Annotated in this window: 47 protein-coding genes, 2 pseudogenes and 1 riboswitch (1 of these 50 running past the window's edge); of the genes and pseudogenes, 20 read left to right on the top strand and 29 right to left on the bottom strand. The window is 69.6% G+C overall.

Annotation, left to right across the window (positions count from 1 at the left end):
- Positions 1-1,238 carry the 3' portion of a PKD domain-containing protein gene (locus ACIRPT_RS35515; protein ID WP_403834966.1) on the top strand. It extends 484 nt beyond the left edge of the window, so the window shows 1,238 of its 1,722 coding nt (coding positions 485-1,722); the start codon falls outside the window, past its left edge; the stop codon is at positions 1,236-1,238.
- Positions 1,239-1,450: 212 nt separating this feature from the next.
- Here the strand turns inward: ACIRPT_RS35515 and ACIRPT_RS35510 are convergent, their stop codons facing one another.
- Entirely contained in the window at positions 1,451-2,302 is an 852-nt protein-coding gene (locus tag ACIRPT_RS35510) for a helix-turn-helix transcriptional regulator (protein ID WP_403834963.1), read from the bottom strand.
- A 144-nt stretch (positions 2,303-2,446) separates the two neighbouring features.
- Between ACIRPT_RS35510 and ACIRPT_RS35505 the strand changes: the two genes are divergently transcribed.
- Positions 2,447-3,181 (top strand): SDR family oxidoreductase, encoded by a 735-nt coding sequence (locus ACIRPT_RS35505; protein WP_403834960.1) that lies wholly within the window; start codon positions 2,447-2,449, stop codon positions 3,179-3,181.
- 151 nt (positions 3,182-3,332) lie between these two features.
- On the opposite strand, the gene ACIRPT_RS35500 is transcribed toward ACIRPT_RS35505, so the two are convergent.
- A complete protein-coding gene (locus ACIRPT_RS35500) occupies positions 3,333-4,469 on the bottom strand; it encodes an FAD-dependent oxidoreductase (protein WP_403834957.1) in 1,137 nt (378 codons plus the stop codon).
- Positions 4,470-4,754: 285 nt separating this feature from the next.
- Here ACIRPT_RS35500 and ACIRPT_RS35495 point away from each other — a divergent pair, with 285 nt between their 5' ends.
- Positions 4,755-5,408 carry a hypothetical protein gene (locus ACIRPT_RS35495; RefSeq protein ID WP_403834954.1) on the top strand — a complete coding sequence of 218 codons (654 nt, stop codon included), beginning with the start codon at positions 4,755-4,757 and terminating at the stop codon, positions 5,406-5,408.
- Positions 5,409-5,468: 60 nt separating this feature from the next.
- Here the strand turns inward: ACIRPT_RS35495 and ACIRPT_RS35490 are convergent, their stop codons facing one another.
- Positions 5,469-5,954 (bottom strand): SRPBCC family protein, encoded by a 486-nt coding sequence (locus ACIRPT_RS35490; protein ID WP_403834952.1) that lies wholly within the window; start codon positions 5,952-5,954, stop codon positions 5,469-5,471.
- A gap of 362 nt (positions 5,955-6,316) precedes the next feature.
- Here ACIRPT_RS35490 and ACIRPT_RS35485 point away from each other — a divergent pair, with 362 nt between their 5' ends.
- Positions 6,317-7,432: an ABC transporter substrate-binding protein gene (locus ACIRPT_RS35485; RefSeq protein WP_403835037.1), complete on the top strand. Its 1,116-nt coding sequence runs from the start codon at positions 6,317-6,319 to the stop codon at positions 7,430-7,432.
- A gap of 47 nt (positions 7,433-7,479) precedes the next feature.
- On the opposite strand, the gene ACIRPT_RS35480 is transcribed toward ACIRPT_RS35485, so the two are convergent.
- Complete coding sequence (locus ACIRPT_RS35480) at positions 7,480-8,256, bottom strand: MerR family transcriptional regulator (protein WP_403834950.1); 777 nt, start codon at positions 8,254-8,256, stop codon at positions 7,480-7,482.
- A 125-nt stretch (positions 8,257-8,381) separates the two neighbouring features.
- Positions 8,382-9,527, bottom strand: coding sequence for a serine hydrolase domain-containing protein (locus ACIRPT_RS35475; protein WP_403834948.1), 1,146 nt, complete (start codon positions 9,525-9,527; stop codon positions 8,382-8,384).
- A 186-nt stretch (positions 9,528-9,713) separates the two neighbouring features.
- Between ACIRPT_RS35475 and ACIRPT_RS35470 the strand changes: the two genes are divergently transcribed.
- Entirely contained in the window at positions 9,714-10,343 is a 630-nt protein-coding gene (locus ACIRPT_RS35470) for a DNA polymerase ligase N-terminal domain-containing protein (RefSeq protein ID WP_403834946.1), read from the top strand.
- Between the two features lie 109 nt (positions 10,344-10,452).
- Here the strand turns inward: ACIRPT_RS35470 and ACIRPT_RS35465 are convergent, their stop codons facing one another.
- On the bottom strand, positions 10,453-11,787 hold the full coding sequence (locus ACIRPT_RS35465) for a PP2C family protein-serine/threonine phosphatase (RefSeq protein WP_403835034.1): 1,335 nt from the start codon (positions 11,785-11,787) through the stop codon (positions 10,453-10,455).
- A 282-nt stretch (positions 11,788-12,069) separates the two neighbouring features.
- Positions 12,070-12,606, bottom strand: a complete 537-nt coding sequence (locus tag ACIRPT_RS35460; protein ID WP_403834944.1) for an isochorismatase family cysteine hydrolase — start codon at positions 12,604-12,606, stop codon at positions 12,070-12,072.
- A 184-nt stretch (positions 12,607-12,790) separates the two neighbouring features.
- Here ACIRPT_RS35460 and ACIRPT_RS35455 point away from each other — a divergent pair, with 184 nt between their 5' ends.
- The 4 genes and pseudogenes from ACIRPT_RS35455 to ACIRPT_RS35440 all read left to right on the top strand — a co-directional run bounded on the left by ACIRPT_RS35455 (position 12,791) and on the right by ACIRPT_RS35440 (position 17,250).
- Positions 12,791-13,576 (top strand): uracil-DNA glycosylase, encoded by a 786-nt coding sequence (locus ACIRPT_RS35455; protein WP_403834941.1) that lies wholly within the window; start codon positions 12,791-12,793, stop codon positions 13,574-13,576.
- 1,197 nt (positions 13,577-14,773) lie between these two features.
- Positions 14,774-15,224: pseudogene (locus ACIRPT_RS35450) on the top strand (FAD-binding oxidoreductase); the annotation flags it as partial.
- Entirely contained in the window at positions 15,198-15,329 is a 132-nt protein-coding gene (locus tag ACIRPT_RS35445; RefSeq protein WP_403835045.1) for a hypothetical protein, read from the top strand. The pseudogene ACIRPT_RS35450 and the gene ACIRPT_RS35445, both read left to right, overlap by 27 nt.
- A gap of 121 nt (positions 15,330-15,450) precedes the next feature.
- Positions 15,451-17,250, top strand: a complete 1,800-nt coding sequence (locus ACIRPT_RS35440; protein ID WP_403834939.1) for a thiamine pyrophosphate-requiring protein — start codon at positions 15,451-15,453, stop codon at positions 17,248-17,250.
- 295 nt (positions 17,251-17,545) lie between these two features.
- Here ACIRPT_RS35440 and ACIRPT_RS35435 read toward each other — a convergent pair whose 3' ends face one another.
- The 7 genes from ACIRPT_RS35435 to ACIRPT_RS35405 form a co-directional block, all read right to left on the bottom strand.
- A complete protein-coding gene (locus tag ACIRPT_RS35435; RefSeq protein ID WP_403834936.1) occupies positions 17,546-19,630 on the bottom strand; it encodes a catalase in 2,085 nt (694 codons plus the stop codon).
- A gap of 2 nt (positions 19,631-19,632) precedes the next feature.
- Entirely contained in the window at positions 19,633-20,178 is a 546-nt protein-coding gene (locus ACIRPT_RS35430) for a type 1 glutamine amidotransferase domain-containing protein (RefSeq protein ID WP_403834933.1), read from the bottom strand.
- Positions 20,179-20,598: 420 nt separating this feature from the next.
- Positions 20,599-20,949, bottom strand: coding sequence for a PRC-barrel domain-containing protein (locus ACIRPT_RS35425; protein WP_403834930.1), 351 nt, complete (start codon positions 20,947-20,949; stop codon positions 20,599-20,601).
- A 186-nt stretch (positions 20,950-21,135) separates the two neighbouring features.
- A complete protein-coding gene (locus ACIRPT_RS35420; RefSeq protein WP_403502534.1) occupies positions 21,136-21,306 on the bottom strand; it encodes a hydrophobic protein in 171 nt (56 codons plus the stop codon).
- Between the two features lie 126 nt (positions 21,307-21,432).
- Positions 21,433-21,798, bottom strand: a complete 366-nt coding sequence (locus ACIRPT_RS35415) for a hypothetical protein (protein WP_403834927.1) — start codon at positions 21,796-21,798, stop codon at positions 21,433-21,435.
- A complete protein-coding gene (locus tag ACIRPT_RS35410) occupies positions 21,773-21,925 on the bottom strand; it encodes a hypothetical protein (RefSeq protein WP_403834923.1) in 153 nt (50 codons plus the stop codon). Before ACIRPT_RS35410 ends, ACIRPT_RS35415 begins: the two co-directional genes overlap by 26 nt.
- A gap of 274 nt (positions 21,926-22,199) precedes the next feature.
- Positions 22,200-22,658, bottom strand: a complete 459-nt coding sequence (locus ACIRPT_RS35405) for an SRPBCC family protein (RefSeq protein ID WP_403502540.1) — start codon at positions 22,656-22,658, stop codon at positions 22,200-22,202.
- 374 nt (positions 22,659-23,032) lie between these two features.
- Between ACIRPT_RS35405 and ACIRPT_RS35400 the strand changes: the two genes are divergently transcribed.
- Positions 23,033-23,917 carry an oxaloacetate decarboxylase gene (locus ACIRPT_RS35400; protein ID WP_403834920.1) on the top strand — a complete coding sequence of 295 codons (885 nt, stop codon included), beginning with the start codon at positions 23,033-23,035 and terminating at the stop codon, positions 23,915-23,917.
- Positions 23,918-24,034: 117 nt separating this feature from the next.
- On the opposite strand, the gene ACIRPT_RS35395 is transcribed toward ACIRPT_RS35400, so the two are convergent.
- Positions 24,035-25,180, bottom strand: coding sequence for a serine hydrolase domain-containing protein (locus tag ACIRPT_RS35395; RefSeq protein WP_403834918.1), 1,146 nt, complete (start codon positions 25,178-25,180; stop codon positions 24,035-24,037).
- Positions 25,181-25,464: 284 nt separating this feature from the next.
- Between ACIRPT_RS35395 and ACIRPT_RS35390 the strand changes: the two genes are divergently transcribed.
- The gene (locus ACIRPT_RS35390; RefSeq protein WP_403834915.1) at positions 25,465-26,214 is read left to right on the top strand and encodes a uridylate kinase; all 750 of its coding nucleotides are present in this window, start codon (positions 25,465-25,467) and stop codon (positions 26,212-26,214) included.
- Between the two features lie 112 nt (positions 26,215-26,326).
- Here ACIRPT_RS35390 and ACIRPT_RS35385 read toward each other — a convergent pair whose 3' ends face one another.
- The gene (locus ACIRPT_RS35385) at positions 26,327-27,733 is read right to left on the bottom strand and encodes a short-chain fatty acyl-CoA regulator family protein (protein WP_403834912.1); all 1,407 of its coding nucleotides are present in this window, start codon (positions 27,731-27,733) and stop codon (positions 26,327-26,329) included.
- A 422-nt stretch (positions 27,734-28,155) separates the two neighbouring features.
- Here ACIRPT_RS35385 and aceA point away from each other — a divergent pair, with 422 nt between their 5' ends.
- From aceA to metE, 4 genes are all read left to right on the top strand, one after another.
- Entirely contained in the window at positions 28,156-29,439 is a 1,284-nt protein-coding gene (gene aceA, locus ACIRPT_RS35380) for an isocitrate lyase (RefSeq protein ID WP_403834909.1), read from the top strand.
- Between the two features lie 104 nt (positions 29,440-29,543).
- The gene (gene aceB / locus ACIRPT_RS35375) at positions 29,544-31,136 is read left to right on the top strand and encodes a malate synthase A (RefSeq protein ID WP_403834907.1); all 1,593 of its coding nucleotides are present in this window, start codon (positions 29,544-29,546) and stop codon (positions 31,134-31,136) included.
- Positions 31,133-32,002, top strand: a complete 870-nt coding sequence (locus ACIRPT_RS35370) for a 3-hydroxybutyryl-CoA dehydrogenase (protein WP_403834905.1) — start codon at positions 31,133-31,135, stop codon at positions 32,000-32,002. The genes aceB and ACIRPT_RS35370 overlap by 4 nt, the downstream gene beginning before the upstream one ends.
- Positions 32,003-32,173: 171 nt before the next feature.
- Positions 32,174-32,394, top strand: a riboswitch (cobalamin riboswitch).
- A 161-nt stretch (positions 32,395-32,555) separates the two neighbouring features.
- Complete coding sequence (metE, locus tag ACIRPT_RS35365) at positions 32,556-34,880, top strand: 5-methyltetrahydropteroyltriglutamate--homocysteine S-methyltransferase (protein WP_403834902.1); 2,325 nt, start codon at positions 32,556-32,558, stop codon at positions 34,878-34,880.
- A 95-nt stretch (positions 34,881-34,975) separates the two neighbouring features.
- Here metE and ACIRPT_RS35360 read toward each other — a convergent pair whose 3' ends face one another.
- The 4 genes from ACIRPT_RS35360 to ACIRPT_RS35345 form a co-directional block, all read right to left on the bottom strand.
- Positions 34,976-35,332 (bottom strand): ArsC/Spx/MgsR family protein, encoded by a 357-nt coding sequence (locus ACIRPT_RS35360; RefSeq protein ID WP_403834900.1) that lies wholly within the window; start codon positions 35,330-35,332, stop codon positions 34,976-34,978.
- Positions 35,333-35,385: 53 nt separating this feature from the next.
- Positions 35,386-36,036, bottom strand: a complete 651-nt coding sequence (gene folE, locus ACIRPT_RS35355) for a GTP cyclohydrolase I FolE (protein ID WP_403502565.1) — start codon at positions 36,034-36,036, stop codon at positions 35,386-35,388.
- 1 nt (position 36,037) lies between these two features.
- The gene (locus tag ACIRPT_RS35350) at positions 36,038-36,463 is read right to left on the bottom strand and encodes a hypothetical protein (RefSeq protein WP_403834897.1); all 426 of its coding nucleotides are present in this window, start codon (positions 36,461-36,463) and stop codon (positions 36,038-36,040) included.
- Positions 36,464-36,533: 70 nt separating this feature from the next.
- Positions 36,534-37,076 (bottom strand): DUF2231 domain-containing protein, encoded by a 543-nt coding sequence (locus ACIRPT_RS35345; RefSeq protein ID WP_403834894.1) that lies wholly within the window; start codon positions 37,074-37,076, stop codon positions 36,534-36,536.
- A gap of 130 nt (positions 37,077-37,206) precedes the next feature.
- Here ACIRPT_RS35345 and ACIRPT_RS35340 point away from each other — a divergent pair, with 130 nt between their 5' ends.
- The 3 genes from ACIRPT_RS35340 (at position 37,207) to ACIRPT_RS35330 (ending at position 39,455) form a co-directional block, all read left to right on the top strand.
- Positions 37,207-37,929: a helix-turn-helix transcriptional regulator gene (locus ACIRPT_RS35340; protein WP_403502574.1), complete on the top strand. Its 723-nt coding sequence runs from the start codon at positions 37,207-37,209 to the stop codon at positions 37,927-37,929.
- A gap of 45 nt (positions 37,930-37,974) precedes the next feature.
- Positions 37,975-38,541, top strand: a complete 567-nt coding sequence (locus ACIRPT_RS35335; RefSeq protein ID WP_403834891.1) for a DoxX family protein — start codon at positions 37,975-37,977, stop codon at positions 38,539-38,541.
- 365 nt (positions 38,542-38,906) lie between these two features.
- A complete protein-coding gene (locus ACIRPT_RS35330; protein ID WP_403834888.1) occupies positions 38,907-39,455 on the top strand; it encodes a GNAT family N-acetyltransferase in 549 nt (182 codons plus the stop codon).
- A 99-nt stretch (positions 39,456-39,554) separates the two neighbouring features.
- On the opposite strand, the gene ACIRPT_RS35325 is transcribed toward ACIRPT_RS35330, so the two are convergent.
- The 3 genes from ACIRPT_RS35325 to ACIRPT_RS35315 all read right to left on the bottom strand — a co-directional run bounded on the left by ACIRPT_RS35325 (position 39,555) and on the right by ACIRPT_RS35315 (position 46,834).
- Positions 39,555-40,040, bottom strand: a complete 486-nt coding sequence (locus tag ACIRPT_RS35325) for a lamin tail domain-containing protein (RefSeq protein ID WP_403834886.1) — start codon at positions 40,038-40,040, stop codon at positions 39,555-39,557.
- Positions 40,041-40,341: 301 nt separating this feature from the next.
- The gene (locus ACIRPT_RS35320) at positions 40,342-42,900 is read right to left on the bottom strand and encodes an SCO7613 C-terminal domain-containing membrane protein (RefSeq protein ID WP_403834883.1); all 2,559 of its coding nucleotides are present in this window, start codon (positions 42,898-42,900) and stop codon (positions 40,342-40,344) included.
- A 388-nt stretch (positions 42,901-43,288) separates the two neighbouring features.
- Positions 43,289-46,834, bottom strand: coding sequence for a hypothetical protein (locus tag ACIRPT_RS35315; protein WP_403502585.1), 3,546 nt, complete (start codon positions 46,832-46,834; stop codon positions 43,289-43,291).
- 303 nt (positions 46,835-47,137) lie between these two features.
- Here ACIRPT_RS35315 and ACIRPT_RS35310 point away from each other — a divergent pair, with 303 nt between their 5' ends.
- On the top strand, positions 47,138-47,818 hold the full coding sequence (locus tag ACIRPT_RS35310) for a DUF6445 family protein (RefSeq protein ID WP_403834880.1): 681 nt from the start codon (positions 47,138-47,140) through the stop codon (positions 47,816-47,818).
- Between the two features lie 11 nt (positions 47,819-47,829).
- Here the strand turns inward: ACIRPT_RS35310 and ACIRPT_RS35305 are convergent, their stop codons facing one another.
- The 4 genes from ACIRPT_RS35305 to ACIRPT_RS35290 all read right to left on the bottom strand — a co-directional run bounded on the left by ACIRPT_RS35305 (position 47,830) and on the right by ACIRPT_RS35290 (position 52,455).
- Positions 47,830-49,029 carry a GTP-binding protein gene (locus ACIRPT_RS35305; RefSeq protein ID WP_403834878.1) on the bottom strand — a complete coding sequence of 400 codons (1,200 nt, stop codon included), beginning with the start codon at positions 49,027-49,029 and terminating at the stop codon, positions 47,830-47,832.
- 77 nt (positions 49,030-49,106) lie between these two features.
- On the bottom strand, positions 49,107-49,280 hold the full coding sequence (gene rpmF, locus ACIRPT_RS35300) for a 50S ribosomal protein L32 (protein ID WP_403834875.1): 174 nt from the start codon (positions 49,278-49,280) through the stop codon (positions 49,107-49,109).
- Between the two features lie 131 nt (positions 49,281-49,411).
- A complete protein-coding gene (locus tag ACIRPT_RS35295; RefSeq protein WP_403834872.1) occupies positions 49,412-51,622 on the bottom strand; it encodes a hypothetical protein in 2,211 nt (736 codons plus the stop codon).
- A 62-nt stretch (positions 51,623-51,684) separates the two neighbouring features.
- Positions 51,685-52,455, bottom strand: a complete 771-nt coding sequence (locus tag ACIRPT_RS35290) for an SUKH-4 family immunity protein (RefSeq protein ID WP_403834870.1) — start codon at positions 52,453-52,455, stop codon at positions 51,685-51,687.
- Positions 52,456-52,575: 120 nt separating this feature from the next.
- On the opposite strand from ACIRPT_RS35290, the gene ACIRPT_RS35285 reads away from it, so the two are divergent.
- On the top strand, positions 52,576-53,085 hold the full coding sequence (locus tag ACIRPT_RS35285; protein WP_403502602.1) for a nitroreductase family deazaflavin-dependent oxidoreductase: 510 nt from the start codon (positions 52,576-52,578) through the stop codon (positions 53,083-53,085).
- 199 nt (positions 53,086-53,284) lie between these two features.
- Here ACIRPT_RS35285 and ACIRPT_RS35280 read toward each other — a convergent pair whose 3' ends face one another.
- Entirely contained in the window at positions 53,285-55,171 is a 1,887-nt protein-coding gene (locus tag ACIRPT_RS35280; RefSeq protein WP_403834867.1) for a histidine decarboxylase, read from the bottom strand.
- A 355-nt stretch (positions 55,172-55,526) separates the two neighbouring features.
- Positions 55,527-56,549: pseudogene (locus ACIRPT_RS35275) on the bottom strand (alpha/beta hydrolase family esterase); the annotation flags it as partial.
- Positions 56,550-56,638 lie beyond the last annotated feature (89 nt).

Here is a 56,638-nt window from a genome sequence, read left to right as displayed (position 1 = left end):
TCCCTTATCTGACAGGTCAGTTGCTCGGTCGTGAGACCGGCCGGGGCTTTCAGCACATGGACTACTCGATCTCCGGCGCGGTGCTCGACGCGCCCGAGCTGCCCGCCGGCAATGATGACGCGGCCTGCCTGCGCACAACGGAGAAGCAGGACCCGGACGGCGACGGCGAGATGGAGTTCGGCGAGGTCACCCAGCAAATGCCGGACGTGTTCTGCCAATTGGAAAAGGCGGGCGCGCAGGCACGGGCGGGCGGCTACGGTCTCGATCTGGTCGTGATCAACGGGTGCATCAACGACCTCGATCCCTTCTTCGGCATCGGCGTCGGCATCACCCCCGGCTCGGAAGACCTGCCCGAGGCGGTGAAGCGCGAGTGCTCCGGCATCGGCGCGGCAGCGGAGAACCCGGCCAAGGACGTGCCGTACTTCAGCGGCGCGAAGGTCGGATACGGCGGACGCGGGATGCAGGCGGCGATCGAAAAAGCCCATTCCCTGCCGGGTCGGCCGAAGGTGATCGTGGCCGACTTCTACTACGCGCTGAGCCGCAGCAGTTCTCCGATTCCGGTGAAGACCTGTTCCACCCCAGGAGTCGCCGGGGCACGGCTGACCTCCTGCAGGAGTGCCCTCGGCGGCGTGGCCGACCGGTACGAGCAGTACACACAACTGGCCAATGCCGCCTACCATCAGGCGGCGACCGCCGCCAACAAGGCGTCCGCGGGCGGTCCGTACGCGGTTGCCGCCGACGGCCTGTTCACCGTGGACAACGCCCTTCTCACCCGGGACTCCAAGGTCTGGAACACCCCGGTGACCGACCCGGCGTTCCCGCTGCGTACCCGGGCCTGCCCCGAACTCAGCGCGACTCCGGCGCAGTGTCTGTCCGCGGCCGTCGGCCACCCCGACATCGAGGGCGCCCGGCAGTACGCCGATGCCTTTCTCCGCAACCCGAGTGTGCGCGAGTGGTTCCACCTCCCCGCGCAGGGACCTCAGGCGCAGCTGAACGTCCCGGAGCACGCGCCCGTCGGCAGTGACGTGCGTATGTCGGCGACGGTGGACGGAAAGCCGCCCGCCGCCGGGTACCGCTACCACTGGTACTTCGGCGACGGTACGCAGCGGGAGACCGGCGAGGCGGCCGTCACCCACGCCTACGACCGTAAGGGGCCCTGGCTGTCACGTCTCGTGATGACCGGTCCGGACGGACGGAAGGTCCTGGTCGAGGCCGCCCGGCCCCTCACCACGGGCTGAAGACTCCGGCCACGGGGCGGCCCGCTGTACGGGGCCGCGCCACCGGCATAGCGGCGTCCGCACCACAGGATCAACCGCACTCGCCACGACACTTCGGCGGTCGGTCTTGGACCCGCGGTCGCATCCGGTGCCGGCTCGGGCCGCGGGCCCGGCCCCTGTCGAGGCATTCGTCCCGGCAGGGGCCTGGTGGCGTGGCGCTGGCGTTCGGGCCGCTACTCGATCGCGGAATCGGCCCGCTGCCGGGTGGCGGCGAGGGTGCCGAGCAGGGTGAGGGCCTGGGCGCTGGGGCTCCCGGGTTCTGCGTGGTAGATCACCAGTTGCTGGCCGCCGGCGCCGCGTACGTCGAAGGTGTGGAACGTCAGTGACAGGGGCCCCACCTCAGGGTGGACGAGTTCCTTGTCGCTGTGGGTCTTTGCATACACGGTGTGCGAGCGCCAGAGCACGTGGAACTCCTCACTCGTCGCGAGCAGTTCCCGAACCAGCAGGCGCAGCCGCGGGTAGTCGGGGGCGAGGCCGGCGGCTTGGCGGAGGCAGGCGACGGTCGCTTCGGCGGCGCGGCCCCACCGGGGGAAGAAGGTGCGTGCGGCCGGGTCGAGGAAGGTCATGCGGGCGAGGTTGTCGGGCTGCCGGAACGGCGAGAACAGGGCGAGGGCGAGGGGGTTGGCGGTCAGCAGGTCCAGTGCCGGGTTGAGTACGAACGCGGGGGTGTTGGTGTAGCCGTTCAGCAGGTGTCGTAGGGCCGGGCTGACGGTTTCCCGGGGGTGTGGGCAGTCGCCGTCGGGCGCGGTACCCGCGAGCCGGTACAGGTGATCGCGCGCCGCGTCGTCGAGTTGGAGGGCCCGGCTGACCGCTTCGAGGATGTGCGGGGAGGGACGGCGTTCGCGGCCTTGCTCCAGGCGGGCGTAGTAGTCGCTGTTCATACCGGCCAGGACGGCGACCTCCTCGCGGCGCAGGCCGGGCACCCGGCGGCGGCCGTAGGAGGCGAGGCCTACGTCGTCGGGGCGCAGGCGCCCGCGCTGGGCCCGCAGGAAGTCGCCGAGGCTTCCCAGGTCACTGCTCGTCATGCCTCCAGGCTACGGATGGGGCCGGTGCGCTGCCTGGGTGCGGCGTACCCAGGCTGAAGCCGTCCTGGCAGCGCCGCCCGCGGCAGCCGAGAGTTCGCGTCGAAGCCCATTCCCCACAACGGATGTGCAGGAGACGGAACAATCATGACGCAGACCGCGAAGGCCGTGCTGATCACCGGTGCGAGCAGTGGCCTCGGAGCGGCAACGGCGCGCCGGCTGGCGGCGGACGGGCACCGGGTCTTCCTCGGCGCCCGCCGCACCGAGCGCCTGGAACAGCTCGTCCAAGAGATCGCCGAGGAGGGTGGCAGTGCCGGGTTCCGGCGCCTGGACGTGACGGACGCGGCGGACATGCGGGCCTTTGCCGAGGCGGCGCGGGCCGAGTTCGGCCGGGTCGACGTCCTGGTCAACAACGCCGGGGTGATGCCGCTGTCGCGATTGGCGGCGGCGCGGACCGAGGAGTGGGACCGCATGATCGACGTGAATCTGCGGGGCGTGCTGCACGGCATCGCGGCCGCCTTGCCCGTGATGCGGGAGCAGGGAAGCGGGCAGTTCGTGAACATCGCCTCGGTCGGTGCGTACGAGGTCTCGCCCACGGCCGTGGTCTACTGCGCCACCAAGTTCGCGGTGCGCGCGGTCTCCGAGGGGCTGCGGCAGGAGTCGGACGGGAGCATCCGGGTCAGCGTCATCTCCCCGGGGGTGACCGAGTCCGAACTCGTCGACCACCTCGCCGACGCCGAAGCCCGCCAGATCATGAAGACCTACCGCTCCGTCGCCATGCCCGCCTCCGCGATCGCGGACGCCATCGCGTACGCCATCGCCCAGCCTCCGGAGGTCGACGTGAACGAAATCGTCGTCCGCCCGACTGCCGGCGCTCAGTGAGCGGAGCGACCGTCATTCTTCGCCTACCCAGGGGGAGCCGTCCCGCCTTCAGCGATCCGTCATCACGACGACTTGGCGCAGGGGGCGGGCGAGTTGCCGGACAAGGAGGCCTCGGCCGTGGAGCGCGATCCGGCGCAAGGAGCCGTATGCCTTACCGGGCCTGCTCGTGTCGGGTGAACGCGGCGATCAGGCCCTGGGCTGTGTTGTTGTCGGAGTCGATCCTGTGGGCCTCGGCACCTTCAAAGATGGCGGCCTCGGCGCTTCGGGGGAACATGGCCTGCTCGTACTCGGTGAGCGCGGCCTCGATGTCGTCGGGGTGCGCGGAGAGGGCCTTGCCGAGTTCGGCGCCGTCGAGCATGGCCAGGTTGGCGCCTTCGCCGTTCGGGGCCGCGAGGTGGGCGGCGTCACCGACCAGAGTCACCCCCGGGACCCGGTCCCACCGATGCCCGGTCGGCAGAGCGTAGAGGGAGCGCAGGACCGGCGGGATGTCGGCTTCTGTGATCAGCGCGGTGAGCTCCGGCGCCCAGCCATCGAATTCCTGGGCGATCCGCGCGGTGGCCACGGCGGCATCGGTGAAATCGATGGCGGCGAACCAGTCCTGCTGCTCCGACAGCCCCACGTAGGCGTGCAGGGTGTCGCCCCTTTCCCGGTGAGCGAAGATCTCCCTGCCCGGCGTGGGCGCGATCATCGACCCGCCGCCGACCGCTTTCGCGGCGGCGGGGTGCCGGGTGTCGGCGTCGAACAGGTAGGTCTCGACGACCGAGTGGCCGATGTACTCGGGTGTGTCGGTGGAGAGCAGGGGCCGGACCCGTGACCAGGCGCCGTCCGCGCCGACCAGGAGGCCCGTGACGACGGTGCCGCCGCCCGCGAACGTCACCTCGTGGCGGCCCTCGCCGAGGGCGCGGACGCCGCTGACCTTGTGGCCCCACCGGACGGTGTCGGCCGGCAGCGAGTCGAGCAGGACCTGTCGCAGCTCGCCGCGCTGCACCTCGGGACGTCCACCCGTGCCGTCATCGGCTTGGTCGAACAGCACGGTCCCGTCCGGTTCGAGGACCCGCATCGCCTGCCGGCCCTCCAGAATGAGGCCACGGAACTCGTCCATCAAGTCGGCCTCCTCAAGGGCGAGTTGACCGTTGTAGTCGTGGATGTCGAGCATCCCGCCCTGCGAACGCGCAGCCATGGAGGGCTCCGCCTCGTAGACCGTGGCCGGTATTCCGTGGACGTGCAGGACGCGGGCGAGCGTGAGGCCGCCGAGCCCGGCGCCGATGATCGTGACGTGAGTGGTCATGGGGCTTCCTTACTGATCGTGGACCGCTGGGCGGACACCCGACAGGTCACGCCTGGAGCACCGCTCCAGTAGGTCGGGACGATGCGGTGCTGGTGGCCGGTGCCGTTGAGGGCCGGCGCCAACCTGCTCCAATGTCCCGGCAGCCATCGACAACTCACCGACAGCGCACCGACGGGTCACCGACAGGTCACCGTCCACCGCGACAACCAGCCGACACCTGCCCCGGCCCCGGCCCCGGCCGTAGGCGACGGTCCCCTGTCAGTACACCCCGCTAGTGTGCTGAGCATGTCTCACGGGATCGACTGGATAGGCACACACAGCACCACGGAAAGATCCGCGGCCCTGCACGGAATGCTCGGCGGGATATCGCTGACCTGCGCCCGCGGCGTCGACGCGGACGAGTTCCTCATCAACCTGGGCGCCGATCTCGACGAGCTCGCCGCCCGCACCCCGTACCGGGACCGCACCGCGCCGGTGGGCGGGACACCGGCCGGCGTCAACCCCGTCATGTACGGGACGTGCGGGGACTGGCTGTACGTACTGGAGAACTGGGGCATGGCGACGTGGTCCACCGGCTACCTCGAGGTGGAGTCGATGTGGCCCTACCCCGGCGAAGAGATCGTCTGCGTGACGCTGAACTGGTGGAGCCCGCCGTCGCAGGTCATTCATGTCCCCGGTGACGAGCGCGCCCGGCGGGCCGAGTTCGGGGAGGACACCGGCGAGGGTTCCGCCCTGGACTCGGCACTCCACGCAGCGGGCGCGGTATTCCCGTCCATACCCGACTACCCCGCATCCGAAGTGACCGCCTACCGCGAGGAGCACGGGCCCAGGCTGCCCGCAGCGGTGTTCACCGCCGTCGGCAACTACTGCGGCCTGTCCATCGACCGGGAAGCCGTGCAGGCCGGCGACCTTCCCTCACTCCTGATTCCCATGGTCTGACGCACAGGAGCGGCAACCGGCCGCACACCTCCTTGAACGTCGGGTCGCTCCCGTATTCCTCTAGGCCCCGGTCGTCGGTGCGACAAGCCCGGCCAGGTGGCGCAGCGAATTGGTGAGATGCTCAGGCGCGAACGGCGGGAACTGGATGTACTCCCGGATGGACTGCGGCACCGCCGACCAGTCGTAGGTGAGCGTGACCTCGGTCTCGGACGCACCGAGCGGCGCAAGGTCGTAGCGCCAGATCCAGCCGCCGAGCTCCAGGTGACCGTCGTCCTTCTCCGTTCCCGTTCGCCAGCCGATGGCGCGTGGCGGGTCGAGCACCGCGACCTGGTTGGCCACCTGGTAGTCGCCGTTGGGATGGTTGGCGTGATACATGTCCATCCGGAATACCTGCCCCACCTCGTTCAGCGGCGCCCGGTCGACAGCTTCCTGAACCCATCCGGTGCCATCGATCGCAGAGTGGGTCGTCGGATCCGCCAGCACCGCGAACACCCTCGCGGCGGGCGCGGCGAAAGTCAGGGTGGCGCTCACGTTCTCCTGGTCCACGGTGTGCACGCTCCTTGTCATCTCATGTCGGGCCTCCCGCAGGCGCGGAAGGGGGACGTTCCACATGTAGACGATGCAGTGAGGCGGAACTCATCGGTCGTGTGTGGGCGGGCCCCGCACCGTGCCACCCATGGTGGGCTTGCAAGGGCCAGGTTTCGAGGTCGGGACCCCCTGGTTACGAGGCGCGCTTACCCACTCACCGCAGGTCATGGAGTGCGGTCAGCAGCGGTGATGGTGCCCAGGGTCTCGTGGAGCGAGATGAAGCCGATGCCGCGCTCGCGGTTTCTTGAAGCCTGGCAGCTCAGCGCACGGATAATCGGTTGCCTGTTGGCGATGGTGGTGGATGCAATGACGGCATGGTCATGATTACGCCACCATCGCCACCTGCAGCGGAACGGGCTGACGGATCATCGTCCGTCCGGATCGGCGCGCTCGTTCCGCTCACCCGGCCTGGCTGGATTGAGGCAGGCCAACACTTGCTCGCGGGACTCGAGCTGGGCGTTCGCGAAGTCAATGACGCCGGCGGGATCGTCGGTAGACCACTCGAGCTGGTGGTCCGAGACACCGCGGCTGATCCGCAGAGAGCCGCGGCGGCCGTGGATGAATTGGCTCACCTCGGCGTGGCTGCCTTGGCGGGCGAATATCACAGCGTCGTCGCTCGCGCCGCTGCCGCCAGGGCCGACGCCCTCGGCCTGCCGTTCCTCTGCTCGTCCGCGGTTCTCGACGCGCTCACGGAGCAGCCAACGGAATGGGTCGCGCGCCTCGCCCCGCCGCAGTCCCGCGGCTGGCAGGTCTACGCGGACTTCCTCCTCAACGCGGGCCACCGTCGAATCGCCGTCGCGGCCCAGTCGAGTGTCTACTGGGCTGCTGGGACCCGCATTCTCCGGGATTACCTCGCTCCACGCGGCGGCACCGTCATCGAACTCGACACGAGCGCGCTCACCCCCGCGGCCCTGTGCGACGAACTCGTCGACCGTCGCGCGACAGCCGTGCTTCTCCTGGTCGGCCACCCGGAGCCGGCGGTGTCGATCGTCCAGTCCGTCCGCGGCGACCAGCGCCTCGCCGAGATCCTGATCGGTGCTCCGGCCGGGCAACCGGAGTTCGCCGAGTGGGCGACATTGCTGGGCGACGACGGCGCCGCGATCCCGTTCTTGCGTTACCTGCCCGAGCGCCTCGGCCCCCTCGGTGCACGAGTCGAGACGGCCCTCCGCGAGCGGCTGGCCGAGGCGCCCTCCTTTGTCGCCTTCGAGGGCTACGACACGGTTGCCGTCCTCGCCGATGTGCTGCGTTCGCACGGTGTGGACCGGGCGCGCACTGCCGAATCCTGGCCGCGCGTGGCAGTCGAAGGCACCCGCGGGCAGATCCGGTTCTCCCGCACGCCGGGCATCAGCGTTTGGCAATGGGCTCGGACGCCGATCCACGTCGTTGATCGAGATCCGGCGGGGCCTGATCGCTTTCGGATCCTTCACGCCGGCTGAGCGGGCCCGGAGGTCGTACGCGGGGCCAATGTGCGGCGCGGCGCCCGTCATTGGTGTGGGAGGGGAACGCCTGCGGAGCGGAGTTTGGTCTCGGTGAGCGCGGTCAGCCGGGCCGAGACCGGCGCCTGGTCCTTGCGGTGGTTGTTGATCAGCCTGTATTGGGACGAAGCGTTGGTCCAGGCTTGCAGGCTGGTGGGATTGGCCAGCAGTGCGGGGTTGGCGAGGTAGTGGTCGGCCATGGCGGTCGCGAGTTCTTCGATCCTCGGGTCGTCCGGTTCCCAGGTCTCGGCCTCCCAGCCGCGCTTGATCAGGTCGATGTACCCGGGGTCGTCGAGCCAGCGTTCGAGCTGGGTCTGGAAGCCGTCGAAGCCCTCCGGCACCAGCGCCCGGGTCAGCACCAGGGCCTCGCGTTGCCCGGCCACGTAGTCGGGGCTGAAGCCGAGGCCGGACATCCGGTCCAGGATCGCGCAGGCGCGGTCGGGCAGCAGGGCCCGGTCGCCGTCGGCGAGCCGGTGCAGCGTGTCACGCCGCGCGGTCAACTCCGCGATCCGCTCGGTCAGCCGCCGCTCAACGTCGGCAAGGGCGACGCCGAACTGCTCGGTGTCGGCGTCGAGCAGGGGCCCGATCTCGGCCAGCGGGACGCCGGCGGTGGCCAGTGTCCGGACCTGGACCAGCCGCAGCAGCTCGGCCGATCCGTACCGTCGGTAGCCGGAGCTGTCGCGTCGTGGTTCGTCGACCAGTCCGTGCCGGTGGTAGTGCCGCACCGTCTTCACCGTGACGCCGACGAATGCCGCCGCCTGCCCGATCGTGACTCCGTTCATCATGCGCACAGCCTGCCTTGTGTTCGAGCTCGGCGAGCACGCGCACCGCGGCCGAGCATGTGGACGGGCCAACGCCGAGCTCGTCGAGCTCGGCGCGACCCCGGTTCGCGTTCTACCGTCGCAGGCGTTCAGCCCGTCGGCTGAGCCGGATCGGCCTGCCCGCCGAGGAACACCTCGCTGACGAGCCTTTGTTGGGCGTTCTGAAAAGCTGCTGCTATGGACAGGTCGGCGTCGTCCACACAGGTCAGCCCGGCGGTCAGGGTCTTCTTGCCGTCGGGCGTGCTGTACATCAGCGCCCCGTAGCCCGCCATGCCGCCGTTGTGGTGGAAGATGGTGCCGCCATTCGGGCCCGCGTCCTGTACGAACAGCCCCAGGCCGTAGCCGACCTTCGACTCCGGCGTACGCATCTCGGCCAGCAGCTCGGCAGGCAGGAGCTTTCCGCCCATCAGCGCGGAGAAGAACGTGGCCAGATCCTGGGTGGTCGAGATCATGTCACCGCCCGCGCCGACCCAGGACGGGTTATGCCGGGTGACATCGATCGTCTCCTCCTGGCCGGCGTCCTCGTAACGGTAGTAGGCGTGGGTGCACGGCTCGGGGATCTCCGTCGAGGTGCCCGGCGCCACGGTGCCCGACATCCCCAGTGGCCCCAGGGTCCGATCCTGTATCTCCTCGGCGAACGAGCGGCCGGTGACCTTCTCTGTCAGCAGCCTGGCCAGCAGGTAGTTGGTGTTGGAATAGCTCCAGTCCGTCCCCGGCTCGAACCGCGCCGGCTTGGACAACGAGAACCGCACCAGTTCTTCGGGCCGGTAGGTGCGGAACCGGTTGTCCACCCACTCCTTGCCCGCGATGGTGGACGGGATCCCCGTCACCACCGTCCCGTCCTCGAAGAGCTCACCGGTGTGGTTGAACAGTCCGCTGGTGTGCTGCAGCAGCATCCGCACCGTGATCCGCCGGTCCAGGCCGAACTCGGGCAGGTAGTCGTCCGCCGGGGCATCCAGCCCGATCGCGCCCTCGGCCACCAGCTGCAACACCAGGGTCGCGACGAAGGTCTTGGTGGAGCTGCCGATCCGGAAGTGCCCGTTCGCCGGCGCCTTCGCGGCCCCGCCCAGCTCGGCCACCCCGGCACTGCCGGCCCACTCGCCCTGCTCATCGTTCACCCTCAGCTGCACCCCGACGAAACCGGACTCGACGATCTCCTCGATCGCCTTCTGCAACTCCCGGCGGTCCTGCTCGGAAGGGGTGATGGACATGGTGGTGGACGTGGCGGTGGACATGGTGGTTGCTCCTTCGAAGCTGTTATGCCCTGGTCGGCGTCGTGCCGCTGCGACGAGCTTCCGCCCTGCCCCAAGGTCAAGGTCAACCCGCGCCGCTTCGACGCGCCGCGCGCCTGCACATGCGCGGCCGGCCTCAGCGCGCCACAGTGAGAGATGCGGCCATCGTCAGGAAGGCGGGCGGGTGACGTGAGTGGCGAGCGCGGGCTGGCGGCCTACCGCGGCGAACGGCACTTCGACCGGACCGGTGAGCCGGAGGGCGCGCAGTCCTCCTCCGATGCCGCGCCGTGCTTCGTCGTGCAGATCCATGACGCCGGCACCTTGCACTTCGACTTCCGGCTGGAGGTCGACGGCGTGCTGAAATCCTGGTCCGTGCCCAAGGGGCCGTCCACCGATCCGCACGACAAGCGGCTGGCGATGCCCACCGAGGATCACCCGCTGGAGTACCGGGAGTTCGAAGGCATCATCCCGGAGGGCGAGTACGGCGCCGGCACCGTGATCGTCTGGGATGAGGGCAGTTACCGCCCGCTGACCCACAAGAAGAAGGGCCGCACCCGATCCTTCGGCGAGTCCCTGGAGGACGGCCATGCCTCCTTCTGGCTCGACGGCAGCAAGCTGCACGGCGGCTATGCGCTCACCCGGTTCCGTACCGGCGAGGAATCCGGCGAACGGGAGTCCTGGCTGCTGGTGAAGGAGAACGATGACCGGGCCGGTCAGGGAGGGACACCCGACCCCCGGCGGGCCCGTTCCGTACGCAGCGGGCGGACCCTGAAGAAGGTGGCTGCCGAAGCGGCCACCGGGCGGGAGGACCGCAGATGAACACCGAGGAGGGTGCTCCGGAGCGCCCGGCGTCCGGCTGACACGTAGGCGACGCGGCAGGAGCGCCCCTCGGGGGCATACCGGGGGGGCATGCATGCCGAGCCGAGGATCAGCGCCCAGCCGTGCTGTGCGGGGTACGCAGGGCGAGGACGGCCATGTCGTCGTGGCCGTCGCTGGGGTGCCGGTCCGCCAGGGTCTGAACGAATGGCTCCAGGTCCATGTCGGCGTGGGCGGTGGCGATCTCGGCGAGCGCGGTCAGCCCGGCCTCGATGGAGCGGTCGGGGTGTTCGACGAGGCCGTCGGTGAAGAAGACCACGGTGGTGTCCGCGGGCAGCGGACGGGTGTGGTCGGGCCGGGGATGCCCGGCATCGACCCCCAGCGGCAGACCGGGTTCGGCAGAGAGGTACTCCGTACGCCCGTCAGGGGTGATCAGCAGCGGAGGGATGTGGCCCGCGGAACTCCAGTGCAGTCTCCATCGGTCTTCGTACGGTTCGATGCGTGCCAGGCAGGCGGTGGTGACCGGGAGGTCGGTGATGTCATGCAGGGTGCGGTCCAGCTGGCTGAGGACGTCACTGGGCGGGGTGCGACGGTCGTAGAGCAGCGCCCGGAGCATATTGCGTGTCTGGGCCATGGCCGCGGCGGCGTCCATGTCGTGGCCCAGAACGTCACCGATGACCGCGGCGCAGGTGTTGTCGGGCAGCAGGATGGCGTCGTACCAGTCCCCGCCCAAGCGGCCCGGATCGGCTGCGGGCCGGTAGACGGCCGCGCCGGTGAAGGGCCGCAAATCCGGCAGGGTGGGCAGCAGCAGGCGCTGGAAGTGCTCGGCGGTGTCGCGGACGTTCCCGAACAGTCGCGCATTCTCGATCGCGATTCCCGCGGCGCCGGCGAGGGCGAGGACGATGTCCTCGTCGTCACGGTCGAACGGCCGGCCATCACGGCGCTCGGACAGATACAGGTCGCCGTAGATCCTGCCGCGGACACTGATGGCCACCCCCAGCAGCGTTCTCATGTTGGGGTGACCGGGCGGAAAGCCGACCGAGGACGGATGGGAAGCGATGTCGGTCACCCGCAGCGGTTCCGGATGATGGATCAGATGCCCCAGCACGCCCCGGCCATGGGGAAATTCAATTCCGGCCAGGGCGGCGCGCTCCCGCTCGGAGAGGCCCGCGGTGATGAACTGCTCCAGATAGTTCCCGGACGTGTGCAGCACCCCGAGCGCGCCGTACCGGGCGTCGGCCAAGTTCATGGCGGTGGTGACGATACGGTGCAGAACCTCCGGCAGCTCCAACTCTCGGCTGATCGACAGTACGGCGTCCAGCAGCCCCTGCAACCGCTCCTGGGCGCGTGTCAGTTCCCGGAACTGCTCCGCGATTCCGTCCAGCTGGGCGTCGAGGCGCCGGTGCAGGTGCCGGTGCGGCTTCAAGGGATCGTCCTCGGAAACCATCACGCGCCCTCGGTTCCTACCGCGGTGCGGCGGCCCACCCATGCGCGCCGGACCGCCGACGGCCGTGGAATCCCAGAGGCCTGCCGATGCCTCCGGCGGCTTTCCCCACCGGCCCGCCTGTGTGCTGTGTCCACCGACCGCCCCTCACACGACCGTCGTCACCAGCCCCCAGCGTGACCCTCCGTAGGGACCGGCACTGACATTTGCGCCGAATGCGGCATGTTGGGGCGGCTTCCACCTGCGCTGTCGCCCGAACTCTGGCGCCTGGCGCCCCTGGCGCGCTCAGAAGATCTTCTCCGTGCTGTCCGCGATGCGCGCCCGCATATTACGTTCCATCATCTGCAGCGCCGCCGTGGCGAGATCACTGTGGATATGCGCGCAGGCGTCCTCGACGACAACGACCTGCAGATGTCTGATGTGGGCATCGAGCGCCGAATAGAGAACGCATTGTTCGGTGACCTGGCCGCACAGGACGATCGTGTCGATGCCGTGCTGGCGCAGCAGGTATTCCAGAGGCGTCTCGAAAAAGATCGAGTGCCGGGCTTTCACGACGAACAGTGACTTGTCGTCCGGGCGGATCGGCTCGACCAGATCCGCGTGGGGACCGCGCAGGACGACGTCCAGGAGTTCGTCGTGGTGCGAGCGCCACAGGCCGAAATTGTCATTGACGTAAATGACCTCGGCATCGTTTTCCCGTGCCTGCTCGATCATCCGGGTGATGTTCGGCAGCGCATTCCGCACCGAGGGCAGCAGCATTGCGGCGTCCTGATGCTCATACGAATTGAGCATGTCAATCACAATGAGAGCCTTTGCGGACATGTGATGAGTCCACCACACGCGGCGCCCGGCGGCACGAGCGTACGAAGGCCCCGGCCCGACCGGGACGGACGACCCGACCGGGACGGACAACTCTTGCCGGCGTGGCCACCGCCGCACCACCACACGCCGGTCCTGACCGGGACGAACGGGTGGTGACCCATCGGACAGCCTCTAGCGTGGAGGGATGGACGAGACCGCAGCGCCAGGCCCACCGCCGCGCAGTAGCGATGCCGGATTCCCGGCCTATCACTCGGTGCGCTGCGGTGGACTGGCCGAGCTCGACGCGCAGGTGACCCGGTGCCGGGCCTGCCCGCGGCTGGTGGACTGGCGGGAGGAGGTCGCCGCGACCCGGCGCGCGGCCTTCCGCGACTGGGACTACTGGGCGAAGCCGGTGCCCGGCTTCGGGCCGCCGGACGCAGCGTTGGCCATCGTCGGCCTCGCGCCCGCCGCGCACGGCGCCAACCGCACCGGCCGCATGTTCACCGGGGACGCCTCCGGTGACTTTCTGTTCGCGGCGCTGCACGAGATCGGGCTCGCCTCCCAGCCCACCGCCACGCACCGGAGCGACGGCCTGGAGCTGTACGGCGTGCGGATCACCGCCCCGGTGCACTGCGCGCCGCCGGCGAACAAACCGACCCCCTCCGAGCGGAACACCTGCCGCCCTTGGCTGGCCGCGGAATTCGCGCTGCTGCGCCCGCATCTGCGGGTGATCGTCGCCCTCGGCGCCTTCGGCTGGCAGGCATTGCTGCCGGTCCTCGCCGAGGCGGGCTGGCCGATACCCCGGCCCCGTCCCGCGTTCGGCCATGGTGCGGAGCTGGTACTGCCCGCCGCCGACGGGCGCGAGCTGCGGGTCCTGGGGAGCTACCACCCCAGCCAGCGCAACACCTTCACCCGGCGGCTCACCTACCCCATGCTCGTCGAGCTGCTCACCCGCGCCGCCGATCTGGCAGGCCGGACGCCGGGCCCATGAGGCGGCCCCTCCTCCGGTAGCCCCGGTAGCCACTGGCCTGGTCCGCGGCGTGGCATGGCGCGGGGCGCCCCCCACGTCTACGCCCGGCCCAGCCCTGGCCGTACGGGCGGACCTCCTCGCGGGGACTCCCTGAGGACGGTCGACGTCCCCGTACGACGTCCCGTACCACGTCCCCGCACGACGTCCCGTACCACGTCCCCGTAACGCTATGGCCCGGCGGTGAACACCCGCGGTGACCACGACCACTCCGGCGAACCCGCCCTGCCCCCTGACGGCACCGATCGGGCGGGCAGCGGGCCCGCGGGGCCCCGGTACCCGCGGTGGCGCCGAGCACTCCGTTCGACGCAGTGGCCTGCGAAGACACGGCTCTCGGGCGGCTCCGGGGACCACGCCTTGGACAGCCGAAAGCCGAGAGCCCTTCCCGATACGCACCCTCGTGGTGCAGACTCCGGGTGACACCACAAAGGAGGTGACCGCGGCATGATCATTCGCGCCCTCGGCCGTCGGCTGCACACCTGGTTCATCCGCACCTCGACCGCGCTCCCGGTAGGGCGTAAACCGCACCACCTCGCTTAACTCGGTCCCTCCCCGAGCGAGCGGCTAACGGAGACGGGCCGCAGACGGCACCGCCACGACGGTGCCGGTACCCCCTCCCCGTCCCGGCTGGTGGGCCGCAATCGCGCCGCCACGCTCCGCCGCCGCCACGGCATCGGTAACACGCTGTGTTCACCTGGTTCCGCAGGCCGTTTCCGACCGCCGTGCGCGGGACGCTCACGCTCACCGCGACGGCCCCTCGGGGCGCCGTCTCGATGGCTGCGTTCGGCGAGGCCACCGGGGAGCTGCCGCGGGCAGGCGGCGTCGCGTCCCCGGCCGGGGACGAGTCCGGCCTGGGCTCCGTCGCGCCGCGACGGGGCGAGCCCCGACCAGAGCTGACGACGTGTGGCCGAGCGGCAGGTTCTGCGGCTCCCCGGCCTCCTCCCCCGCGCCCCTGGCCGCGCTGCCCTCCTGGCCGCCGTGCGGACCTGTCCGCGCCCTCGCTGAGCCGGCGCTTCATGCCGCTCGGGGGCCGGGAGCGGACGCTTCGCGGTGGCGCAGATGGCCCAACCAGCGCTACAGCGGGCGTTTCTCCCTACGACCGCGGGGAACCCGTGTCCCGTGGCCGTGGGTGGCCATCGGCAGACCGGCGGGAGGTGGCACATGCGGCGCGGCGCGAAGCCCGCGGGGGACGGCAGGTCCCGGCAGGTGCCGATCGGGGTGCCGACCCCTCCGAGCGTCGAGGCCGGGGCGGAAGCGGTCGCGGTGTGCGCGGAGTTCGGGGCCCCGGTGCTCTCCCGCGGCGGCGGTAACCACCTGGTTGGTCAGTGCACCAACGCCGCCGTCGTCATCGACTGGACCGAGTACTGCAACCACCTGGTGGCGGTGGACGCGGAGCGGCGCACCTGCATGGTTGAGCCGGGCATCGTACTGGGCGAGCCGAATCGCCAACTTGCCGCCGATCGGCTGGAGTTAGGGCCGAAGCCGACGACGCACACCCGTTGTTCGCCGGGCGGGACGATCGGCAACAGCTCGCCCGGCGCCTCGGCGTACGCGTACGCCGGCGTACGGGAAGACCGTCGACAGTGTGCGGCGACTGGAGATCGTCACGTATGCGCTGACCCCCTGGCTGGACGCAGGCGCGCCGGTCATCGAGCCGGCGCCGACGTGCGCCCCGGTCTTCCGTCTCGACGGCCCCGCCCCCGCCCAACCACCCTGAACGGCTCGCCGACCGCCCGCGGCCCGATGCCCGCGAAGTCCGTCTCGTCACCGCGGCGGCGATCGCCGCGATAGGCGCGGCGCTCCGGCGACGACGTACCTGACCCAGAAAGGGAGCTTCAGTGTCGACCAAGGTCTCCGACCACATCCTCCAGCGTCTGCGCGAATGGGACGTCGAGCATGTCTTCGCCTACGCCGGTGACGGCATCAACGGGCTGCTCGCCGCCTGGGAACGCGCGGACAACAAGCCGAAGTTCGTCCAGGCGCGGCACGAGGAGATGGCCGCCTTCCAGGCCGTCGGATACGCCAAGTTCTCCGGCAAGGTCGGCGTCTGCGCGGCCACGTCCGGGCCCGGCGCGATCCATCTGCTCAACGGCCTCTACGACGCCAAACTCGACCACGTACCGGTCGTGGCGATCGTCGGGCAGACCAACCGCAGCGCGATGGGCGGCTCCTATCAGCAGGAAGTCGATCTGCAGAGCCTGTACAAGGACGTCGCCTCCGACTTCTGCGAGATGGTGACCGTCCCCGAGCAGCTGCCGAACGCCCTCGACCGGGCGATGCGCACCGCCTACGGCCGGCGGACGGTGACCGCGGTGATCATCCCGGCGGACGTCCAGGAGCTGGACTACTCGCCGCCCACCCACGCCTTCAAGATGGTCCCCTCCAGCCTCGGCATCGCCTCGTACGCGCCGGTCCCGAGCGACGACGAGCTGACCCGCGCGGCCGAGGTGCTCAACTCCGGGGAGAAGGTGGCCATACTGATCGGGCAGGGCGCCCGGGGTGCGCGCGCGGAGGTGGAGCAGGTCGCCGATGCGCTCGGCGCGGGGGTGGCCAAGGCGCTGCTCGGCAAGGACGCGCTCCCCGACGACCTGCCGTACGTCACGGGCTCGATCGGCCTGCTGGGCACCCGTCCGTCGTACGAGCTGATGCAGGGCTGCGACACGCTGCTCGTCATCGGATCCAGCTTCCCGTACACGCAGTTCATGCCGGAGCTCGACCAGGCGCGGGCGGTGCAGATCGAGATCGACCCGCACATGGTCGGGATGCGCTACCCCTTCGAGGTCAATCTCGTCGGTGACGCGCAGGCGACGCTGCACCGGCTGATCCCCCGGCTCAAGCGCAAGAAGCACGGCCACTGGCGCAAGAAGATCGAGAAGGACACCGCGCGCTGGTGGGAGGTGATGGAGCGGCGGGCCGCCGTGGAGGCCGATCCGATCAACCCGGAGTATGTCGTGCACGCGCTGGATCCGCTGCTGCCGGACGATGTCATCCTGGCCGCGGACTCCGGCTCGGCCGCCAACTGGTACGCGCGGCATCTGCGGATGCGCGGCACGATGCGCGGTTCGCTGTCCGGGACGCTCGCCACCATGGGCCCGGGCGTGCCGTATGTCATCGGTGCGAAGTTCGCCCATCCGGGGCGCCCGGCGCTGGCCATCGTCGGGGACGGCGCGATGCAGATGAACGGCATGGCGGAGCTCATCACCGCGGCCAAGTACTGGCAGGAGTGGCGCGACCCGCGGCTGATCGTCGCCGTCCTGAACAACCAGGACCTCAACCAGGTGACCTGGGAGATGCGCGCGATGTCCGGCGCCCCCCAGTTCCTCGCCTCGCAGGCGCTCCCGGACGTGCCCTACGCCGACTTCGCGCGGTCCATCGGGCTCGACGGCGTCCGGGTGGAGAAGCCCGGCGAGGTCGAGGACGCCTGGCGCCGGGCACTCGCCGCCGACCGGCCGTTCGTCATCGATTTCCGTACCGACCCCGCCGTGCCGCCGATCCCGCCGCATGCCAGTCTCGACCAGATCGAGGCCGCGGCCACCGCCGTCCTCAAGGGCGACAGCGACCGTGCGGCGGTGGTCAAGCAGGGCTTGAAGTCCAAGGTCCAGGAGTTTCTCCCGGGCCGGAAGCACCAGCAGGACTGACGTGTCCCACCGCGTCCGGGACGCGGATCCCCGTCGTCGACTCGGTCGGTACGTCGGTCTGCCGGTCTGCCGGTCTGCCGGTCTCTGGTCTGCCGGGTGCCACCGATGACCCTCGCCGACGCGCCGACGAGGGTCTGCGATCCAGCGCTCCGGCAGATCCATCGGCACGCGGACGGTGACCATCGAGCCCGGTCAGGGCGGCGTGCGAAGCTGGTAGGGAGGCCCGGCGCAGTGCCTTGAAGCCGTTACTGCTGCCGGGCCTCACCCGGCAGCACCGAGGACTGTGGTGGTGCGCTCAGATCCTTGGCTGCGGCCGGTGCGGGTGCCGGTGTGCCGCCGTGGCCGCCGTGAACGCCTCAATGAAGGCGTCGCCTGACGCGGAGCCGGTCACCACGCCCTGGTCGGTGTCCGGGTCGCCGTTGCCCGAGGCGACGCGCAGGCCGTCGGGCAGCAGCTTCTTCAGTACTTCGCGCCCGGTTCCGAGGGCACCGATGGACTTGCCGTGCCGGTAGGCGTCCAGCACAAACCGCCTGGCGGCGCGGTCGGCCGCGGTGTCGCCGGCGCCGAGGCCTCCGTCGGGCAGCAGGACGGCATCGTAGAGAACCGAGGCCACGGTGGGCAGTGCCCGGTCGACGGCCACGGAGCCGGCGGCGCCGGAGACCTCTCCGTCCTTGGGGGCCAGCGCCTCGACCTTGGCACCCTTGCTCCCCAGAGCTTCCTTGAGCTCGTCGACCTGCTGTGCGTTGACGCCGTCCGTGACGAGAACGGCGATCTGGCGGGTGCGAATGGAACCGTCGCCCTTATTGTTCTCCAGGCTCAGCGCGGGAGAGGAATTCGGACGCGGGGCCTCGCCCGAATTCGGCGGTTCGGCGACGCCGATCCCATCGGCGACCGCCTTGGCCAGGTCGTGGTCGACCTTCGCCAGCTGCTCGACGGTGCGCTCACGGACCTGCATCGCATTGACCTTGCCCAGTTCGAAGCGGAACGCATCGATGATGTGCTGCTTTTCCCAGTCGGCCATGCTGTGCCAGAACAGCGCCGCCTGGCTGTAGTGATTGACGAAGCTGGGGCTCCGTCGGCGGATCTTGTGCCCGTCCACCCGCTCCGTCAGATGCCGGAAAGCCGGGGCGTCCGGGTCGGCGAGGGCCGGGCAGCCGCCGCCCAGCGAATTCGGGAAGTAATTCGTGCCCTGATGGATCCGGCTCTGGTGGTACCCGTCGCGCTGGTTGGTGCGCACCGGTGCCACGGGCCGGTTCACGGGGATCTGCGCGAAGTTGGGGCCGCCCAGGCGGATGAGCTGGGTGTCCAGGTAGGAGAAGTTACGGGCCTGGAGGAGCGGGTCGTTGGTGAAGTCGATGCCCGGCACCACATTCGCCGTGTGGAACGCCACCTGCTCGGTTTCCGCGAAGAAATTGTCGGGATTGCGATTGAGCACCATACGGCCGATGGGCTGCACCGGGACGATTTCTTCCGGAATGATTTTCGTGGCGTCGAGCAGGTCGAAGTCGAAGGAGTGCTCGTCCTCCTCCGGAACCAGCTGCACGCCGAGTTCGTACTCCGGGAACTCGCCGGCCTCGATCGAGTCCCATAGATCGCGGCGGTTGAAGTCCGGGTCGCGGCCCATGGTCTCCTGGGCCTCGTCCCACACCAGCGAGTGCACACCCAGCTTGGGCTTCCAGTGGAACTTCACGAACGTGCCCTTGCCCTGCGCATTCACAAAGCGGAAGGTGTGCACGCCGAATCCCTGCATCATGCGGAAGCTGCGCGGAATCGCCCGGTCGGACATCAGCCACATGATGGTGTGCAGCGTCTCGGGCTGCAGCGATACGAAGTCCCACAGGGTGTCGTGGGCGGATGCGCCGGTCGGGATCTCGTTGTGCGGTTCCATTTTCACCGCATGGACGAAATCGGGGAATTTGATGCCATCCTGGATGAAGAACACCGGGAAATTATTGCCGACCAGGTCGTAATTGCCTTCCGGCGTGTAGAACTTCGTAGCGAATCCGCGTACGTCGCGCACGGTGTCGGCCGAGCCACGGGGCCCCTGGACGGTGGAGAACCGAACGAAGACGGGAGTCTTGACGGAGGGGTCCTGGAGGAATGCCGCGCGGGTGAATTCGGCGCAGGACTTATATGGCTCAAAGTAGCCGTAGGCGCCGGCCCCGCGAGCGTGCACGACACGCTCCGGGATGCGTTCGTGGTCGAAGCGGGTGATTTTCTCCCGGAAATGGAAGTCCTCCATCAGCGTCGGCCCGCGTTCACCGGCTTGCAGCGAGTCATCGGTGTGGTCGACGACCACACCCTGGTCCGTGGTCAGCGGGCCGGCTGCCGGGTCATCCGCAAAGTGGGCCTTACGCTGTTCCTGCTTCTTGTCCGTCACGTTCAAGCTCCTTTTCCCTGCGCGAACTCGGCTACGAAGGTGCTGCAGAATGCCTTGAGATCGTTCGGTTTCCGGCTGGTAATCAGGGTGTTGGGGCCCGCCGTGCAGACCTTGACCTGTTCGTCGACCCAGGTCGCGCCGGCGTTGCGAAGGTCGGTTCGCAGACTGGGCCAGGAGGTCAGCGTGCGGCCCCGTACGACATCGGCCTCGATGAGCGTCCATGGGGCGTGGCAGATCGCCGCCACCGGCTTTCCTTCATCAAAGAACCCCTTCACAAACGCGACTGCATCCTTGTCCGTACGAAGCGCGTCGGGGTTGGCCACACCACCGGGCAATACCAGGCCGCCGTAGTCTCGCGCCTGCGCCGCGTCCACCGTGCCGTCCACGGAGAAGGTGTCGGCCTTGCCCAGGTGATGGAATGCCTGAATATGGCCGGACCGGGTCGATACCAGATGCGGGAGGTCTCCCGAATTCAGGACCGCCTGCCACGGGTCGGTCAGCTCGACCTGCTCCACGCCCTCGGGTGCGACCAGAAAAGCGATCTGCATAAGCCGTCCTTCCTCTCCATGTGTGCTTGGACGTGTCCAGGCGTGTCCAGGCGTGCTTGGGCGATTCCAAGTGTGCTTGGGCGTGGGATTGCGATGCGTGCGCCGATCGCGACACGTATGCCGAAGCCGCCATTGCGGTGAAGTAGCTGGTTTCGGCATACCGCAAGACGGTTTCCCGATGCCGACAGACGCTAACGCCGCAGCCACCGCGGTTAGACCGGATGCGTCGCCGTGGCAACCGCACAGGCCGGCCCGCGATAACCGTCGGGCTCCGCCTCGGTCACGGATTCTGCGGTCGGCGCCGATATGCGCTACGGAGTGGAGATCATCGGCCTTCCCCCAGTGGGGCGGACCCGCGGGCGCGGACGCCGCCGGCGGTGAACAGCGGCGGCAGCGCCGGCTGTGGTGCCGACCCTCAGGTCAGGAATGCGGAGCGCCGTAGTAGCCGGTGAGCTGCCGGTGGAACTCCTCGTCGCCGAGGTGCTTGTCCTTGTCGAACGCCGGGGCGTGCTCGATGTCGTCCTTGGTCCGGGAGAGATAGATGGTGCTCTCGCCGAGGTCGATGGAGGAGATCGTCCCGGCCGGCAGCAGGACGTGCCTGCCGAAGATCCATACTCCGGTGTCGACGACCAGGTAGGCGGCGCCGACCTCCTCGGAGTGTTTGTCGACCTTGCCGATCCTGCCGTCGATCGCCTCGACATCAAAGCCGGTCAGGTCGGCCCCTGCCCGGTAGCCCATGTCTTCCTTGAAGCCCCACATGTTTTCCGTCATGCAGACACCTCCACGTTGTGGTGGACCGGCCGGTGGCCCGGAATCCTGCGCCATGCCGGCCGTCGTGTGTGTGAAGTCTCCTGCGTCGCTGTTGGTCTGCTCTCCCGTTTCCGTTTTGGATCCGGGAGACACGGGAGGCCCGTCGGATTCTCCGGCGGAGCCCCCGTACATGGCGGTGACCTGTCTCTACCAGCGGTACCAGCGTCCGCGCCGGCCGCCGGCGCCGGTCGAGCGCACGAGGAACCCGAGCAGCCAGAACACCAGCACGACAACAGCGACGATCCAAAGGGCCTTCAAAGCGAATCCGGCGCCGAAGAGGAGCAGGGCGAGGAGCAGGACGAGAAGCAGGGGGACCATGACAATTCAGCCTCCGAATCGGTGCTTTCCCCTCCGCGCGGTGAGAGTGCGCCGCACCGGCGGGAAAATGCCGAGTGGTGTTCGCGGAACTCTTCAGGATCTTTCGACGGGGAGCGAAGGACCAGCTCAGATACGGCCGTGGGTAAGGCGCGTCAGCGGGCCGCTCTGCGCCTTTGTGGTGGCGCGGCCCGCGGCGAACGCGGCTCCCGCGACACCGATCAGCCCGGCTCCGGCTCCCACGGCAATCGCCTTGCGATTCTTGACAGCTGTCCACGTGGCGCCGGCCGTGCCGGCAATCCTGTCGGCCGTGGCCGCCACGGCCTTTCGGCCGCCTTCTATGCTCGCCTTGGCGCGATCACTTGCCGTTTCAGGCTCCTTCGTGGCGACACTGCTCGCGTGCACGGCGGCCTTCCGCCCCTTGGGCGCAGCCTCCTTGTGTTCGCGCTCCCGCCGGTTGGACGGGGCATCAGAATTTTCTCGTTCGTTGCTCATACCATTCGCCTTGCCGGTCAATGCCCTTTGAAACGCCAGGCTTTGCCTGCATGATCGGGCCGGCTACGCGGACGGCGTCAACGGAAGTCGTCAACGGAAAACGGAAGTCATGATCGGAAGTCGTCATCGGACCTCCTTCAATGACGCGTGGAAGCGTTCCGGGCAATGCGCTGGCAGGGCACGCCTGAATCGAGGTTGCCGCACCGTCCATTCCGGCTGGCGCGGCCCCAGGACCGGTCCGACGGTGCCGGAGATACGGGGTGCCTAGGCGCCGCCGCCCCGCCGGCCCGCAGGCCGACGGGGCTTACGTTTCCACCTCATGCCTCGGAGGCCTATCTCTCTCCTCGGAGGCGGCTGACGATGTACCGGCCGGCTGTCTGAACGGAGCCGCGCCGACTTGGTCAGCCGGGCATGATACGGCCGCGCCAGGCCCCGGTTTCGGTGGCGCGGTGCTCGATGTATTCCTTGAAGCGCCGCATATCGCCCTTCACCCGCCGGGCGACGGTCCCCGTCATATCAGCGGTCTTCTCTGCCACACCATTGGGCTCGAAATCCATCACCAGCTCTACCCGCGTGTGCGACTCGTCGAGCGGGCGAAAGCTGACCAGGCCCTTCTGCTGTGTATCGCCGCCAGTGGTACGCCAGGCGATCCGGCCGTCCGGAAGCTGATCGATGATCTCGGTGTCGAACTCCCTGCGGACGCCGCCGATCCTGGTGGTCCAGCGGTTGTGCCGGTCATCGAGTTGGGTGATCCGCTCGACGCCCTCCATGAACTTCGGGAACTCCTCGAACTGCGTCCACTGGTTGTAGGCGGTGTGGACCGGGACCTCGACGTCCACCGTCTCCTTCACCGTGCTCATAACTTCGCCTCCTCGGTAGTGGACTTCGCGGGCATCACACCCGCGGCGTGCATCTCGCTGTCCACCGCGTGCCCGATAACCCGCCACTCACTCACCACTCCCCCACACGTTTTCCCGGTGCGCCGACCGTCCCTGATGCCCGGTATTGGAGCCACTGAGCACCAGGAACCGCACCCCGTGAACCGAGCCCACTCGGTCAACTGGCGTGCCCGCACGCCGAGTTCGGCAGCCACCCGCCGGCCGCCTGACTGCGCAAGGACGGCAGTCGAAGCCGGCAAGCCCGTTCCGGCGAGGGGCTATGGTCAAGAGTTGTGGCCGGGGCTCGATGCGCCGTCAGTCATGGGCAAGGCCGGCCGATCGGGTGGGCCCACTCGTTGCCGGGGATATGGGGGGCTTCGTTGACAGGTGAGGGCTCGCTGAGGCAGCTGTTGGAAGGGCCTGGCATCGTGCCGGCGCCGGGAGCGGCCGATTCGATCACCGCTCGTATCGTGGCAGCGGCGGGCTTTCCTGCCGTGTATATGACGGGGTTCGGGGCCACGGCCAGCCGGCTGGGCATGCCGGACATCGGGCTGCTCAGCCAGACGGAGATGACCGAGCACGCACGGAACATGGCGCGTGCGGTGTCGATCCCGATCATCGCGGACGCGGATACCGGGTACGGCGGACCAGGCAACATCGACCGCACCGTCCATGAATACCGGCAGGCCGGTGTAGCGGCGATCCATCTGGAGGACCAGGTCACGCCGAAGCGGTGCGGTCAGCTGAGCGGGGTGCGACTCATGGACGCGGACAGCAGCGTCAAACGCCTCCGGTGCGCCATTCAGGCACGTGGCTCGGCCGACCTGCTGATCATCGGGCGTACGGATGCCCTGCCCGCGGCCGGAACGGCGGAAGCGATCCGCCGGGCCCGGCTGTACCAGGACGCCGGCGCCGACCTCGTCTTCGTCGACGGCATCAAGCGGATCGAGGACCTGGAGACGGTGGCTCGTGCGGTCGACGGCCCCAAGGTGGTGTCCATCGTGGACGGGAACGAGACGACCACGCTGACCGCTGCCGACCTTCAAGACCTGGGGTTCCGAGTCGTCTTGTACGCCGTGACGGCGCTGTTCACCGCCACCCACGCGATTGCCGGCGCACTGACCCACCTGAAGACGGCCGGAACCCCGGCGGGTGGACCGGCGCAGCACACCTACGAGGAATTCTCTCAACTGGTCGCAGCCGATTTCCACAAGGACCTCGACGACCGCTTCGGCAGCTGACGGGCAACGAACAGGGCCACCTGATCAGGGCGCCGACTGTCGGGGCGCGCCGATCAGTCGGCTCATGCCGGGAATTCGACAAGAAGGCGTCCTTCCCGGCGCAGTCCCCCATAGGTGTCAGGCGTTCAAGCAGCCGCGCAGCGCCTCGATCAGGCGGTTGGCGCGGGCGTCGCCATGGCCGATCATGCGGTTGGCGACATACGCGAAGCCGACGCCGAACTCGTCGTCGCCGAAGCCGAATTGACCGCCCGCTCCGTCATTGCCGAAGCTGCGCTCGCCCAGCATCGGCCGGAAGGCCGCCGAGTTCAGCAGAAAGCCCGAGCCCCAGCGCGCGCCGGCGTCGAAACCCAGCCAGCCCTTGCCGGACGACACCTCGTGGACCGCGTTCGTCACCGCTTCCGGGGCAAGCAGCCGCTCGTGGCCCTCGATGCCGCTCACGGCCGCCGCGTACATCCCGGCGAGGCCGCTCGCCGATGCGGTGGCGCCCGCGCCGGGCAGCTCCATACCGAGCAGCGCCGGGTCGTTCCAGCCGCGCGGCTCGTCGAGGCCGGGGAAGACCAGCGCGCCGTTCATCGTCACGATGCGGGTCAGGAGGTGCTCGGGCCCGGGCATCGCGGGCCGTCCCTCGGCCTCGGTGAGGCGGGCGCGGCCGTCCATCTCCTTGGCGGGCAGGCCGATCCAGGCCCGCAGACCCAGTGGGTCGCCCACGGTCTTTCGGAAGTACGCGCCCGGGGTGAGCCCGGTGATCCGCCGGATGACCTCACCGATGAGGAAGCCGAAGACATGGCCGTGGTACTCGTACGCCGTGTCCGGCTCCCACAGAGGCCGCTGCTCCTCGATGGCGCGGATCACCGGTGTCCAGGCGGCGATCTCCTCGAAGCCGAGTACCGCATCGAGGGCGGGTATGCCCGCCCGGTGGCCCAGGGCCATGCGGCAGGTGACGGTGTCCTTGCCGTGCTGTGCGAACTCGGGCCAGTAGCGGCTCACCGGGGCGTCCAGGTCGAGGCGTCCCTCCTGGACGAGGAGATGGGCGCACAGGCTCACGATGCCCTTGGCGCAGGAGAAGACCGGTGCGGCCGTGTCCTGCTCCCACGCCCGGCCCGTTCGCTCGTCGGCGACCCCGCCCCACAGTTCGACGACCTTACGTCCCCCCACGAACACCGTGACGGCCGAGCCGAGTTCGGGAAACTCTGCGAAATTGCGGGAGAACGCGTCGGCAACGGCTCCGAATCCCTCATCGACCCATCCGCTGTACAGCTCCACCGTTCCAGTCCTCCGAGCGATCGTGCCTGGTTGCAGGCCGCCAGAAGCGGCTGCCCGGCGTCCCGTGACGTCAACGGGTCACAGTACGGCGGTGTGGGGAAGTCGCACGAACGAATTTGCCACTCCACGCTCATTGCTCACACAAGGGCCCGTCCAATAGGCCAGAACCGGCCGCGAACGCACCCCTCGAACGGGCGCAGAAGGTACGCCCGAACCGAATACCGCGGGCTTTGTGACCCCTGGCCCAGGGGACAGGCCCCAACGAGCTCGTTAGGATCCGCCACGTGGCAGAAATGATCAACAACGAACCGACCCGCAATGACGGTCGCCGCGGCCGACCCACCCGGGACCAGGTCATCGGCCGCATCGCGGACCACTTTGCCGCCCGGCGACCAGGGCATCCGCTGCGGGTTGCGGTGGACGGCATCACCGCCGCCGGAAAGACCACCCTTGCCCGCGCCCTTGCCGCGGCGGTGGCCGACCGGGGCCGGCCGGCAGTCCACTTGTCGATGGACGGCTTCCATCACCCGCGCGCCCATCGTCACCGGCAAGGCCGTGACTCCGCGACCGGCTACTACCAGGACGCCTACGACTTCCCCGCGTTCGCACGATCCGTCCTCGTCCCGCTCGGCCCCGGCGGCGATCACCGCTACCGCAGCCGCATCATTGATCTGGCCAGCGACCAAGCCATCGACGAACCGCCGGTCACCGCCCCCGCCGACGCGGTCCTCGTGGTGGACGGCAGCTTTCTGCAGCGCCACGAACTGGCCGGCCTGTGGGATGAGGTCGTCTTCGCCGACACCAGCTTTCCCGTTGCCCGCCAACGCGGCACCCGCCGCGACACCAAGCTGTTCGGCAGCAGCGCACAGGCGGAGCACGCCTTCGACAATCGCTACCACGCCGCCTGCCGGCGCTACCTGGCCGAGGTCGACCCGGCCACGCACGCGACCATCGTTGTCGGCAACGACGACGTCGAGCACCCTGTGCTGCGGCGGATCGGCGGCGAGCACACCGGCACGGGCGGGACGTCCTGACTTGAGCAACGGACCGACCAGGTGCGGGGGTTCCTCGGGTCGGTGACCGGTATCCGGGGGCCGGCGCCCGGCGCCCAAGAGCGGGCGATGCGGGCGGTCGTGACGAAGGTGGTCACCGGGTGCGATCGGCCACCGGATAAGGGACGAAGGTGCTGCTGTTCTCGTCGATCGCGAGCGGGCGGCCCAGCGGCGGCACGGCGCGCTGGGGGCAGTCGAGGCGTTCGCAGATGCGGCAGCCCATGCCGATCGGGATGGCGGCGGAGGCGTTGTCGAGGTCGAGGCCGTCGGAGTAGACCAGGCGGGAGGCGTGCCGGATCTCGCAGCCGAGGCCGATGGCGAAGGTCTTGCCGGGTTCGCCCCAGCCGCCCCGGTGGCGGGTGACGGCGCGGGCGGTCCACAGGTAGCGCTGCCCGTCGGGCATCGCCGCGATCTGGACGTGGATGCGTCCGGGGGCGGCGAAGGCCTCGTAGACGTTCCACAGGGGGCAGGTGCCGCCGGCCCGGGAGAAGTGGAAGCCCGTGGCGGACTGACGTTTGGACATGTTGCCGGCGCGGTCGACGCGGACGAAGGAGAACGGGACGCCGCGCAGACGGGGGCGCTGGAGGGTGCTGAGGCGGTGGCAGACGGTTTCGTAGCCGAGCCCGAAGTGGTCGGTGAGGCGCTCGATGTCGTACCGCACGTTCTCGGCGGCCGTGTGGAAGGCGCGGTACGGCAGGATCAGCGCGGCCGCGTAGTAGTTGGCGATGCCGATGCGGGTGAGTGCGTGCGTGGCCGACCCGGTGGGGAAGTCCTCCGCGGCCAGCAGGTCCAGTTCGTCGCCGTACTCGAGCAGGGCGAGCTGCGTGGCCATGCGGAACGCCTGCTGGCCCGGCCGGAGACGGCTCGAGAGCTGAAGGGTGCGTGACGCTTCGTCGAAGTGGTGGAGGCGTTCGGTGGCCTCGGTCGTCACCCGGACATCGTGTGTCTCGCCGAGCCGGTCCGAAAGCACCCTCAGGACGTCTCCCGGCCGGATGCCGATGCGGCGGGCCAGGTCCTCGGCGGCGAGATCGGTGTCGTGCAGGTAATTCTGGCGGCGGTAGAAGAACTCCCGGATCTCCTCGTGCGGCGAGCGGGGAGCGACGGGCTCGCCGTCCCGGTCGTCGGCCGCCCCGGCGATCCGTTCGGCGAGGACTTGGCCGCGTCGGCCCAGGTCCAGCAGCACCTTCGCGACGGCCGGCATGCGGGAGGCGAGTTCCGAGAGATCCGACGGTGAGACCCTCGCCTCGGCGACCTCACCCGCCAGCGCCTCGCGCAGGTCGGCCACGAGTCTGCTGGTGTCGCGTGCCGAGAAGAAGCCGGGGTCGACACCGAAGGCTTCGGTGAGCCTGAGCAGCACGGGCACGGTGAGCGGGCGGGAGTCGTGCTCCATCTGATTGAGGTAGCTGGGCGAGATGCCCAGCATCCGGGCCAACTCGGCCTGGCTCATCCGTCGTTCCTCGCGCAGACGCCGCAGCCGGGCTCCCGCGTACGTTTTGCTCACCGCGCTCCTCCCCCATCGGATCACCTGTCGGTCCGGCCGTGGGCGCGGCCGTCGACGCGGGGCCCAGCGTACGTGGCATTTCCTCTCCGCGACCCTTCGCAACCTTGGCAAATTGGCCGGAGAAGATTCGCAGAACTTGGCACTCGTCCACGATTGATGGCACTCGGTGTCAGTGTCAGAGTTCCAGTGCGGCCCGCCGGTTCCTGGCGGCCGAGGCGGCTCACCGGGCGCGATTCACGGCCCTGACGTCGGAGATCCCGGCATTTTCCGCCCGGCAACCAGGCAGCATTGCTCAGCATCGCCCTCGACGGGACGGCGGGCCGCACCCCAGTGACGACACACGGTGCCAGTCATCTTCAGGGCCGGAGCGCCGGCCGAGGAGACATTGGCAGATCACACGATTCTTGGAGACGGTGAAGGTCATGGCAGAGGCGAAGGCGACAGCGGCCGAGCAGCTCGCGCAGCGGTGGGCCACCGATCCCCGCTGGAAGGGGATCGAGCGCACCTACAGCGCCGAGGACGTGGTCCGGCTGTCGGGCAGCGTCCGGGAGGAGCACACCCTGGCCCGGCGCGGCGCCGAGCGGCTGTGGCGGCAGCTGCACGAGCAGGATTACCTCCATGCTCTCGGTGCGCTGACGGGTGGTCAGGCGGTCCAGCAGGTCAAGGCCGGTCTCCAGGCCATCTACCTGTCCGGATGGCAGGTCGCCGCCGACGCCAACCAGGCCGGCCACACCTACCCCGACCAGAGCCTGTACCCCGCCAACTCCGTGCCGCAGGTGGTGCGTCGGATCAACAACGCGCTGCTGCGCGCCGACCAGATCGCCACCGCGGAGGGCGGCACGGACACGACGGACTGGCTGGCGCCGATCGTCGCCGACGCCGAGGCCGGGTTCGGCGGTCCGCTCAACGCCTTCGAGCTGACCAAGGCGATGATCGCGGCCGGTGCGGCCGGCATCCACTACGAGGACCAGCTCGCGTCTGAGAAGAAGTGCGGCCACCTCGGCGGCAAGGTCCTCGTCCCCACGGGGCAGCACATCCGCACCCTCAACGCCGCCCGCCTCGCCGCGGATATCGCCGATGTGCCGACGCTGATCGTGGCCCGTACGGACGCGCTGGCCGCGAACCTTCTGACCAGCGACATCGACGAGCGCGACGCCGAGTTCGTCACGGGCGAGCGGACCGCCGAGGGCTTCTACCGGGTGCGGAACGGCATGGCGCCGGTGATCGCCCGCGGTCTGGCCTACGCCCCGTACGCCGACCTCATCTGGGTGGAGACGGGTACGCCGGACCTGGCGCAGGCCCGCGAGTTCGCCGAGGCGATCCACGCGGAGCACCCGGACCAGATGCTGGCCTACAACTGCTCGCCGTCCTTCAACTGGAAGGCCGCTCTGGACGACGACCAGATCGCCAAGTTCCAGCGTGAACTGGCCGCGATGGGCTACCGCTTCCAGTTCATCACGCTGGCCGGATTCCACTCCCTCAACCACGGCATGTTCGACCTGGCCCGCGGCTACGCCGAGCACGGCATGACCGCCTATGTCGACCTCCAGGAGAAGGAGTTCGCCGCACAGGCGCAGGGCTTCACCGCCGTCCGGCATCAGCGCGAGGTCGGCACCGGCTACTTCGACCAGGTCTCCACCGCCCTCAACCCGCACTCCTCGACGACTGCGCTGAGCGGCTCCACCGAGGAAGAGCAGTTCCACTAGGACGCCCACCGGCGCCCGCGTACCCCGTCGGCCCGTGATCCAGCGGGGCCGGACGACCGTCTCCGTCCGGCCCCGCTCCTTCCTTCCTTCATCAGGAGACCCGCATGTCCACCAGCGCACTGACGCACCGCGTCCAGGTCCTCGCGGCAACGGGGCACCGCCATGAGGAGATCCTCACTCCGCAGGCACTGGACTTCGTCGGCCACCTCGCCGGCGCCTTCGCACAGCGCCGCCAGGAGCTCTTGAAGGAGCGCACGCGGCGGGCGTCGCGGCTCGCCTCCGGATCCCCGCTCGCTTTCCCCCTCGCCACGACATCCGTCCGCGCGGACCCGTCCTGGCGCGTCGCGCCGCCCGCGCCCGGGCTGACCGACCGCCGGGTGGAGATCACCGGCCCTCCGGAACGCCGCATGGCCGTCAATGCCCTCAACTCGGGGGCGAAGGTCTGGATGGCCGACTTCGAGGACGCCACCGCCCCCACCTGGGACAACATCGTCGACGGCCAGCTCACGCTGCTCGACGCCATCGAGCGCCGCATCGACTTCACCGCCCCTGAGGGCAAGGCCTACCGCCTGGGCGACCGGGTCGCCACCATCGTCGTGCGCCCCCGCGGCTGGCATCTCCTCGAAGAGCACCTGGAGTTCGACGGCCGGCCCGTGCCCGCCTCGCTCGTCGATTTCGGCCTGTACTTCTTCCACTGCGCGCAGCGCCAGATCGACGCCGGAAGCGGTCCGTACTTCTACCTGCCCAAGCTGGAGAACCGGTACGAGGCACGGCTGTGGAACGACGTCTTCGTCCTCGCCCAGGATCTCCTCGGTATCCCCCGCGGCACCGTCCGTGCCACCGTCCTCATCGAGACGATCACCGCGGCCGTGGAGATGGAGGAGATCCTCCACGAGCTGCGCGAGCACAGTTCCGGGCTCAACGCGGGCCGGTGGGACTACCTGTTCAGCCTGATCAAGACGTTCGGACACCGTACCGACTTCCTGCTGCCGGACCGCGCGAAGGTCACGATGACGGCTCCCTTCCTGCGGGCGTACACCGAACTGCTGGTGCGTACGTGCCACAAGCGGGGCGCCCACGCGATCGGGGGCATGGCCGCGCAGGTGCCCAGTAGGGACGCGGACGCCAACGAGGCCGCTCTGGCCAAGGTCCGGCTGGACAAGGAGCGCGAGGCGGAGGACGGCTTCGACGGCTGCTGGGTCGCCCACCCCGGCCTCGTCCCCGTCTGCCGCACGGCCTTCGACGACGTTCTGGGCGACCGGCCGCACCAGATCGAGCGCACCCGTGACGATGTCGAGGTGACCGCGGCGGACCTGCTGTCGGTGCGCCGCATCAGCGGACCGCCCACCCGGGAGGGCGTGCGCACCAACATCACTGTCGCCCTGCGCTACTTCGACGCCTGGCTGCGCGGCAGCGGGGCGGTCGCCCTGCACGGCCTGATGGAGGACGCGGCAACCGCCGAGATCGCCCGGGTGCAGATCTGGCAGTGGCTGCGGCACCGCGTCATCGACCGGCAAACGGTGCTGCGTCTCCTCGACGACGAGTGCGCCGCCCTGGGAGCGGAATACCCCTGGGCCCGGGTCGAAGAGGTCCGCGCGCTCTTCGAACGGACCGCCATGGCAACGGAGTTGCCGCCGTTCTTCACCCCGGATGCCTACTCCCGTCACCTCGTCCGGCACACGGAGGCACGGTCATGAACCAGAACATCCGCCGCGTCGGCGTGGTGGGCGGCGGCCAGATGGGGGCCGGTATCGCCGAGGTGTGCGCCCGCGCCGGGCTCGACACCGTCGTCTGCGAGGCGGACGAGGTCGCCGCCCGTGCCGCCCGTGAACGGGTGGCCGTCTCCCTGGAACGCGCCGTCCAGCGGGGGAAGCTGGACCGGATCTCGGTGGAGGACGCGCTCACCCGGATGGTCTTCACGGGCAGCCTCGACGACCTCGCCGACCGGCAGCTCGTCGTCGAGGCCGTGGTCGAGAACACCGAGGCGAAGACGGCGGTCTTCACCGCGCTGGACAAGATCGTCGAGGACCCGGAAGCGATCCTGGCCACCAATACCTCCGCCATCCCCGTCATGCGCCTGGGCATGGCGACCCGGCGCGCCGACCAGGTCCTCGGCCTGCACTTCTTCAATCCCGTGCCGGTACTGCCCCTCGTGGAGGTCGTCACTTCCCTCCACACCGCGCCACGCGTCACCGCGGCGGCCGAGGAGTTCGTGACCACGGCGCTGGGCAAGACCGTGGTCCGCTCCCAGGATCGCGCCGGCTTCGTCGTCAACGCCCTGCTCATCCCCTACCTGCTGTCGGCCATCCGGATGGCCGAGTCCGGCTTCGCCTCCGCGGCCGACGTGGACGCCGGGATGGAACTGGGCTGCGCGCACCCGATGGGCCCGCTGAAGCTGGCCGACCTGATCGGCCTCGACACGGTCGCCTCCATCGCCGCATCGCTGTACGACGAGTTCAAGGAACCCCTCTACGCGCCGCCTCCGCTGCTTCTGCGGATGGTCGAGGCGGGGCTGCTCGGCCGCAAGGCGGGCCGTGGGTTCCACACGTACGACCGGGGCTGAGGGACCCGGGTCAGGTCGGGGCTGAGGGGCCCCGGCTGCCGTGGAGGGAGGTGCGGGGCGGCGTGAACCACCGCCCCGCACCTCTTCCGGCTGTCATGCATCCTCCGCGCGTGTCTCATGTCACCGTCCGCAATGCGGTCATTGCTTGTGCGGCCCGCGGATTGTCCCTCTAGGGTGACGAATGCAGCTGGTTCGCCCTGTCCGCCAGGCAGGAGCGTCGTAAGAGGGAACCCGGTGGGAATCCGGGACTGCCCCGCAGCGGTGAGTGGGAACGACCGCCGTCATACGCACTGGGCCCGGACGGGTCTGGGAAGCGACGGCCAGTAGGTGTCTCGTACGCGTACGAGACGGGCCCGCGAGTCCGAAGACCTGCCCGTTGCCCGCACGCGACCGATCGTGTGCGGCCATCCCGGTGACCTCGTGGGCGGGTCGGCGTACGTATCGAGCGGGCACACGCGAAGACACCGCGTCGTGGTCCGCCCGGTCGGTCGTTCCTTCGCGCTCTCGTCCCGTCTCCGGGACCACAAGGAGACATCTCGCGAAGGAGAGTTCCGTGACAGCGAAGTCCGCAGCCGCGGCGGCACGGGCCACCGTGTACGGCTACCCCCGCCAGGGACAGAACCGTGAACTGAAGAAGGCCGTCGAGGGGTACTGGAAGGGCCGCATCAGCGCCGACGCCCTCCGGCAGACCGCGGCGGACCTTCGCCGGTCGAACTGGCAGCAGCTGGCAGACGCCGGCATCCACGAAGTGCCGTCCGGTGATTTCTCGTACTACGACCACGTCCTGGACACCAGCGTCATGGTCGGCGCCGTCCCCGAGCGGCACCGCGCCGCGGTCCACGCCGACGCCCTGGACGGCTACTTCGCGATGGCGCGGGGCAACCAGGAAGTGGCCCCGCTGGAGATGACGAAGTGGTTCGACACCAACTACCACTACCTGGTTCCCGAGCTCGGCCCGGACACCGCCTTCACCGCTGACTCCACCAAGCAGGTCGCGGAAGTGACGGAGGCCCTCGCGCTCGGGCACGCGGCGCGCCCCGTGCTCCTCGGACCGGTCACCTACCTGCTGCTGGCCAAGTCCGCTCCGGGCGTGGCCGCGGACTTCGAGCCGCTGACCCTGCTGGACCGGCTCCTTCCGGTGTACGCCGAGGTGCTCGCCGACCTGCGGGCGGCGGGTGCCGAGTGGGTGCAGCTCGACGAGCCCGCGCTGGTCCAGGACCGCACGCCGGCCGAACTGAGCTCCGCCGCCCGCGCCTACCGTGAACTCGGCTGCGCCACCGACCGGCCCAAGCTCCTGGTGGCCTCCTACTTCGGCCGGCTCGGCGACGCGCTGTCCGTCCTGGCCAAGGCGCCGGTGGAGGGTCTGGCCATCGACTTCACCGAGTCGGGCGCCGCCAACCTCGAGGACCTCGCCGCGGCCGGCGGGATGCCCGGCAAGCGGCTGGTCGCGGGCGTCGTCAACGGCCGCAACATCTGGATCAACGACTACGGGAAGTCGCTGGCCACCCTGGGCACCCTCCTCGGCCTCGCCGACCGGGTCGATGTCTCGGCCTCCTGCTCCCTGCTGCACGTCCCGCTGGACGCCACCGTCGAAGGCGATATCGATCCGGGGATCGCCCGCTGGCTCGCCTTCGCCCGCCAGAAGACGCGGGAGATCGCCGTCCTGGCGCGCGGCCTGGCACGGGGCACCGAAGCCATCTCCGGCGAACTCGCCGCGAACCGCGCCGACCTCGCCTCCCGGGCCGGGTCCGCGCTGACCCACGACCCCGCGGTGCGGGCCCGCACCGCGGCCGTCACCGACGCCGACGGGCGCCGCTCGCAGTCGTATGCCGAACGGACCGCCGCCCAGCGCGCGCACCTCGGGCTGCCGCCGCTGCCCACGACGACGATCGGTTCCTTCCCGCAGACCACCGAGTTGCGCACGGCGCGGGCCGATCTGCGGGCCGGGCGGATCGACACGGCCGGCTACGAGGACCGGATCAAGGACGAGATCCGCGAGGTCCTCGCCTTCCAGGAGAAGGCCGGGATCGATGTCCTGGTGCACGGTGAGCCCGAACGCAACGACATGGTCCAGTACTTCGCCGAGCAGCTCACCGGCTACCTCGCCACCCAGCACGGCTGGGTCCAGTCGTACGGCACCCGCTACGTCCGGCCACCGGTCCTCGCCGGGGACATCTCGCGCTCCGACCCGATGACGGTCCGCTGGACCGCGTACGCACAGTCGCTCACCGAGCGGCCCGTCAAGGGCATGCTTACCGGCCCGGTGACCATGCTCGCCTGGTCCTTCGTCCGCGACGACCAGCCGCTGGCCGACACCGCCCGCCAGGTGGCGCTCGCCCTGCGCGACGAGGTCAACGACCTCGAAGCGGCCGGGACTTCGGTGATCCAGGTGGACGAGCCCGCGCTGCGCGAGACGCTGCCGCTGCGCGCCGCCGACCACGCCGCCTACCTGGACTGGGCGACCGAGGCGTTCCGCCTCACCAGCAGCGGCGTTCGGCCGGACACCCAGATCCACACCCACATGTGCTACGCGGAATTCGGTGACATCGTCCAGGCGATCGACGACCTCGACGCCGACGTCATCAGCCTGGAGGCCGCCCGCTCCCATATGCAGGTCGCCCGCGAACTGGCCCAGCACGGCTATCCCCGTGAGGCCGGCCCCGGCGTCTACGACATCCACTCCCCGCGCGTCCCCAGTGCCGCAGAGGCGGCAGCCCTTCTGCGCAAGGGACTTCAGGCCATCCCGGCCGAGCGACTGTGGGTCAATCCCGACTGCGGCCTGAAGACCCGTGGCTGGCCGGAGACCCGGGCCTCCCTGGAGAACCTCGTCACCGCCGCCCGCGAGATCCGCACCGAACTGGCCGCCGAAGGCTCCTGACCGCTCCCTGGCATCCGGGCCGGGCAGGCCGGGCCGGACTGCGAGCGGTCCGGCCCGGGTGCCCGGATGCCGTACGGGCAGGTCGGCGTCCGGTGCTACGGCAGAACGGACCGCACCGACTCCGGTGACCGGCCCAGCACTGTCGTGCCGTCGTCGGCGGTGATGATCGGCCGTTGGATCAGCGTGGGGTGGGCGGTCAGCGTCTCGAGCCACCGGGTGCGGTCCCCCGCTTCGCGCGGCCAGTCCGCCAGGCCCAGCTCGGCGGCGACCGGCTCGCCGAGGCGCGTGATGTCCCACGGCTCCAGGGCCAGGCGCCGCAGTACCGCGTCGAGCTCGTCCACGGTCGGCGGCTCTTCCAGGTAGTACCGCACCGTGTACTGCGCCTCTTCCGCGTCGAGCAGCGACAGCGCGGACTGGCACTTGGAGCAGGCGGGATTGATCCAGATTTCCATGACGTCGATGTCTTTCGGTTCTGTCCGGCGGGGCAGCGCCCCGCGGGGTGTGGTCAGGTGAGGCCGGCGAGGGCCAGGAATTCGCTGCGTGAGCGGGCGTCGTTGCGCAGGGTGCCCAGGAGGGTGGAGGTGAGGGTGCTGGAGCCGGTTGCCTGTACGCCGCGCAGCGTCATGCAGGAGTGCTCGGCCTCGATGACGACGCCCACGCCCTTGGGCTCGAGTTGGGTCTCCAGCCAGTCGGCGACCTGTTTGGTGAGGCGTTCCTGGACTTGCGGACGGCAGGCGAAGTGCTCGACGACGCGGGCGAGTTTCGACAGGCCGAGGATGCGTCGGCCGGGCAGGTAGCCGACGTGGGCGGTGCCGACGAACGGCAGCAGATGGTGTTCGCACACCGAGCGCACGGGGATGCTGCGGGCCAGTACGAGCTCGTCGTAGCCCTCGTCGTTGGGGAAGGTGGTCAGGTCGAACGGGCGGGGGCTGAACAGCTCGGCGTAGGCGCGGGCCATGCGCCCCGGCGTTCCGCGCAGGCTCTCGGTCTCGGTGCTGATGCCGAGTGCCTGGAGGAACTGTCCGGCGGCGCGTTCGGCGGCGGCCAGGTCGATGCCGTCGGTTTCGTGGACGACGCGCAGTGCGGGATGCGCGGGGACCGGTATCTCAGGCTCACCGGGCGCCAGGTGCAGCGCGGTGTGGGGATGCTGGGTCATGTCAGCTGCCACCGATCCCGAGCGCGGTGAGCAGGACCAGGACCACGGTGACGACGGCGAAGAGGCCGTGCCCGGCGACCACCGGTACGGGGAAGTGCCGCTCGGCGGGTCCGGACTCCGCTCCCGGGGCGGCCGCGGCGGAACGGGCCCGGTGGACCGGGAGCCAACGCGCCAGCATCGCGAAGCCGAGCAGGGCGACGGGCACCAGCAGGCCGAAGGCGGTCCAGGCCAGGACGTCCTTGTCGGCGATCAGGTAGCTGATCCAGACGACCAGGCCGACCGCGGCGAGTGCGAAGTGCCCGAAGATGACGGGGACGGGCAGGCGGCTGTTGCCGGCCTTGGCTCCTCCGCGGGAGAGCCAGGTGCCGAGCATGTAGAAGCCGCCGAGAGCGGTGATCACCCAGGTGATCAGTGCGGCGATGTCCATGAGGACTCCTCGTTGTGAAGGCAGAACCCGCCGCGGCCACCTCTGTATGTGGCCGCGCCGGTGGAGGTGATCAGCCGGTGGAGCGCGGCGTGCGGTGGGCGGGGACGAAGCCCTCGGCCTGGGTGCTCTCGTCGGCGACCCGTACGCCGTAGCGGTAGGCGAGCTTTCCGCCCAGGTATCCCGAGACGCCCAGGGCCGCGAGGCTCACGGCGTTCAGCGCGAGCATTCCGCCTCCCACGCCGGTATCGGTCCGGTGGCCGGCGTGCCGCCACAGGAAATTGGCGGCGTAGGCGGCGGTCACCAGCAGGTTCAGCGTCATGTGGACGAGGCCGATGCGGAACGCCCGGGTCCCCGGCGGGATGGCGAACAGGTCCAGGAAGCCGACCAGGGCCGCGGCCAGAGCGCCGATCACCCCGAGGGCGATCAGCCACATCGCCCCGCGGACCAGGAATTCCGGATCACGTACGAGATGCGAGGCGATGTCGAAGACCAGGCTGCCCACCCAGGCCCCGATGGGAACGGTGACCAGGATCGGGTGGAAGGGGTGCCCGTACGGTCCGGCCAGCGCAGCGCTCACCGGCCGCTTGGCCCGCTCGTGCGACGGATCCACCATGCCAACCACCTCCAGTTTCACCAACAAATCTTGGTCTTATTTGTGGGAGGCGTCAAGATACCCAGCTCCGCACCGCCTCGCACGCAGATTCGCTGGTTGCACCTATCGGTGTACGCGTTACTGTGAGGACGTGACCTCTGACGCAACGCCGCAGCCTCCCGCAGGTGACGCCGCGATCGAGTCCGTCAGCGTCCTCGGTGAGGACTCCCGGCGGCAGATGTTCGCGTTCATCCGGCGCCAGCGACGCCCCGTGACCCGCGACGAGGCAGCCGCCAGCGTGGGCATCTCACGCAAGCTCGCGGCCTTCCACCTCGACAAGCTCGTGGACGCCGGCCTGCTGCGCGCCCGGTACGAATCACCCGGCGGGATCCGGAAGGTCGGCCGTCAGCCCAAGGTCTACGAACCCACCGACAGCCATATCCACGTCAGCATCCCCGACCGCCGTCACGAACTGCTGGCCGACCTCCTGCTGGAGGCCGTCCTGACCGAGGACGACGGCGAATCCGCGACCCACGCCGCCCTGCGCACAGCCTGCCGACGTGGCCGGGAACTGGGCGAGAGCGAGCGGGAACAGACGCGTCCCGGCCGACTCGGCGCAGAACGTGGACTGAGCGTCTGCGAGCGGATGCTCGACCAGCACGGCTTCGAGCCGGTCCGCGAAACCCCCACCCAACTCCGGCTGCGCAACTGCCCGTTCCATCCCCTGGCAGCCAAGGCCCCCGAGCTGGTGTGCGGCATGAATCACGCCTTCATCGCCGGCTATCTGGAGGGCCTGGAGGTCAGCGGCGTAGCGGCGACGCTCGCCCCGCGCCCCGGTGAATGCTGCGTCCAGCTGGGGCCCACCAAGGGGTGATGCGCGGCCGGCGCCGACGCGGCGTCCATTGACCGGAGCATTCCCATGATGACCAAACGCATGACGTACCGCAGCCCTTCGACTACGGGGAATTCGACAGCACGAGACGCCGGCACCGTCACGACGCAATGGTCCGCCTCCGACTGGGGACTTCTGCTGATCCGGCTGACATTCGGACTGCTGATGGCCGGGCACGGCGCTCAGAAACTGTTCGGGATTTTCGGGGGCAACGGCCTGACGGAGACCGGGAAGGGGTTCGCGGCCCTCGGCTACCAGCCCGGAAAACTCTTCGCCCTGATCGGCGGGCTGTCCGAACTCCTCGGCGGCCTCGGCCTGGCCCTCGGGCTGCTCACTCCGCTCGCGGCCGCCGCCCTCATCGGCGTCATGATCAACGCCATGGCCACCGTCACCGGCGCCCACGGCCTCTGGGCGACGGACGGCGGGGTCGAGTACAGCGTCTGCATCGCCGTGGTCGCGCTGGCCGTCGCCGCCATCGGCCCCGGGCGGCTGGCCGTGGACCGGTTCTTCCGTTGGGGTACGGGCGGCTGGCCCGAGGCCGCCTTCGCCCTCGGCCTGGGCGGCATCGCCGCCGCCATCACCCTGAGTCTCTGAACCTTTTCCTCTTACTCACCTCGCGGAGTACCACCTGGTGCGGGCCGAGGAATTCTTCGATTACGCCCCGATCAGGAACCGGCCGTCCCGCAGACCGGCGGAGATCACGTTCTGGACGACCTCGTTCTGGAGCGTTACTTCCGGAAGATAAGGCGGAATGAATCCGGAGCGGATCCATACATAAAAGCTGTCGCTGTGCATGTGGAACGGTCGGCTTCTCAGCCGTCGAGGCCAGCCTCTCCGCAATGGTGGACTTTCCGGATCCGGGCGGCCCACCGAGCAGCACGAGACCGCCGAATTGCGAAGTGCCGTCCGCGTGCGGATATCTGGGTGCGGCCGGTAACGGGTCCCGGCAGGATGAGGCCATGAACCGGTCCCTCGAGGTGCCTGAACTCGCCGCTCCGGGCGGCATCACGCTGCGGCCGTGGCGGCTCTCGGACCTCGGGCTTGTCCGTGAAGCGTCGGAGGACGCGTACATCCCCCTGATCACGACGGTGCCCTGCCCCTTCACCGAGCCCGCAGGTGTCGCGTTCGTCGAGCGCCAGTGGCGCCGGGCGACCTCGGGAACCGGGTATCCGTTCGTCATCGTGGAGTGCGGCGGGCGACCGGTCGGCAACGTGGGGCTGTGGGTGAAGGACCTGAGCCAGGGGCGTGCGTCGCTGGGATACTGGGTCGTCGAGTCGGCGCGGGGACAGGGCGCCGCCGCGGCCGCGCTGGCCTCGGTCGCCAAGTGGGCCCTGCTGGAGCTGCGTATTCCCCGGCTCGAACTGTACGTGGAGCCATGGAACTCGGCTTCTGTGCGCACTGCGGAGCGTTCCGGGTTCCAGCGCGAAGGACTACTGCGGCGGTGGCAACAAGTGGGGGCCGAGCGGCGGGACATGTTCATGTATGCGCGGCGGAACGGCGAGCCGTAACCGCCCGCCACAACAAGAGGGACGCCGCAGAGCCGGAGTCTGCGGCGTCCCGTGGGCGGCCGGTGAGGTGACGTCGGGCCTCACCGGCCGGCGGATCTCTTAGTGGTGGTGGCCCCAGTGGCCGTGGCGACCCCAGGACTGGGAGTCAACGATGCGGCGGTGGTCGTTGCGCAGGGTGGCGGTGTCGGAGTCGTTGTCCCAGATGTAGACGCGGCGGTCCTGGTAGAGGTCCCTCCGGCCGTCGCGGCCGACGCCGGTGTGGACGCGGATCTGCGAGTGGCCCGCCAGCCGGACATTGCCGAAGCGGTAGCTGTGGCCAGTCTTGTCGGACAGGGTCCACCCCTTGAGGGTCGCCGGCCAGCGGCCGGTGTTCTTCACCACGACCCACTCGGCGTTCAGGCTCCGGTTGGAGCGGTCATCGCGCCCGGGGCTGTCGTACTGGATCGGCCCGAGGACGACCGCGGAGCGCACGTGGTGGTGGGCCGGGGTGTGGTGGCCGGCCGCGGTGGCGGGCAGGGCGGCGGTGCAGGCAAGCGCCGCGGCCCCCGCTACAGCGACAGCGATACGCGAAGTGTGACGGAACACGAAATCCCCTCCTGGGCAGCGCACAAGAGCGCCGAAAAACCGGAAGCCCGGCCGGTTTGACCGGGCCCCCACACAGTGACGCCACTGCACCCTTTGCCGGAAGAAATCCGGCTTCGTGTTACAAAACACAGATATTTACGCAACCACCTCACGCCAGGCGCACACTCCCCGGCGCCCACCAGCACAAACGCAACACCTCCTACACGCATCCAGACGCCCCAAGGGGTTACCGGCGGTGTACGTCCGTGCGCCCCCGGCCAACTCAGTCCCTGCGCCTGCGCCAGGGACCCGTGTCGAGGGCTCACCTCATGCTGCGCACCGTGTCGCGCAGGCGACGGGCCTCGTCGATCCGCTTCTCGTAGGTGGCCCCGAGCAGCAGCAGGAGCAGCCCGGCCGCGGCCAACGGCGCCCAGCGAGGGAGGAGGCCGAGCACCTGGACCACGGCCGGGGCGAGTTCGTGCAGCCCGACCATCACGAGGACGCCGCTGCCGACGACCAGCGGTGCCTGCAGGCGGGTGCGTACCCCGACAACGGTGGCGAGCAGGGCCGCCGCACCCAGGAGTAGCGGGCGCACCCAGTTCTCGTCGCTCCATGTGGCGGCGAGGCTGGGGAGCATGGTCGCGCTCAGCCCCGCCCCGTAGGCGGGCCAGGAGCCCGTCCCCGGGGTGCTCGTACGGCGGCGGTGGCCGACGACCAGGGCGACCGCCGTGACCGGGAGCGTGTACGCCTCGGGGGCGGTGAAGCCCGCCAGGCCGAGGCGCACCCAGGAGGAGGCGATGAGCAGGGCGGTGCCGGCGAGTGCGGCGCGGCGGCGGTCCGGCCGCAGCGCGATGGCCAGGCCCGCGACCCCGGTGACGGCGAGGGCGAGGCTCAGCGCGCCGGGGTGAGGGGCCGTCAGGGCGAGGGCGGCTACGGCAAGGGCGTACCCCGTGCCTTCGACCGTCGTGGAAACCTGATCGCGCCCCGGGATCCGGTGCCAGGCCGCTGCGGCACAGGCGGCGGCGACGGCGACGGCGAGCACCGCGAACGCGGTGACGTGCCCGGGCAGGCCGGCCGTGATCCCGGCCGCGACCGCCTCGACACCCAGGGCGAGGACGGCGAAGGCCGCCGCGACACGCGCCGTCGCACGCGCGACGGGCCGGGCGGTCGGCGCCGACAGGACGTGGGCGAGTACGGCGGCCGCCGCGGCGAGGGTCCCCCACACCGCGAGCACGGCGGCCCGGTCGGCCGACGACCACAGCAGGGCGAGAGCACCGCCGGCGGCCAGCACCAGGAGCCGCGGTACGAGTGCGGCCCCCGGCCGGCGCACGACGTCCGCCGCTACGGCGAGGGTTGCCACGGCGGCGGCCGTCAGCACCCATCCGTACGGCAGCCCCAGTGCAACCGGCAGCAGGAGCAGCGCGGGGAAGGCGGCCAATGCCCGTGCGTTGTGCAGCGCGTTCGCCAGTCGGTCCGTGTGCCGGTCGTCGACGGCACGGGCCCGCAGCGCGGCCATGGCGGCCAGGGCAGCGGCGAACAACCAGAGCACGAGCAGCGGCGCGGGCGCGAGCTGCCAGTTCCAGTGCGACGGGGAACCATCGTGCCAGAGCGCCGCACCGTGGGCGACGGGCCGGATGAGGGCGTATGCGAGTTTCGGCAGCACCACAACACCGGCCAGCAACACGGCAGTTGAGGAGGCCACCAGCTCTCCCAGCGCGGCCGCGGCTTCGGGCGGCGGTGCCAGCGGCCCACCCGTCGCGGGCTTCGTCCACCGGCCGCTCCATGCACAGGCCGCCGCGGCCCCCACCGCGATGAGCGCCGCCGGTGCCGCGTATCCGGCCGCGGCCCACCCCGAGGGCATGACGTACCGCAAACCGGCACCGACGGCCACGATCAACGCCACGACGGCCGCGCCCTCGCCACCGGAGCGCAGCGCGAACGGCAGAGTGCGGAAGCCGCGGCACAGCGCCATGCCCAGCAGCACCAGCAGACCCAGCGGCATCCATGCCCGCATCACCTCGGCCGGCGACGGGGCGACCACCGCGTGCCCCACCGCGAGCGCCCCGCCCAGCAGGGCCCATCCGCCGCCGACCGCTCGCGCCCCGTTGACCAGGACGGTGGTGGCCCGGTCGCCGCCCAGCCGGTCGCGGAAACCGGTATGCCCGGCGGCGGCGCGTGTCGTGAGCACGTACAGCGCCGCGAAGTCCACCGCGGCCGTGGCAATCATCGCGGCCGCGTAGTCCACGGCCGTTCCGCCCAGGGCGGCGGTGCCCAGCAGGCCGGGCAGCCGCGCCATCAGGAACCCCACGGGCAGCGGGAGCCGGAGCCGCAGCCACCAGCCGTAAGCCGCCGCCCCCAGGGCCGTCAGCGCGGTGAGCACCGCCCAGTAGCCCGCCGTTCCGACGCCGTCCAGGCCGCCGAGTCCGGCCTCCCGGGCGGCGAAACCGTCCAGCAGCACCAGGGCGAGTCCCACCGCGGCCGACGCCTCGGCGGTGGCCGTGAGCTTCCGCCGCCGCAACGGGCGGGGCAGTGCGAGCGCGCACGCGGTCACCGCGAGCAGTACGGCGGCCCGCCCGCCGATACCCAGCCGTCCCCAGCTCACCACGGTGAACACCAGCGCGGCCACCACTACCAGCACTCCGCCGACGATCAGCAGCGCGGTCCGGGCGGACAGCGCGGAGACCTCCCGCCCCGAGCCGCCCGCCGCACCGCTGCCTCCGCCGACGGGAGCGAACACCGGCACGCCCTCGGAGGCGGCCGCCGGCATCCCCGTGGGGGCGTCCCGGCGTGCCCGCAGCCCGGCCAGCAACTCGGCGTGCCGCTGCGCGAGCCACTGCCGGCGTGCCTCCAGCCCGCTCAACTCCACCGTGACCTGCCACAACTCGAGGGCATCCGGCCCGGTGAGGGGCAGTCGGCAATGAGTGCACCGAGCGGGCGGAGGCGTCCCCGGGGGCGTTCCGCAGTCCGGGCACCTTGGCGATTCCATGTGCATGGCGCGAGTATGCGCAGCCCTGCCGGCCACCGGCTTGAGTACCCGTACTCAATGTGGTCGTGGTGCCCGAGGCCGATCCCTCCTCGCCACTCGGGAAGGCGTCGGCCTCGGGACCCCGTACGCGGCCGCACCGACAGATTCGGCAGGCGCGGGGCAGACACGGGGCAGACACCTGAAGGCCGACCGGGCTCAGGGGACCTCAGCGGTCCAGGCGGGCTCGGCCGGCCCCTCGACTCCGGCTAGTTCCTGGGGTGGGTCAGTTCTTTCCTGAGGTGGGTCAGTTCTTGACGGGGACGACGGACATCAGTCCGCTGAAGTACGTGACCGGTACGGTGTCGGTCTTGTTGGTGGTCGTTCCGCTGCTGGTCGAGGACGTCTCGGATGAGGTGAGGCCCGCGCCGAAGGAAATGACCTTGTCGAAGCTGGCGTTGATCTGCCCCGACACCGCCTTCTCCAGGCCCTGCTGCCGGATCTGCTGTTCGCTCAGCGTCACCGAAGTGAACTTGGTCTCCCGCTGGATCGAGAAGACGTAACTGCGCTGCGTGGGATCCAGACCGGCGAGCGTCAGCTTGCCGACCAGATGCGTGGTGATCAGGATGCCGGGGGGCGTGCCGGTGGTGGCCGGATTGCCCGCCATGGCGGAGGAGTAGATCGAGGGGTAGGTCACCCAGTGGGTGGACGAGCCGTCGACCACGATGTCCACGGGTTTGTTCGGGGCGACCTTGCCGTTGAGGATGACGCTGGGCGCCGCGGGCACCACATTGTCCTGGCTGAGCACGGGCTTGCCGTCCTGGAAGATCGCGATGGCGAACCGGCCGCGCTCCCAGTCCGCCTCGCTGGGGCCGAAACTGACCGGCGCGAAGCTGAACACGAACGACCTGTTGTCCGAGCCGATCGGTACGGGCGGCCGGGGAGTGGGGCGGGGCGCCGGAGCGGGCGGTTTCGGCGTGCCGGAGCCGCCGTCGCCGGAGCCGGTTTGCGTGCCCGGCCCGGTGGTACCCGGGGTGCCGCCCGGGTGGGGGTCCGTTCCTCCTGTCCCGCCGGTTCCACCTGTTCCCGGCGGCGTGGTGCCTCCGGTTCCGGTGCCGCCGCCCGGTGTGCCGCCGCCGGACGGCGCGCCCGGGCCGGTTCCCGTGCCGGGAGTGCCCGTTCCCGTACCACCGCCCGTGCCGGTGCCCGGTGTCGAGCCGGTGCCGGGGGTACCGGGCGTGCCGGGGTTCTTGCCCGCGAGGCCGGCCGCGTTGCTCGCGAGCGAGGTCAGCAGCGCGGCGATCTCCTTCTGCATCGACATATCGCGGAAGATGTCGCCCTTGCCGAGGAGTTGCAGGGCCGCCGCCAAGCCCACGGGGTCGGGGGCCTGCGGTGGCTGGACGATGGTCACCGCCGAGGCGGGCAGTCCCGAGGGCGTCGTGGAGACGACCACCTCCCGGCTGGCCGTGGAGACCGGAGCGATGCCCGGGGCGCTGTCCGGATCGGGCGACTTCTGCCAGTCCCAGAACCGGGTGTTGTCGATGACCTCCGCGGAATTGCAGTGGCCGAGTTTGGCCTCGGCGAAGACCCCGCGGGTCGGCAGGCTGATCAGCTGCTCGCTGCGGGCGGGATCCACCTCGGGAAGGCGCACCTGTCCCTCGCCCGAGTCGTCGAACAGCGCCGGGTCGAGCGGGAAGGCCGTGGAATCCCCGAGCACTTCCAGGGCACGGTTCTCGACGGCCTGGAACAGCGGGCGCGTCGTGCCACCGACGGTGAGGCTGCTGCCCGCCAGCTCCGTCCACCGGGCGTTGGGGTCCTCACCGAGCCGGATCAGCCGGTAGTAGTGCTCGCGGTTTTGCACCAGGTGTCGGCGCAACCGGATGCGCAGCAGGTTCTCCTCGTCGCTGAGCCGCTGGAACGGGGTCGGCGCGGGCGCGGGCTCCGGCGCCTGACGGACCGCCAGCGACCAGGTCGTGGACGGCTTCTGGAACAGCTTGCCGCTGGGCTCGTCGACCAGGAGGTGCGTGTTGCCCGCGGAGTCCACGGCCGTGACGACCAGATGCTCCACGGCGACGTCGTCGTTCCGTCCGTCGGTGTGGGGCGGGGTCAAGGTCACCGAAATCGTGCGCAGATCCCGCCAGTTGACGCGCTCGTCGGGCCTGGGCACACCGGCTAGGTCGACCATGGCGTGGGTGTGCTGGAAGTCACCGGGATTCTGCAGATGGGTCGGGTCGGGGTCCCAGTCGCTGTGCTGCGGACGGACCAGATTCGTGACTTTCTGTCCGCCGTCCGGAGCTCGCTGGCTCAGGGTGACCGTCGTCGGCACCCGGTCCTGGAAGCTGGACAGGTCACCGATGGTGAAGCGGAACTGGAAGAGGATGAACTCGACGCTGCCCGGGTCCGGCGGCACCGGTACCTCGGGCTGGAGTTCCTGCCAGGCCGCGTACTTCTCCACCGCGTCGAACCCACCGGCCAGCTGGGGATCGAGCAGCCCGGCCTGCAGAAGGCGGCGGTAGCGGACGATGACCAGCTCGTCGTCGAGGTTGGGGGACGTGGCGGGCAGCAGGACCGCGGGACGCACCGTGCCGCGCTCGACGAGCACCCGGAAGTGCCGCAGCACCTCGTAGTAGAGCAGGGTCATCGCATGCGCGTGATTGTGGTTGCGTACGGTCCGGGTCTGCGCGGTGGAGTTCTCCGATTGCCGGGACTGCACGACGACCGTGCTGCGCATATCGCGTACGGAGGTGGAGTGCTGGCGGATCTGGTCGTGCAGGTTCTGCACGGTGTCCGCCGAGACGCTGCGGTCGCCGGTCGTCGTGGCGTAGCCGCCGCCGATCGCGGCGGATCCGCCGAACATGCCCATCGACGCCGCCCCCGCCGCGCCGGTCATCACCGAGCCGCCGCGCTGCCACTCGTTGACGGCGCCCTTGACCACCTCGTCGACCGTCCGGTCGCGGGTGAGGGCGTGCTCCAGGTCGTCCGTGAGCGCGATGTCCTCCAGCCGGCTGTCCGTCGAGGTGCGCGACCAGTCCACGACCGCGAGCTGCACCTGCTCGCCCGGTGCCAGTGGGAGGCTGTAGGTGACCTGGCCGAGCCCGTGTCCCACGGGGATCCAGGTGACGTCGTAGCTGATGACGAGGGCGATCGGCACCGGAAAGCCGTAGGAGCCGTCGGAGGTGCCGCCGTCCCCGGCCGGTGCCGCGTACTGCGCGCCGTAGTCCAGGCTCGCCAGCAGATCCGGCACGGGCACGATCTGGTGCACCTGGTACTGCTGGGTCGCCACATTGGAGGGCAGCAGCGTCTCGCAGCCGTCCTGCCCGATGAGTTCGGCCGGTACGTACGCGAAGGAGGCCGGCGAGAGATACCAGTCGAGGAGCGAGGGCGACTGCATCGCGGGGAAGCCGGTGGCGGAGCCGGTGAAGACGCCGCCGCGGTCCACGCCGAGCCGCAGGACCAGTACCTGCGCCCGTTCGTCGGCCTCGGCCAGGACGTCCACGGCGCTCTGCAGCGGACCGCCGAGGTACAGCCACATATGGGCGAGCCGGACCTCGGCGGTGGAGCCGTCGGGCCGCTCGGCCAATTGCAGGGCCTGCCGCCACAGCGGCGCCAGGTCCCACGAGAGGTACCCGGCGTGGTCACTGCCGAGCAGCCCCAGCGGGATACGGACCGTGCTCCCGGCGGGGGCAGCGATTCCCACCTCACCGCCGGAGCCCTCCTCGGTGACGGTCAGCTGGGCTTCGAGGAAGGCCGGCGCCCCGGAGACGGGGCCGCCGGTCCTGTTGTCGGAGAGAAAAACGCAGCAGCGGGCTGGGCTGCTGGTGTCGTCGGTCGGCAGTGCGGTGTTCCCGTCCATGGTTCCCCCCATCGACTTTCGCCTGCGCAAAGGAGCCGTAACGGCGGGCGGTCAGGCGACGAGAGGAAAGTAGCGCAGGCAGGCTCGATCAATTGTCGAACTTCTTGTGGAACATTTGGAGAGAGCATGCAGGTCATGACCGGCCCGCGACCATGCCGTTCGGTGTGAGGTGCTGGAGATACCCGGTCTGACGGAGCCGAGCGGCTCAGCCCCTGGGAAGACACCTGCGGCTACGGTGAGTTGACGGAAGATTGACCACTTCGCGGGAGTGTGCTGACGCGGGCGAACCATATGGTCGGGCGCATGCCCCCACATACCCCCAGGGCTCCGGCGCTCCCTGTTCTCCCCTACCGCAAACCCACACCCGGCCGGGACTACTGGGTTCTGGACGATGTACTGCCCGACGCCGATGCCGTACGGGCCCGCTGTCTCGCCAAGGACGACTGGGTCGAAGGCTATCCGCACAAGCCCGAGAGCTGGCCCGGCCTGCGCACGATGCCCGGACTCGAACCGGCCGAACTGGCCCGGGTCGAAAGGCTGGTCATGACAGCCACCGGCGCGCGCCGACTGTGGCAGGAAACCGCCCCTAGCGGCGGCACCCTCAACCACAACTGCATCCAGGTCGTGGGCGAGGACGAGTGCGAGCCGCGACCACACACCGACTCACGGTCGCTGTGCCGCTACGCCGCCGTCCTCTATCTCAACCCCAACGTGCCCAAGGACTGTGGAACCGGCTTCTACCGCCAGAGCCTGCCGGGCGGCCGTCTCGGCGGAAACATGGTGACCGCGCCGCACAACAACCTGGTCGACGCGCTCGGCACGCGCTTCGTCCCGCCCGGCTCGTTCACCGAGGACATACGGGTATCCCACCGCTACAACCGGCTGCTGCTCTACACCGCCAACATGATCCACAGCGCCACCGGCTACTGGGGCAGGTCCCTGGAGGACAAGCGGATGACAGCCGTCTTCTTCTGGATGGCATAACGCCATGCGGTTCAGCCGGTGGGGACGGCTTCGTGGCCGTGCTCGTGCTCGCAGGCCTCGTCGATGCCATACGTCTCCCAGGACGGAAAGGGGTCGTCCAGCCCGACGGCGGTCTCGCCGTCCTGTAGGAGGCAGGCGGTGAGCCGTTCGGCCAGGGCCTCGCCGCGCAGGGCGGTGCCGATGAAGACCAGCTCCTGCGCCTGCTGTTCGCCGCTGCGGACGCCGGCCGGCTCGAAGCGTGCGACGGCGCCGGCCTGGGACCACAGCCCGGTGACGGCGGGCCGGGTCGCGAGCCGGAAGAAGCCCTTGGAGCGCAAGACGCCGCCGTACGTCCCGCTGTCCAGATCCTCGGCGACGAAGCGCCACAACCGCCCCGGGTGGAAAGGTCGTTGGGCGCGAAAGACGACACTGGAGATCCCGTACTCCTCGGTCTCCGGGACGTGGTCTCCGTTGAGTTCGGCGACCCAGCCCGGGGCCTGCTGGGCCTTCTCCACATCGAACCGGCCGGTGCCGAGGATCTCCACCGGGTCCACCTGCCCATGGCGGATGGGCACGATACGGGCCGCGGGGTTGAGGCGGGCCAGGGTGGCCCGCAGCCGGCCGGCCGCGTCCTCGCCGACGAGGTCGAGCTTGTTGAGCACGATCACGTCGGCGAATTCGACCTGGTCCATCAGCAGGTCGCTGACCGTGCGTTCGTCGTCCTCGTACGCGTCGAGGCCGCGCTCCGTCAGCTCGTCGCCGCGCGCCAGCTCGGGGAGGAAGTTGGCGGCGTCGACGACGGTCACCATGGTGTCCAGGTCCGCGACGTCCGCGAGCATCGCCCCGTCATCGCGCGCGAAGGAGAACGTGGCGGCCACCGGCATGGGCTCGGAGATCCCGCTGGACTCGATGAGCAGGTAGTCGAACCGGCCCGCGCGGGCGAGCCGGTCCACCTCCTCCAGCAGGTCGTCCCGCAGCGTGCAGCAGATGCACCCGTTGGTCATCTCCACCAGCCGCTCCTCGGTGCGCGACAGCGCCGCTCCGCCGTCGCGCACCAGCGCCGCATCGATATTGACCTCGCTCATGTCGTTCACGATCACCGCCACGCGAAGCCCCGCGCGGTTGTGGAGGACGTAATTGAGCAATGTGGTCTTGCCCGCACCGAGGAATCCGGAGAGCACCGTGACGGGCAGACGGCGGTCGGGGGCAGCGGGCGCGGCGGGGGCGGGCACGGGCGGTTCCTGTTCGTACGGGATCGACTCGACTGAGGGACTGAGGGACTGCGGCGTGGGACTGCGGTGGGCACCTGTCAGTTCGCGGGAAGCGGCAGCAGCCCACGCTCATAGGCGCGCATCAGGCGACGCGGCACCTGGTACTCGACGCCGTCGACGTGGATCGGGACGAGGTCGGGGGTGCTCGCCTTCCACTGGGCGCGGCGGTGGCGGGTGTTGCTGCGGGACATCTTGCGCTTGGGCACGGCCATGGAAGGAGCCTCCTGAGGAATGAGTACAGACCCGGAAGCTACACGAAAACGAAAGTCATATGCAAAAACCCTGAGCCGTCGGGCGGGCCGGGGCGCGGCGGTCCGTGCACGCACCCCAGCCCTCACAGCGGCTACAGATAGTCCTCTACCGATGGTTCCCGGCTGGGAGGCAGCGGTCGGGCGGTCCTCTGCCGGTGGGTGTAGACCCAGAAGATCACTGCGGCGGCGGCCAGCAGACCGGCGCCCACAGCCCAGATGAGGAAGCCACTCCCGGCGCCCTGGGACGCGGATTGCCTGGATTCCGGCACGATGCCGTCGGCGTAGTCCTCGGGCTCATTGCCGCCCGAGTAGTTGATGGCGTGCGCCTTGGGCCGGCCGGACAAACCGAGTACGACCCTGCCGTCCCGGTCCCGGGTGACGTTCTGGAAGGAATCCTGCACCGCCGTCGGCAGGTCGGCGTGATGCCGACGGAATACCGACGAATCCATCTTGTCGAGTGTGACCTTGCCGAAGTCCACCCCGCCGTGGGTGTAAGTCACCTCGTAGGTCTTGCCGTTGATCGTCTTCAGCCGCTTGACGTTGAACTCCTTCTTGTTGTACGACTCGACGTAATCGTTGAAGACCTTTCGCGGAGACCACTGCTTCAGAGCCGGCCATCGACTGACGTCGCCACTGTCGACCATCGAGGCCAGCGCGCCGGACGACCGTTGGCGGTACCACTCGGCCGCGACCCGGCTCAGATACACCCGGCGCAGTTCGGCGAATTCCGGCGCCTCGTTGACGGCATTTTCCACCCTGGGCAGAATCACCGTACGGAATGCCGACTCCAGGCGCTTGTCGGGAACGGCGCACGAGCCCCCGCCGCCACCGTGTTGCTTCAGGTACTCGGTCTCCATTTTGACTTCGAGCGGCGCGTCGACGATATACAGCCCGCCGTTCTCCTCGTATACGGACGCGGGCTTCGGCACGATCCACTGCCGCATGTTGATGCAGCGTCTGGCCGCCACATCGCTCGAATCCCAGAATTTCTTGCCCGTGCCCGTGTCGGGGTGAAGCAGCCGGCCGACGACCTTCTTCATTCGGAAGTCCGCCTCGAGAAGGATCCGGCCCACGTCTGTCGCACCCAGCTTGGCGTCCACTATGCGGTTGGGCTCGGTGGGGTTGAGATTGACCCAGAACGTCGACGGGGACAGGCTCAGCCATACGAAGAACGCATCGGACATCTGGGCTGCGGCGATCTTCCCGTCGGTCACCCTGCGGTCATCGCCCGCGTCATTGCCCTTTGCCGGAGCTGCGTCGAGGGCGTAGCGCAGTTGGCCGCTCCCGTCCTCGGACAGATAGCGCAGCTCCAGCGTGGAAAAGTCGATCCCGCCAGGGTCGGCGCCCTGATTCAGTGCCGTGGCACCGGCACCCTTGGGGGCGGGGCTGCCGGGAGGCTGGAAGAGCCGGCCGCCCATCACGGCCGCCGCATCGGGACCGGCGGGCATGCCGAGGCTCTTCCATTTCTCGAACCCCTTCTGAAGGAAGCTGTCCGAGTCCTCTCCACTGTTCAGCTTGTCCTTCGCCTCCGGAGTGCCTTCCCTCTTGAGCTTTGCCCGGCTCTCCAGATCGGTCATGAACTTCATGGTCTTCATCTCGGGGAACCAGCTGCTTTTCATGTTCTGCTGGCACCTGCTCGGGGAGACGTCGCAGGGTATCTTCTCGGACAGCCCGGTGGGCACCTTGTCGTGCGCGCCGGACATATGCTTCTGCAGAAACCACTTGGCGACCCGCTCGGAGTGCATCCGTCCGCTCCTGAGGTCGGCCCGCAGGTCCGGGTCGGTACGCATATCCCACCGATAGCTCGGCGTGGACGACGTCCGCCAATCGACCGGGGTCTTTCCGTCGGCCTCGAGGAGGGGATTACCCGCCGGATCCACGAGGCGTAATTGTCCGCTCGGGTCCCGTTGATAGAGGTCGATGAGCGCAACTTTGCTGTTCTGCGCGAACCCGCTGACATTGGCCGTGACGATGACCCAGTTCACCTGGGTGTCTCCGCGTTGCTCGGCCCACTCGAACTCCGCTACGTTACGGGCCCAGCTCACGAATTCGTCTGGATTACCGCCGTTCTGGGTCAGGGACGTATGCCGTTGCCGATAGATGAGGATCGGCAGATGCTGGGGATCGCCCTCGTCGGCCGGCCAGAGGATGTAGCCGTAACTGTGGGGCCCCGCATGGGACGCAGACGGCGCGACGAGCGCTCCGAACAGGAGCGTGACCAGCGCCAGCAGCAGGACCAACCCGCGGCGCAGGGCCCGGGTCGGTGAGGGGAACAGACGTAAGTGAACCACCGAGCGCATCATGGGCACTCCGATCTTGAATTATATGGTGCGCGGCTGCGGAGCAGTGAATTGTGCAGACGTTCCTAGCACTCAGCGGCGATCTGGTCCAGCATTGCGCTCCACCAATTGCGATCGTCCGTGGTCATCGCGTGGTCACGGGCACACAACTGCCGCCAGACGTCCGCCACGGCATTTTCGAGTGTTTCCTGGGTTACCACGTCCAGGTCCAGCACCCTGGTCCGGAAGATGCCCAGGAACAACACGAAGAGCCCGATATCGGAATTGATCAGTCGGCTGTACTGGGGAATGTCGTCCAAGTAGAACACCCGATCGGTGGCTACCTCGACGGCGAAGCGATATCCGGGCTCGTCGCCTTCGGCCACGGCGACGTACTCGTTGCCCTGCTGATAGGTGGAGGCGAGAAGGCGCTCGTCGTGCAGGGGGACGATGTCCCGCACCGGGACCGTGGGCAGCCCCACGGTCGTGAGGAACTCGCGGGTCTGCGTAGACAGGCGCGGGCTGACCAGATCCGGCGGAACGGGCTGGAGCCGATCCCCCCAGATGCGCCGGATCTCGTCCACGGTGACACCACCGATCCGGCTCTGGCTCTGGCTCTGGCTCTGGCTCTGGCTCTGGCTCTGGCTCTGGCCGGAATCCTCTGCCATCTTCTGCCGTTTCCTCTCTCCCTCGGCTGGTTGGTCGACCGTATGCCCTCCGTCGATGGTGCCGGTCTCTTGGAACAGCACACCATTGTGCGCCGCACTCTCGCACGGGAAATCGGGGCGGCCACCGAACACACCGAAGCCCCAGAGCAGTTCGCGCGGCTCCCGTCCGTCTCGTGTGGACGGCTTCACCTGACCGTCTCGGCCGCGGGGCGATGACGGCGCTGACGGTTGCTCATGCCGCAGTGCTGCCCGCGATGTCGGTATCTACCATGTGTCGTATTCGGCCGCCATCCCATCGAAGGGCCCGTGATGCCGCGCAAGGTCAAGCCCACCCCGTCCCCCACCGGCTGGCGCCGCCTGATCGCGCGCGCTCCGATCCATCTGTACCGCTGGCGGCTGGGAGCCCTCATGGGCGCCCGTGTCCTGCTGCTCACCCACACCGGTCGCACGAGCGGGCAGCCCCGCCAGGTCGTCCTGGAAATCACCGGACGCAATCCGCAGACCGGTGCCTACCACCTGGCCTCCGGCTTCGGTCCCACCTCGCAGTGGTACCGCAACATCCAACACACCCCGCAGGTCACCATCCAGGTCGGACGGCACCGCACCGCGGCCCTGGCCCGCCCCATGAGACCCGAGGAATCGGGCCGCGCCATGGCCGACTACGCACCCCGCCACCCCCGAACGGCCCGCCGCCTCATGGGCATCTGCGGCATCGAGACCGACGGCAGCACCGACGACTACTACCTCGTCGGCCGCGATCACATCCCCTTCGTCGAGATCACCCCGACGCCCGACACACAGCCCACCCACGACATGTGACGGCCGGACGCGCACGACGCTCGGCATCGAAGGCCACAACGAAAACAGCAACGGCGACGGCGACGATCTGACGCCCTATGGGCTGAACGAGGGCCGCATACCCTCAGCGCCGTGCCGCCCGCCCGACGTCGCACGCCGTGCGCCCATCCGACCTGTGCAGGGCGGATGGGCGCACGGGCTCCACTGGTGTGAGCGGCTGCTACTGGAAGCCGCGGCCGCTCGCCGGCACGGCGCCCAGCGACAGAGCGCCGTCGGCGAGTTCCACACCGGGTTCGGCGACCATCCCCGCCAGGGCGGCATCCGGCTCGGCCAGAACGCCCGCTCCCTCGGCCGCGATGTCCGCGATCAGTGCGTCGATCTTCTCCTCGGTGGCCGAGGTCATGAGGAAGGCGTGCACGTACCGGCGCCAGCTCGCCGGCTTGCCCGGGTCATCGGGATTGATGCACACGTCCTGCGAGGACAGCGACCACTTGGCGACGAGTTCGTCGCTCGGCCGGCGGAACCGCACCGTGATCGCACCGGGTGTCCGTGCCGGCCACAGGTCCAGGCCGTGGGACTGCTTGAGGGCGCGCAGCTTCCGCTCGAAGTGGCCGGCCAGCCGCTGGGCCTCCTTGATCTTGTCGACCTGGTCCTGGTACGAGTTGCGGGCCAGGTGGTCCCACAGCACCAGCGGGGAGAAACCGTTGCGCGACCCCGCGAAGGTGGTGTCCTGGGCGCCGATGTACTGCGGGGTCGTCGGCGGCGCGAGCTGGTACTTGACCTTGGTCATGTAGATGCCGCACGGCCAGGGCGCGCCCGGCCACTTGTGCCCGCTCATCGCGATCGACGAGATCATGTCGATGATCCCGTGCCGCTCCGTCGGCAGCGCCAGGCCGAAGTCGAACTCGGGAAGTTCGACGTCCGGGGTCCAGCCGAAGCCGCTGTCCGCGGTCGCCATCCGCATGAACGGCCCGTAGCCGCCGCCGAGCGCCCCGTCCACGTGGATCCAGAAGCCACGGCGGTAGTCGAACAGCTCCTCCCCGGTCTTCGGGTTCTTGCCGTAGACCACGCGACGGCGCAGCAGGTTGTTCTCCTCGAAGATCGGCAGCAGACGCTCGCAGACCCGCCGGACGTCGTCGTGCGCCCCCTTGAAGGTGCTGCCGTAGTTGAGGTTGATGAGGATGGGGTGCCCGTTGCCGGCGAAGAACTTGACCAGCGTCTCCAGGGCGTCGATGTCGATCTCACCAGGGCCGTCCCACGAAAGCTTGGACGGGCCCGCCTTCGACGGCACCTCGGCCGGCCAGTGCTGGAGGGGATTGCCGTGCCGGTCCTTCAGCGGACAGCGGCCCTTGTACATCTCCTCGCCGACGGCATGGAAGGTCTGTACGCCGAGGACCCGTACCGCCTTGGTGAAGGAGTAGTGGGTGTCCTCGGAGAAGAAGGCCACTGGGCGATAGGCATTGGCGTTGCCGGGGACGGGCGCCGCCTGGACGTACTGGAACTGGCCGCCGAACGGCCCGTCCTTCTCGGGTTTGATCAGGGCCTTTCCGCCCAGGTAGTCGCGGGCGTTCCACATCCCGTACATGTTGCCCTCGGTCGAGCCCATGGACAGCATGTAGCCCCAGTACGACTCGGAGTCGTCCGGGTTGTGCGGCCACTTCGCGTTCCACAGCGCCGCGTAGTAGTCGAGCACCGCCCGCTCGACGATCTTGGTGTTGGGCTTGTAGCCACCGCTCTGGAACGGGTCGCCGATGTTGTTGAGGTGGTCCTCCAGGAACCGGGCCAGGTCCGCCGGATAGCCGTTCATGTCCTGGGTGACCTGGTAGCCGAGCATGTGGTCGCGCCGGTCGGCCAGGGCCAGCTCGATCGAGCTGAGCGCCTTGCGCCGTTGACTTCCGGTCAGTCTCTTGGCCTTGAGCTGGAAGTCCCGGGTGTCGAGGCCGGGCTCGATCGGGTACCGGGTACGTGGGTTGTCCGACGGCGGGCTGACGAGCGCGGCGTGGCCGTTGGCGAGGCCCTGCGACTGGAGGATGTGCTGCCAGGTCTCGTCATCGGGGCCGAAGGGGATCTGCAGACTTTGCTGCATGGGGGACGTGACGTCCGTCATGGGTGGGACTCCCTGTTGAGCTGTTGAGTGCGAGCGAGGGCGAACACAAGGGCTTCCGTTACGCAAAGACTTTCTCCGCTGCGGTCGGTGTTGCCGCAGGGGGGCGCCGGGCTTCACTGGTTCGGCTGAGCGCGGCGGGCCGATCGCCTGAAGCGCACGGGATGGGGGCGCCCTCGCGGGCACGGGCCGGCCGCTGGGCGAGCTTGCCCTTGCCGCCCGGGAGGCAGTGGCGGGGACGCGCACCTCGTCGAGGGAGTCACCGGCGGGTGCGGGGCCCGCAGCCCCTTCGCCGTCGAAGCTCTTCGGTACCCGCTCCGGCGCAGTTCAAGACGCGGTGCCGCGGCTACCGGTCACCGCCGTCCAGCCCCCAGAACGTGGCGGTGTAGTAGCTGGAACAGATGGTGCCGAGGTAGTAGGTGCCGGTGGTGCCGCACTGCTCGGCGCCGCTGCCGGGGTCGACGGCCAGGCCGTGGCCCATGCCGGAGACGGTGTAGACCTCGACCGCCGGCCGGCCGGAGGCGTCGTCGTGGACGCTCAGCGTCGTACCGCCGGGGAGGTTCTGGGTGTGGGAGGGGGTCTGGCCGATGCCCCACACGTCGGTCCACTGGTCGCGCAGTTCGCCGGCGTTGGCGGGTTTGACGGTGGTGTCGGCGGTGCCCTGCCAGATTGCCACGCGCGGCCAGGAGCTGGTGCCGGACGGAGCGGCCGCGCGGACGAGGTCGCCCCACTGCGCCGGGGTCCGGTCCGGCGGGCCGCCCATGCAGGTGAAGGCCGCGGGGAGGCTGTCGGCGCAGTGGGCGGGCAGTCCGGAGTCGATCGCGCCGCCCGCGAAGACGTCGGGGTAGGCGGCGAGCATGTTCGCGGTCATGCCGCCGCCGGCCGACAGACCGGTGAGGTAGACGCGCCTGGTGTCGCTGCCGTACTGGGAGACGGCCTTGTCGACCATCTGCCTGACCGACAGCGCCTCGCCGCGCCCGCGGGCGGTGTCGCCCGGCTGGAACCAGTTGAAGCAGGAGTTGGCGTTGTTCGCGCTGCTGGTCTGCGGGAAGACCACCGCGAAGCCGTAGCGGTCGGCGAGCTTCGGCCAGCCCGAGTGGCTGTAGTAGTCGCTCGCGCTCTGCGTGCATCCGTGCAGGGCGACCACGAGCGGTGCGCCGTCGGGCAGTCCTTCGGGCACATACGCGTACATGGCCAGGTTGCCGGGGTTCGTACCGAACCCGGGGACTTCGGTCAGCCCCGCGGCGGACGCCCGCGGCGCCGTGACCACCAGGCCGGCGGTGAGGGCGAGGGCTCCCGCCGCGGCGGTGATCCAGCGGCCGACGCCACGGACGGCGCGGCGGATCTTTGCGGGGCGGTACGGAGGGTGCGGCTGTCCCATGTCGATGCCTCCTGCTCTGATGGCGACACGCCCCTGGCCCGATGCCGGGCCGGGCCCGGCGAGCGGCGTGGCGTGCATCATCCGGCCGC

Source organism: Streptomyces sp. NPDC101227 (assembly GCF_044767545.1).
GTDB lineage: Bacteria > Actinomycetota > Actinomycetes > Streptomycetales > Streptomycetaceae > Streptomyces.
This window is presented reverse-complemented; position numbering and strand designations above follow the sequence as displayed.

What these genes read in the sequence shown, in the direction of transcription:
- ACIRPT_RS35510 (WP_403834963.1), bottom strand. Translation starts at nt 2,302, where the DNA reads ATGACGAGCAGTGACCTGGGAAGCCTCGGCGACTTCCTGCGGGCCCAG.
- ACIRPT_RS35505 (WP_403834960.1), top strand. Translation starts at nt 2,447, where the DNA reads ATGACGCAGACCGCGAAGGCCGTGCTGATCACCGGTGCGAGCAGTGGC.
- ACIRPT_RS35500 (WP_403834957.1), bottom strand. Translation starts at nt 4,469, where the DNA reads ATGACCACTCACGTCACGATCATCGGCGCCGGGCTCGGCGGCCTCACG.
- ACIRPT_RS35495 (WP_403834954.1), top strand. Translation starts at nt 4,755, where the DNA reads ATGTCTCACGGGATCGACTGGATAGGCACACACAGCACCACGGAAAGA.
- ACIRPT_RS35485 (WP_403835037.1), top strand. Translation starts at nt 6,317, where the DNA reads ATGATTACGCCACCATCGCCACCTGCAGCGGAACGGGCTGACGGATCA.
- ACIRPT_RS35480 (WP_403834950.1), bottom strand. Translation starts at nt 8,256, where the DNA reads ATGATGAACGGAGTCACGATCGGGCAGGCGGCGGCATTCGTCGGCGTC.
- ACIRPT_RS35475 (WP_403834948.1), bottom strand. Translation starts at nt 9,527, where the DNA reads ATGTCCACCGCCACGTCCACCACCATGTCCATCACCCCTTCCGAGCAG.
- ACIRPT_RS35465 (WP_403835034.1), bottom strand. Translation starts at nt 11,787, where the DNA reads ATGGTTTCCGAGGACGATCCCTTGAAGCCGCACCGGCACCTGCACCGG.
- ACIRPT_RS35460 (WP_403834944.1), bottom strand. Translation starts at nt 12,606, where the DNA reads ATGTCCGCAAAGGCTCTCATTGTGATTGACATGCTCAATTCGTATGAG.
- ACIRPT_RS35455 (WP_403834941.1), top strand. Translation starts at nt 12,791, where the DNA reads ATGGACGAGACCGCAGCGCCAGGCCCACCGCCGCGCAGTAGCGATGCC.
- ACIRPT_RS35430 (WP_403834933.1), bottom strand. Translation starts at nt 20,178, where the DNA reads ATGCAGATCGCTTTTCTGGTCGCACCCGAGGGCGTGGAGCAGGTCGAG.
- ACIRPT_RS35425 (WP_403834930.1), bottom strand. Translation starts at nt 20,949, where the DNA reads ATGACGGAAAACATGTGGGGCTTCAAGGAAGACATGGGCTACCGGGCA.
- ACIRPT_RS35420 (WP_403502534.1), bottom strand. Translation starts at nt 21,306, where the DNA reads ATGGTCCCCCTGCTTCTCGTCCTGCTCCTCGCCCTGCTCCTCTTCGGC.
- ACIRPT_RS35415 (WP_403834927.1), bottom strand. Translation starts at nt 21,798, where the DNA reads ATGAGCAACGAACGAGAAAATTCTGATGCCCCGTCCAACCGGCGGGAG.
- ACIRPT_RS35410 (WP_403834923.1), bottom strand. Translation starts at nt 21,925, where the DNA reads ATGACGACTTCCGATCATGACTTCCGTTTTCCGTTGACGACTTCCGTT.
- ACIRPT_RS35405 (WP_403502540.1), bottom strand. Translation starts at nt 22,658, where the DNA reads ATGAGCACGGTGAAGGAGACGGTGGACGTCGAGGTCCCGGTCCACACC.
- aceA (WP_403834909.1), top strand. Translation starts at nt 28,156, where the DNA reads ATGGCAGAGGCGAAGGCGACAGCGGCCGAGCAGCTCGCGCAGCGGTGG.
- aceB (WP_403834907.1), top strand. Translation starts at nt 29,544, where the DNA reads ATGTCCACCAGCGCACTGACGCACCGCGTCCAGGTCCTCGCGGCAACG.
- ACIRPT_RS35370 (WP_403834905.1), top strand. Translation starts at nt 31,133, where the DNA reads ATGAACCAGAACATCCGCCGCGTCGGCGTGGTGGGCGGCGGCCAGATG.
- ACIRPT_RS35360 (WP_403834900.1), bottom strand. Translation starts at nt 35,332, where the DNA reads ATGGAAATCTGGATCAATCCCGCCTGCTCCAAGTGCCAGTCCGCGCTG.
- folE (WP_403502565.1), bottom strand. Translation starts at nt 36,036, where the DNA reads ATGACCCAGCATCCCCACACCGCGCTGCACCTGGCGCCCGGTGAGCCT.
- ACIRPT_RS35350 (WP_403834897.1), bottom strand. Translation starts at nt 36,463, where the DNA reads ATGGACATCGCCGCACTGATCACCTGGGTGATCACCGCTCTCGGCGGC.
- ACIRPT_RS35345 (WP_403834894.1), bottom strand. Translation starts at nt 37,076, where the DNA reads ATGGTGGATCCGTCGCACGAGCGGGCCAAGCGGCCGGTGAGCGCTGCG.
- ACIRPT_RS35335 (WP_403834891.1), top strand. Translation starts at nt 37,975, where the DNA reads ATGATGACCAAACGCATGACGTACCGCAGCCCTTCGACTACGGGGAAT.
- ACIRPT_RS35330 (WP_403834888.1), top strand. Translation starts at nt 38,907, where the DNA reads ATGAACCGGTCCCTCGAGGTGCCTGAACTCGCCGCTCCGGGCGGCATC.
- ACIRPT_RS35315 (WP_403502585.1), bottom strand. Translation starts at nt 46,834, where the DNA reads ATGGACGGGAACACCGCACTGCCGACCGACGACACCAGCAGCCCAGCC.
- ACIRPT_RS35310 (WP_403834880.1), top strand. Translation starts at nt 47,138, where the DNA reads ATGCCCCCACATACCCCCAGGGCTCCGGCGCTCCCTGTTCTCCCCTAC.
- rpmF (WP_403834875.1), bottom strand. Translation starts at nt 49,280, where the DNA reads ATGGCCGTGCCCAAGCGCAAGATGTCCCGCAGCAACACCCGCCACCGC.
- ACIRPT_RS35295 (WP_403834872.1), bottom strand. Translation starts at nt 51,622, where the DNA reads ATGATGCGCTCGGTGGTTCACTTACGTCTGTTCCCCTCACCGACCCGG.
- ACIRPT_RS35285 (WP_403502602.1), top strand. Translation starts at nt 52,576, where the DNA reads ATGCCGCGCAAGGTCAAGCCCACCCCGTCCCCCACCGGCTGGCGCCGC.
- ACIRPT_RS35280 (WP_403834867.1), bottom strand. Translation starts at nt 55,171, where the DNA reads ATGACGGACGTCACGTCCCCCATGCAGCAAAGTCTGCAGATCCCCTTC.